The organism is Saccharothrix sabaoui (genome assembly GCF_051756985.1).
Lineage (GTDB): Bacteria > Actinomycetota > Actinomycetes > Mycobacteriales > Pseudonocardiaceae > Actinosynnema.
Genome location: NZ_JBPKJK010000069.1, coordinates 1 through 45,256 on the forward strand (window position 1 = coordinate 1; position 45,256 = coordinate 45,256).

Annotated in this window: 44 protein-coding genes and 1 pseudogene; 28 read left to right on the forward strand and 17 right to left on the reverse strand. The window is 72.6% G+C overall.

The window, feature by feature from the left end:
* The first annotated feature begins 339 nt into the window (after window positions 1–339).
* The 5 genes from ACR807_RS21820 (at window position 340) to ACR807_RS21840 (ending at window position 4,797) form a co-directional block, all read left to right on the forward strand.
* Window positions 340–1,242 carry a 5-dehydro-4-deoxyglucarate dehydratase gene (locus ACR807_RS21820; protein ID WP_438923229.1) on the forward strand — a complete coding sequence of 301 codons (903 nt, stop codon included), beginning with the start codon at window positions 340–342 and terminating at the stop codon, window positions 1,240–1,242.
* A complete protein-coding gene (locus ACR807_RS21825; protein WP_438923230.1) occupies window positions 1,239–2,495 on the forward strand; it encodes a glucarate dehydratase family protein in 1,257 nt (418 codons plus the stop codon). The genes ACR807_RS21820 and ACR807_RS21825 overlap by 4 nt, the downstream gene beginning before the upstream one ends.
* Window positions 2,489–3,637, forward strand: a complete 1,149-nt coding sequence (locus tag ACR807_RS21830) for a hypothetical protein (RefSeq protein ID WP_438923231.1) — start codon at window positions 2,489–2,491, stop codon at window positions 3,635–3,637. The genes ACR807_RS21825 and ACR807_RS21830 overlap by 7 nt, the downstream gene beginning before the upstream one ends.
* Window positions 3,638–3,688: 51 nt before the next feature.
* Entirely contained in the window at window positions 3,689–4,171 is a 483-nt protein-coding gene (locus ACR807_RS21835) for a hypothetical protein (protein WP_438923232.1), read from the forward strand.
* A 92-nt stretch (window positions 4,172–4,263) separates the two neighbouring features.
* On the forward strand, window positions 4,264–4,797 hold the full coding sequence (locus ACR807_RS21840; protein ID WP_438923233.1) for a hypothetical protein: 534 nt from the start codon (window positions 4,264–4,266) through the stop codon (window positions 4,795–4,797).
* 22 nt (window positions 4,798–4,819) lie between these two features.
* On the opposite strand, the gene ACR807_RS21845 is transcribed toward ACR807_RS21840, so the two are convergent.
* Window positions 4,820–5,107 (reverse strand): hypothetical protein, encoded by a 288-nt coding sequence (locus tag ACR807_RS21845; protein ID WP_438923234.1) that lies wholly within the window; start codon window positions 5,105–5,107, stop codon window positions 4,820–4,822.
* A 103-nt stretch (window positions 5,108–5,210) separates the two neighbouring features.
* Here ACR807_RS21845 and ACR807_RS21850 point away from each other — a divergent pair, with 103 nt between their 5' ends.
* Both ACR807_RS21850 and ACR807_RS21855 read left to right on the forward strand, forming a co-directional pair.
* Complete coding sequence (locus ACR807_RS21850) at window positions 5,211–6,056, forward strand: helix-turn-helix domain-containing protein (RefSeq protein WP_438923235.1); 846 nt, start codon at window positions 5,211–5,213, stop codon at window positions 6,054–6,056.
* Window positions 6,056–6,244 (forward strand): DUF397 domain-containing protein, encoded by a 189-nt coding sequence (locus ACR807_RS21855; protein ID WP_438923236.1) that lies wholly within the window; start codon window positions 6,056–6,058, stop codon window positions 6,242–6,244. Before ACR807_RS21850 ends, ACR807_RS21855 begins: the two co-directional genes overlap by 1 nt.
* Window positions 6,245–6,250: 6 nt before the next feature.
* Here the strand turns inward: ACR807_RS21855 and ACR807_RS21860 are convergent, their stop codons facing one another.
* On the reverse strand, window positions 6,251–7,918 hold the full coding sequence (locus tag ACR807_RS21860; RefSeq protein ID WP_438923237.1) for a fumarate hydratase: 1,668 nt from the start codon (window positions 7,916–7,918) through the stop codon (window positions 6,251–6,253).
* 88 nt (window positions 7,919–8,006) lie between these two features.
* Between ACR807_RS21860 and ACR807_RS21865 the strand changes: the two genes are divergently transcribed.
* Window positions 8,007–8,921 carry a phosphotransferase family protein gene (locus tag ACR807_RS21865; RefSeq protein WP_438923238.1) on the forward strand — a complete coding sequence of 305 codons (915 nt, stop codon included), beginning with the start codon at window positions 8,007–8,009 and terminating at the stop codon, window positions 8,919–8,921.
* A 264-nt stretch (window positions 8,922–9,185) separates the two neighbouring features.
* Here ACR807_RS21865 and ACR807_RS21870 read toward each other — a convergent pair whose 3' ends face one another.
* The 4 genes from ACR807_RS21870 to ACR807_RS21885 form a co-directional block, all read right to left on the reverse strand.
* A complete protein-coding gene (locus tag ACR807_RS21870; RefSeq protein WP_438923239.1) occupies window positions 9,186–10,178 on the reverse strand; it encodes a sigma-70 family RNA polymerase sigma factor in 993 nt (330 codons plus the stop codon).
* 202 nt (window positions 10,179–10,380) lie between these two features.
* Window positions 10,381–10,806: a D-aminoacyl-tRNA deacylase gene (dtd, locus tag ACR807_RS21875; protein WP_438923240.1), complete on the reverse strand. Its 426-nt coding sequence runs from the start codon at window positions 10,804–10,806 to the stop codon at window positions 10,381–10,383.
* Window positions 10,803–12,290 (reverse strand): DUF7782 domain-containing protein, encoded by a 1,488-nt coding sequence (locus ACR807_RS21880; protein WP_438923241.1) that lies wholly within the window; start codon window positions 12,288–12,290, stop codon window positions 10,803–10,805. Before ACR807_RS21880 ends, dtd begins: the two co-directional genes overlap by 4 nt.
* A 232-nt stretch (window positions 12,291–12,522) precedes the next feature.
* Window positions 12,523–14,022 carry a PucR family transcriptional regulator gene (locus ACR807_RS21885; protein ID WP_438923242.1) on the reverse strand — a complete coding sequence of 500 codons (1,500 nt, stop codon included), beginning with the start codon at window positions 14,020–14,022 and terminating at the stop codon, window positions 12,523–12,525.
* A 114-nt stretch (window positions 14,023–14,136) separates the two neighbouring features.
* On the opposite strand from ACR807_RS21885, the gene ACR807_RS21890 reads away from it, so the two are divergent.
* Window positions 14,137–14,451 carry a DUF3099 domain-containing protein gene (locus ACR807_RS21890; protein ID WP_438923243.1) on the forward strand — a complete coding sequence of 105 codons (315 nt, stop codon included), beginning with the start codon at window positions 14,137–14,139 and terminating at the stop codon, window positions 14,449–14,451.
* Here the strand turns inward: ACR807_RS21890 and ACR807_RS21895 are convergent.
* Together ACR807_RS21895 and ACR807_RS21900 are read right to left on the reverse strand one after the other, a co-directional pair.
* Window positions 14,433–15,341 carry a carbohydrate kinase family protein gene (locus ACR807_RS21895; RefSeq protein WP_438923244.1) on the reverse strand — a complete coding sequence of 303 codons (909 nt, stop codon included), beginning with the start codon at window positions 15,339–15,341 and terminating at the stop codon, window positions 14,433–14,435. The genes ACR807_RS21890 and ACR807_RS21895 overlap by 19 nt on opposite strands.
* Entirely contained in the window at window positions 15,338–16,261 is a 924-nt protein-coding gene (locus tag ACR807_RS21900) for a pseudouridine-5'-phosphate glycosidase (RefSeq protein ID WP_438923245.1), read from the reverse strand. The genes ACR807_RS21895 and ACR807_RS21900 overlap by 4 nt, the downstream gene beginning before the upstream one ends.
* A 31-nt stretch (window positions 16,262–16,292) precedes the next feature.
* On the opposite strand from ACR807_RS21900, the gene ACR807_RS21905 reads away from it, so the two are divergent.
* Both ACR807_RS21905 and ACR807_RS21910 read left to right on the forward strand, forming a co-directional pair.
* Complete coding sequence (locus ACR807_RS21905; protein WP_141978007.1) at window positions 16,293–16,541, forward strand: DUF3039 domain-containing protein; 249 nt, start codon at window positions 16,293–16,295, stop codon at window positions 16,539–16,541.
* Window positions 16,542–16,668: 127 nt separating this feature from the next.
* Window positions 16,669–17,766 (forward strand): hypothetical protein, encoded by a 1,098-nt coding sequence (locus ACR807_RS21910; RefSeq protein ID WP_438923246.1) that lies wholly within the window; start codon window positions 16,669–16,671, stop codon window positions 17,764–17,766.
* Between the two features lie 18 nt (window positions 17,767–17,784).
* Here ACR807_RS21910 and ACR807_RS21915 read toward each other — a convergent pair whose 3' ends face one another.
* Window positions 17,785–18,915: a YihY/virulence factor BrkB family protein gene (locus tag ACR807_RS21915; RefSeq protein ID WP_438923247.1), complete on the reverse strand. Its 1,131-nt coding sequence runs from the start codon at window positions 18,913–18,915 to the stop codon at window positions 17,785–17,787.
* 156 nt (window positions 18,916–19,071) lie between these two features.
* Here ACR807_RS21915 and ACR807_RS21920 point away from each other — a divergent pair, with 156 nt between their 5' ends.
* The 5 genes from ACR807_RS21920 (at window position 19,072) to ACR807_RS21940 (ending at window position 25,747) form a co-directional block, all read left to right on the forward strand.
* Window positions 19,072–20,790: a DEAD/DEAH box helicase gene (locus tag ACR807_RS21920; RefSeq protein ID WP_438923248.1), complete on the forward strand. Its 1,719-nt coding sequence runs from the start codon at window positions 19,072–19,074 to the stop codon at window positions 20,788–20,790.
* Between the two features lie 315 nt (window positions 20,791–21,105).
* A complete protein-coding gene (locus tag ACR807_RS21925; RefSeq protein ID WP_438923249.1) occupies window positions 21,106–22,245 on the forward strand; it encodes a sugar ABC transporter substrate-binding protein in 1,140 nt (379 codons plus the stop codon).
* Window positions 22,246–22,331: 86 nt separating this feature from the next.
* A complete protein-coding gene (locus ACR807_RS21930) occupies window positions 22,332–23,105 on the forward strand; it encodes an ATP-binding cassette domain-containing protein (protein ID WP_438923250.1) in 774 nt (257 codons plus the stop codon).
* Between the two features lie 43 nt (window positions 23,106–23,148).
* On the forward strand, window positions 23,149–24,573 hold the full coding sequence (locus ACR807_RS21935) for a sugar ABC transporter permease (RefSeq protein ID WP_438923251.1): 1,425 nt from the start codon (window positions 23,149–23,151) through the stop codon (window positions 24,571–24,573).
* A 1-nt stretch (window position 24,574) separates the two neighbouring features.
* Window positions 24,575–25,747 carry an ROK family protein gene (locus ACR807_RS21940; protein ID WP_438923252.1) on the forward strand — a complete coding sequence of 391 codons (1,173 nt, stop codon included), beginning with the start codon at window positions 24,575–24,577 and terminating at the stop codon, window positions 25,745–25,747.
* Window positions 25,748–25,880: 133 nt separating this feature from the next.
* Here the strand turns inward: ACR807_RS21940 and ACR807_RS21945 are convergent, their stop codons facing one another.
* From ACR807_RS21945 to ppgK, 3 genes are all read right to left on the reverse strand, one after another.
* Entirely contained in the window at window positions 25,881–26,060 is a 180-nt protein-coding gene (locus ACR807_RS21945; protein WP_015800348.1) for a DUF7455 domain-containing protein, read from the reverse strand.
* 500 nt (window positions 26,061–26,560) lie between these two features.
* Window positions 26,561–27,865, reverse strand: coding sequence for an RNA polymerase sigma factor (locus tag ACR807_RS21950; protein ID WP_438923253.1), 1,305 nt, complete (start codon window positions 27,863–27,865; stop codon window positions 26,561–26,563).
* Between the two features lie 196 nt (window positions 27,866–28,061).
* Entirely contained in the window at window positions 28,062–28,823 is a 762-nt protein-coding gene (ppgK, locus tag ACR807_RS21955; protein ID WP_438923254.1) for a polyphosphate--glucose phosphotransferase, read from the reverse strand.
* 96 nt (window positions 28,824–28,919) lie between these two features.
* Between ppgK and ACR807_RS21960 the strand changes: the two genes are divergently transcribed.
* Window positions 28,920–29,720, forward strand: coding sequence for an inositol monophosphatase family protein (locus ACR807_RS21960; protein WP_438923255.1), 801 nt, complete (start codon window positions 28,920–28,922; stop codon window positions 29,718–29,720).
* 417 nt (window positions 29,721–30,137) lie between these two features.
* On the opposite strand, the gene cei is transcribed toward ACR807_RS21960, so the two are convergent.
* Window positions 30,138–30,878 carry an envelope integrity protein Cei gene (gene cei / locus ACR807_RS21965; RefSeq protein ID WP_438923256.1) on the reverse strand — a complete coding sequence of 247 codons (741 nt, stop codon included), beginning with the start codon at window positions 30,876–30,878 and terminating at the stop codon, window positions 30,138–30,140.
* 413 nt (window positions 30,879–31,291) lie between these two features.
* Here cei and ACR807_RS21970 point away from each other — a divergent pair, with 413 nt between their 5' ends.
* On the forward strand, window positions 31,292–31,591 hold the full coding sequence (locus ACR807_RS21970; RefSeq protein ID WP_053717171.1) for a DUF4193 domain-containing protein: 300 nt from the start codon (window positions 31,292–31,294) through the stop codon (window positions 31,589–31,591).
* Window positions 31,592–31,733: 142 nt separating this feature from the next.
* On the opposite strand, the gene ACR807_RS21975 is transcribed toward ACR807_RS21970, so the two are convergent.
* A complete protein-coding gene (locus tag ACR807_RS21975; RefSeq protein WP_438923257.1) occupies window positions 31,734–32,198 on the reverse strand; it encodes a DUF3093 domain-containing protein in 465 nt (154 codons plus the stop codon).
* Between the two features lie 24 nt (window positions 32,199–32,222).
* Between ACR807_RS21975 and dut the strand changes: the two genes are divergently transcribed.
* Window positions 32,223–32,690 carry a dUTP diphosphatase gene (gene dut / locus ACR807_RS21980; protein WP_438923258.1) on the forward strand — a complete coding sequence of 156 codons (468 nt, stop codon included), beginning with the start codon at window positions 32,223–32,225 and terminating at the stop codon, window positions 32,688–32,690.
* 5 nt (window positions 32,691–32,695) lie between these two features.
* Window positions 32,696–33,325, forward strand: coding sequence for a DUF3710 domain-containing protein (locus ACR807_RS21985; RefSeq protein ID WP_438923259.1), 630 nt, complete (start codon window positions 32,696–32,698; stop codon window positions 33,323–33,325).
* A gap of 66 nt (window positions 33,326–33,391) precedes the next feature.
* On the opposite strand, the gene ACR807_RS21990 is transcribed toward ACR807_RS21985, so the two are convergent.
* A complete protein-coding gene (locus ACR807_RS21990) occupies window positions 33,392–34,066 on the reverse strand; it encodes an alpha/beta fold hydrolase (RefSeq protein WP_438923260.1) in 675 nt (224 codons plus the stop codon).
* A 106-nt stretch (window positions 34,067–34,172) separates the two neighbouring features.
* On the opposite strand from ACR807_RS21990, the gene ACR807_RS21995 reads away from it, so the two are divergent.
* Together ACR807_RS21995 and ACR807_RS22000 are read left to right on the forward strand one after the other, a co-directional pair.
* Window positions 34,173–34,550 (forward strand): OB-fold nucleic acid binding domain-containing protein, encoded by a 378-nt coding sequence (locus tag ACR807_RS21995; protein ID WP_438923261.1) that lies wholly within the window; start codon window positions 34,173–34,175, stop codon window positions 34,548–34,550.
* Window positions 34,547–35,218, forward strand: a pseudogene (locus ACR807_RS22000) (DUF3159 domain-containing protein); the annotation flags it as partial. The gene ACR807_RS21995 and the pseudogene ACR807_RS22000, both read left to right, overlap by 4 nt.
* Window positions 35,219–35,579: 361 nt before the next feature.
* Here the strand turns inward: ACR807_RS22000 and ACR807_RS22005 are convergent.
* Window positions 35,580–36,236, reverse strand: a complete 657-nt coding sequence (locus ACR807_RS22005) for a potassium channel family protein (protein ID WP_438923262.1) — start codon at window positions 36,234–36,236, stop codon at window positions 35,580–35,582.
* Window positions 36,237–37,073, reverse strand: coding sequence for a potassium channel family protein (locus tag ACR807_RS22010; protein WP_438923263.1), 837 nt, complete (start codon window positions 37,071–37,073; stop codon window positions 36,237–36,239). It lies immediately after the preceding gene.
* Here ACR807_RS22010 and ACR807_RS22015 point away from each other — a divergent pair.
* The 6 genes from ACR807_RS22015 (at window position 36,982) to ACR807_RS22040 (ending at window position 45,148) form a co-directional block, all read left to right on the forward strand.
* Window positions 36,982–38,994 carry an amino acid permease gene (locus ACR807_RS22015; RefSeq protein WP_438923264.1) on the forward strand — a complete coding sequence of 671 codons (2,013 nt, stop codon included), beginning with the start codon at window positions 36,982–36,984 and terminating at the stop codon, window positions 38,992–38,994. The two genes, ACR807_RS22010 and ACR807_RS22015, sit on opposite strands and share 92 nt — an antisense overlap.
* Window positions 38,991–40,220 carry a class I SAM-dependent RNA methyltransferase gene (locus tag ACR807_RS22020; RefSeq protein ID WP_438923265.1) on the forward strand — a complete coding sequence of 410 codons (1,230 nt, stop codon included), beginning with the start codon at window positions 38,991–38,993 and terminating at the stop codon, window positions 40,218–40,220. Before ACR807_RS22015 ends, ACR807_RS22020 begins: the two co-directional genes overlap by 4 nt.
* Before the next feature lie 72 nt (window positions 40,221–40,292).
* Window positions 40,293–42,191, forward strand: coding sequence for a 1-deoxy-D-xylulose-5-phosphate synthase (dxs, locus tag ACR807_RS22025; protein ID WP_438923266.1), 1,899 nt, complete (start codon window positions 40,293–40,295; stop codon window positions 42,189–42,191).
* A 430-nt stretch (window positions 42,192–42,621) separates the two neighbouring features.
* Complete coding sequence (locus tag ACR807_RS22030) at window positions 42,622–43,065, forward strand: helix-turn-helix domain-containing protein (RefSeq protein WP_438923267.1); 444 nt, start codon at window positions 42,622–42,624, stop codon at window positions 43,063–43,065.
* A gap of 245 nt (window positions 43,066–43,310) precedes the next feature.
* The gene (locus ACR807_RS22035; RefSeq protein WP_438923268.1) at window positions 43,311–43,997 is read left to right on the forward strand and encodes a response regulator transcription factor; all 687 of its coding nucleotides are present in this window, start codon (window positions 43,311–43,313) and stop codon (window positions 43,995–43,997) included.
* Window positions 43,994–45,148, forward strand: a complete 1,155-nt coding sequence (locus tag ACR807_RS22040) for a sensor histidine kinase (RefSeq protein WP_438923269.1) — start codon at window positions 43,994–43,996, stop codon at window positions 45,146–45,148. The genes ACR807_RS22035 and ACR807_RS22040 overlap by 4 nt, the downstream gene beginning before the upstream one ends.
* The last annotated feature ends 108 nt before the right edge of the window (window positions 45,149–45,256 follow it).

A 45,256-nucleotide genomic window follows, 5' to 3' on the forward strand; every position in this document is an offset into this window, starting at 1 on the left:
CGCCACAACGGGACCGGCCCCGCTCCGGCCGACCCGACCACCTCCGGCCCGCACGCCCGCGCCCCGTCCACCGCCGCCCCCACCACCGCCCACCGGCGGTACGGTCGGGCGGGGGGAACGGTGCGGCCGTCGTGGGGAGGTCCGCCAGCGCGTTCGCCGCCTGCGCACTGGCTCGCGAGGAGTTCCGCGGTCGTCACCGCCGACCGCAGCACCGCCGGGGCCGGTGCCCGACCCGCCCGCGCGGAACCCTCCGCGCGCGACCGGTCCGGGCAGCCGCCGCCGCAAAGTCCTTCCTGCGTGGGATCACCACCGGAGCGATCAAGGGATGAAGGTCTGGGTATGCAACTGGATGGGGTGCTGTTCTTCCCGGTGACGCCGTTCGACGCGGACGGCGGGCTCGCGGAGGACGTGCTGGCGGAGCACGTCAAGCGCGGGGTTGCGGCGGGCGCCGGCGGCGTGTTCGTCGCGTGCGGCACCGGCGAGTTCCACGCGCTGGAGCCGTCGGAGGTCGAACGGGCGGTCGCCGTCGCGGTCGAGGCGACGGCCGGTCGCGCGCCGGTGTTCGCGGGCACGGGCGGCCCGCTGCCGGTCGCGCGCGAACTCGCCCGGGCCGCGAAGCGGTCGGGCGCGGACGGCTTGCTGCTGCTGCCGCCGTACCTGGTGACCAACCCGGCCAAGGGCCTGGTCCGCTACGTCACGGAGGTGGCAAGCGCGACGGACCTGTCGCTGATCGTCTACCAGCGCAACAACGCGGTGTTCACGCCGGCGACGGCGGTCGAGGTCGCGTGCCTGCCCACCGTCGTGGGCTTCAAGGACGGCCTGGGCGACCTCGACCTGCTCCAGCGGATCGTGCTGGAGGTCAGGGCGAACGTGGGCAAGCCGTTCCAGTTCTTCAACGGCCTGCCCACCGCCGAGATGACCGTGCCCGCCTACCGCGGCATCGGCGTCGACCTGTACTCGTCGGCGGTGTTCTGCTTCGCGCCGGAGGTCTCGCTCGGCTTCTACAAGGCGGTGCAGGCGGGGGACACCGCGCTGGTGAACCGCTACCTCGCCGAGTTCTACAAGCCCCTGGTCGAGCTGCGCGACAAGGTGCCCGGCTACGCGGTGGCGCTGGTCAAGGCCGCGGTGCGGGCCACCGGACTGGACGTCGGCGGCGTGCGACCGCCGCTGCTCGACCCGGCGCCGGAGCACCTGGCGGAGCTGGAGCGGGTCGTCGCGGCGGGGCGGAGCCTGGCCTCGTGAAGATCACCGACATCACGGTCACCCCGGTCGCCTTCCGGGACCCGCCGCTGCTGAACTCGGTGGGCGTGCACGAGCCGTGGGCGCTGCGCACGATCGTCGAGGTCCACACCGACGAGGGGATCTCCGGCCTCGGCGAGACCTACGGCGACATCGGCCACCTCGACCGGGTGCGCTCCAGCGCGCCCACCCTGGTGGGCCTGGACGTGCACGACCTCAACGGCCTGCACGCCCGGGTCGCCACCGCCCTGGGCGGCGAGGCGGGCTCCGACCGGCACGGCCTGACCGGGCCGCTCACCGCCGAGTCCACCGTCGACCGGGTGTTCGCCTCCTTCGAGGTGGCCACCTGGGACATCCGCGGCAAGGCCCTGGGCCGCCCGGTGAGCGACCTGCTCGGCGGGGCGGTGCGCGACACCGTGCCGTACAGCGCCTACCTGTTCTACAAGTGGGCCGGGCACCCCGGCGCCGAGCCCGACGGGTTCGGCGAGGCGCTCGACCCCGCCGGGATCGTCGAGCAGGCCCGGGCGCTGATCGACGCGCACGGGTTCGGCTCGATCAAGCTCAAGGGCGGCGTGTTCGCGCCGCGGCAGGAGGTGGAGGCGGTCCTCGCGCTGCGCGAGGCGTTCCCCGACCACCCGCTGCGGCTCGACCCGAACGCGGCGTGGACGCCGGAGACGTCGCTGGAGGTCGCCGCCGCGCTCGACGGCGTCGTCGAGTACCTGGAGGACCCGGCCCCGGGCATCGAGGGCATGGCGCGGGTCGCCGCCGAGGCGCCCATGCCGCTGGCGACGAACATGTGCGTCATCGCCTTCGAGCACCTCGCCCCCGCCGTCGAGCGGGGCGCGGTGCAGGTCGTCCTGTCCGACCACCACTACTGGGGCGGCCTGTCGCGCTCCAAGGAGCTGGCCGCGATCTGCCGGACCTTCGGCATCGGCCTGTCCATGCACTCCAACTCCCACCTCGGGATCAGCCTCGCGGCCATGACCCACCTGGCCGCGGCCACGCCGAACCTGGGCTACGCCTGCGACACCCACTACCCGTGGAACGCCGCGGACGACGTGGTCACCACGCCGTTCACCTTCGTCGACGGCGCGGTGCGGGTGCCCACCGCTCCCGGCCTGGGCGTCGAGCTCGACCGCGACGCCCTCGCCCGCGCCGCCGAGGCGTACCGCTCCTGCGGCATCGTCCAGCGCGACGACACGGGGTACATGCAGCAGCACGACCCGTCCTACGAGAGGAAGCGCCCCCGGTGGTGAGGACCGTCGCCCACGTCTACCCGTGGGACGTCATCGGCGACCCGGACGCGGTGTCGCGCGTGGCGTCGCTCGGCGTGGACGCCGTGGCCCTGGCCGCGTCGTACCACACCGTGCGCGCCGCGACGCCGTTCCACCCGCTGCGGCGGCTGGTGGACGCGCGGCACGCCGCGTTCTACCTGCCCGTGCGGGAGGAAGCCTGGCGGGGCAAGCGCTTGCGCCCCGCCGAACCGTCCTGGGTGGACGGTGACGACTCCTACGGCGAGGCTTCCGCGCTGCTGCGCGGGGCCGGCCTGCCCGTGTACGCCTGGACGGTGCTGACCCACAGCAGCCGGCTGGGCGAGGCCAACCCCGACCTGGTGGTGCGCAACGCGTTCGGGGACGCCTACCCGTACGCGCTGTGCCCCTCCCACGACGACGTCGCCGAGTACGCCTCGACGCTGGTGTCCGAGGTGCTGGCGCTCGGCCGGCCGGACGGGGTCGTGCTGGAGGCGTGCGGCCCGCTCGGGTTCTTCCACGGCGGCCACCACGAGAAGACCGACGGCGCCGACTGGACGCCGGTGCAGCAGAAACTGCTGTCCCTGTGCTTCTGCGCGGCCTGCGCCACCCGCTACAACGACCCGGAGGGCCTGCGGAAAGCGGTCCGCGCGGGGATCGACGGCGGGGCGGACGGCGTCGAGGAGGCGTTGGGCGAACGGGCGGCGCACGTGCGCGAGGTGCGCACGGACGTCTCCCGCGCCCTGCGCCGCCGCCTGGTCGGGGAGATCCGCGCCGCCGCGCCGGACGTGCGCATCGCCGCGCACGCCACCGCCGACCCGTGGGGCACCGGGCCGTTCGCCACGGTCGCCGGCGGCGTCGACGCCGACGTCGACGTGCTCACCGCGACCTGCTGGCCGGGCGTCGACGCGTCCGTGCCCGCCCTCCGCGCCCTGCGCGCGGAGGCACCGGACGTGCGCACCGCCGCGTACGTGCTGGCCCTGCCGCCCAAACCGGTCGACGGGGACGCGCTGCTCCGGGAGTGGGTCGCCTACGCCGACGCGGGCGTCGAGGAGTTCCACCTCTACCACGCGGGGCTGGCCTCCGAGCAGCGCCTGGACGCGCTGCGGCACGCCGTCGCGGGGATCAAGGATCACCTGAACGGGTAACTGTGAAAAGGGCGGGGCAACCCGGGGGACCGGGGGCTCCGTCCTTTCCACATGAGGAGCACAGGAACGCTGGGAACCGCGCTCGGTGCGGGCGCGCTGCTGATCGCACTCGTCGGCTGCTCGTCGACCGCGCCCGTCGGCGCGCAGAGCGGTCCGACGCTGACCACGGCGCCGTCGTCGAGCGCGCCCGCCTCGCCGGAGGCCGGGTTCGACAGCCCCGTGCCGCCGGAGGGCCGGGAGGTGCCCGAGGAGCGGATCACCGCCTCCGTCCCCGAGGGCAGCCCCTCGACCGTGTGGACCGAGGAGGACGGCACCGTCCTCGGCGCCATCGGCCAGGAGGGCGGGTGCAGCAAGGCCGGCCTGGAGATCGCCGAGCAGACCGCGCAGGTCGTGAAGGTCGTCCTCGTCGAGACCACCCCCGCCGACCAGCAGGTCTGCACCATGGACATCCGGTACCCGCCGCTGACCGCGAAGCTCGACGCGCCGCTGGGGGACCGCCGGGTGGAGCTGACCACGCGGCAGGACACCGAGTAGACCGCTCCACCCCGGTGCCCGGTCGACCAGCCCTCGGTCGGCCGGGCACCGCCCTGTGCAACCCGTTCGGGCGCGACTACCGTCTCCTGACCATGAGGAACGCCAAGGTTGCCGTCCCCGCGCTCGTCCTGCTCGCCCTCGCGGGCTGCACCGGCACGGGGTCCTCCGGTCCGTCGGGCTCGCTGTCCTCCTCCGCCACGAGCGCCCCCACGGCCACGTCACAGCCCTCGACAACGTTGTCACCGTCCGGTCCGGCCCAGTCGCGGCCCACCGAGGTGCCGCCGCCGGCCAGCGCCGAGCCGCTGCCGGGCGGCTCCACCGAGGTCCCGGACCAGCAGGTGGACGGCACGACGCTGCCCGACACCTACAAGCGCGACGCGTGGGCGTCCGCCGACGGCCGCACCGTGCGGGTCGTCGGCCTGGCCGGCGGCTGCAAGACCGCGTCGGCCGAGGTCGCCGCCCAGTCCGCCGACCAGGTGCAGATCACCCTGGTCACCACCTACACCCCGCCCGCCGGCGGCGGGGTGTGCGCGCAGGAGCTGCGCGACGTGCCGCTGAACGTGGTGCTCGACGCGCCCCTGGGCGACCGGCGGATCGTGCTGGAGGCGCGCGAGCAGACCGGCTGAGCCCGGCCCGCCGCCGCTGCGCTCACTCCTCCACGGGGAACGGGAACGCGCCGTCCCACGCCACCCAGACGTTGGTCTCCACGTCCTCCTCGCCGGTGCCCGCCTCGCCCACGTAGAGCCCGAGCGGGCACCGGTGCGCGGACAGCCGGCGCAGCGTCCACGCCTTCAGGTCGCCCTCCCCGCCACCGCCCTCCCCGCCACCGCCCCCGCCGGGCATGTCGTGCCCGTCGTCGTGCCGGTCGATCCTCCTGAACCGCGCCCTCCCGCCGCTCGACTCGATCACGCTCAACTGCCGGAACCGCGACCCCATGCGATCACTCCCCGTCAACATCCAGTACGCTCCGAATGCGGTGAAAGCTATGCTGTTTGCACAACTTGTGTAAATGTCTCGATCGGGTGATTCGGGGAAGACGATGAGCAGTCCGCACCGCAGTGCCGCGCGCATCCAGATCGGCACCACCCTGCGCCGGATGCGGGAGGAACTGGACCTGCCCCGCGAGCACGCCGCCGAGGTGCTGGACTGCACCGTCACCAAGATCGGCAACATCGAGACCGCCGCCAGCGGCATCCGGTACGCGGAGCTGGAGAAGCTGCTCGACCTCTACCGCGCCGACGAGGCGACCCGCGACGACCTGCTCGGCCTCAACGTCGACGCCAACCGCCGCCGTCGCCGGAGCAAGCGCGGCGGGGTCATCGCGCCGTGGCTGCGCCGCATCCTCGACGTCGAGGCGAGCGCCACCGAGGTCCTGTACTCGTCGTTCGAGCTGGTCCCGGCCGTGCTCCAGACCGAGGCGTACGCCCGCGCGCTGATGACCGCGGTCGGCCTCGCCGAGGAGGTGCTGGAGAAGAACCTCGAACTGCGCCTGGGACGGCGGCTGCTGCTGACCGACCGGCGACCGCCGCTGAACCTGTGGGCGGTGATCGCCGAACCCGCGCTGCGGTCCAACACCGGCGGCCCGGACGTCATGCGCGAGCAGCTCCGGCACCTGCTGGACATGACCGAGCGGGAGAACGTGGTGGTGCAGGTGATGCCCCTGGGCTCTGGGGCGCACGCCCTCACCGGCACTACGCTGACCCTGTTCCGGCTGCCCGAGGGCCTGCCGTCGTTGGTCAGCGTCGACATGCCGTACGGGGACAGCTTCGTCGACAACCAGGCCCAGGTGGAGAAGACCGCACGCTGGTTCGACTTCACCAGGGCCAAGGCGCTGGGCCCGGAGGAGAGCCGCGAACTCCTGACCCGAATCGCGGAGGAGACCTGATGAGCCTTCAGCCCGGCGTGTGGACGAAGTTCAGCGGTGGCGGCTCGAACTGCGTCGAAGTGATGCGCACGACCGACGAGGTGCTGGTCCGCAACTCGAACCGCCCGGAAGAAGCCCCACAGCGGTTCACCCTCACCGAGTGGGACTTCTTCACGCGCGGCGCGAAGCTGGGTGTGTTCGACCTCTGACCGGCACTACTTCCGGAAGCTGATCTGGAGGGTCGGGGCGGAGGTCTCGGCGAAGAAGTCGTTGCCCTTGTCGTCGACCACGACGAACGCGGGGAAGTCCTCCACCTCGATCTTCCAGACCGCCTCCATGCCCAGCTCGGGGTACTCCAGCACCTCGACCTTGCGGATGCAGTCCTGCGCCAGCCGGGCCGCCGGGCCGCCGATCGACCCCAGGTAGAAGCCGCCGTGGGTCTGGCAGGCGTTCGTGACCTGCTTGGACCGGTTGCCCTTGGCCAGCATGACCATGGACCCGCCCGCCGCCTGGAACTGCTCGACGTAGGAGTCCATGCGCCCGGCCGTCGTCGGGCCGAACGAGCCGGACGCGTAGCCCTCGGGCGTCTTGGCCGGGCCGGCGTAGTACACCGGGTGGTCCTTCAGGTACTGCGGCATCGGCTCGCCCGCGTCCAGCCGCTCCTTGATCTTGGCGTGCGCGATGTCGCGCGCCACGACCAGCGGACCGGTCAGCGACACCCGCGTCTTCACCGGCAGCTTCGACAGGGTCTCGCGGATCTCGGCCATCGGGCGGGTCAGGTCGATCTTCACGACCTCGTCCGACAGCTCCTCGCCGTGCACCTCGGGCAGGAAGTGCGCCGGGTCGCGCTCCAGCTGCTCCAGGAAGATGCCCTCGGGGGTGATCTTCGCCTTGGCCTGCCGGTCCGCCGAGCACGACACGGCGATGCCGACCGGGCAGGACGCGCCGTGCCGGGGCAGCCGGATGACGCGCACGTCGTGGCAGAAGTACTTGCCGCCGAACTGGGCCCCGATGCCGAAGTTGCGGGTCAGCTCCAGCACCTGCTGCTCCAGGTCCACGTCCCGGAACGCGTGCCCGAGCGCCGAGCCCTCGGTGGGCAGGCCGTCGAGGTAGCGGGCGGACGCGAGCTTGGCGACCTTCAGGTTCTGCTCCGCCGACAGGCCGCCGACGACCACCGCGAGGTGGTACGGCGGGCACGCGGCCGTGCCCAGCGAGCGCAGCTTCTCGTCCAGGAACCTCGCCAGCCGCGTCGGGTTCAGCAGCGCCTTGGTCTCCTGGTACAGGAACGTCTTGTTCGCCGAGCCGCCGCCCTTGGCCATGAACAGGAACTCGTACTTCGGCTCCACGCCCGGCGCGGTGAACAGGTCGATCTGCGCGGGCAGGTTCGTGCCGGTGTTCCGCTCGTCCCAGAACGTCGTCGGCGCCATCTGCGAGTAGCGCAGGTTCAGGGTCTGGTACGCCTCGAAGATGCCCCTCGACAGGGCCTCCTCGTCGGTGCCGCCGGTCAGCACGGACTCGGTGCGCTTGCCCATCACGATCGCGGTGCCGGTGTCCTGGCACATGGGCAGCACGCCGCCCGCGGAGATGCAGGCGTTGCGCAGCAGGTCCATGGCGACGAACCGGTCGTTGCCGCTGGCCTCCGGGTCGTCCACGATCGCGCGCAGCTGCGCGAGGTGCGAGGGGCGCAGCAGGTGCTGGATGTCGCGGATCGCCTCCCGGGCGAGCAGCGTCAACGCCTCCGGCTCGACCTGGAGGAACGTGCGGCCGGCCGCCTCGACGACCGACACGCCGTCCGGGGTCACCAGCCGGTAGTCGGTGTGGTTGTCCTTCGCCAGCGGCAGGACGTCGGTGTACTGGAACGTGGTGGTGGGCACAGCGGGCACGTCGCGGGCTCCCTTGCGCGCTTCGGGTTCCGCCGAACCTATACCGCCCGCGCCGCCGCGTCCGCGTCCCCGTGGTGTGATTCGCGTCGTGGTCCACAGCCTCACCAAGCGGCAGCTGTCCGCGGACGAGCTCGACACCCTGCTCCGCCGCGCCGCGGGCGTCCCGCTGGCCTCGCACGACGAGCTGACCGAGGGCATGTTCAACACCGCCTACCGGCTCACCGCCGCCGACGGCCGCGGCTTCGTGGTGAAGGTCGCGCCGCCGCCGGGCGTGCCGCTGCTCACCTACGAGCGGGACCTGATGCGCACCGAGGCGCTGGTGTTCGGCCTGATGGCCGAGCGCGGCCTGCCCGTGCCGGACGTGCTGCTGCACGAGGACGGCGTGCTGCTCATGACCGCGCTGACCGGCGTGCCGTGGAACGCGGCGGAGCTGCCCGACGCCGACCGGGCCGCGCTGCGCCACGAGCTGGGGACGATCGTCCGGCGGCTGCACGGCATCACGGGGGAGCGGTTCGGCTACCTCCAGGGGCCGGGCGGGGAGACGTGGCGCGAGGCGTTCGGGGCGATGGTCGAGGCGGTGCTCGACGACGCCGACCGGTTCGGCGTGGAGCTGCCCGACGTGCGGCCCGCGTTCGCGGCGCGGGCGCACCTGCTGGACGAGGTGACCTCGCCGGTGCTGGTGCACGGCGACCTGTGGGAGGGCAACGTCTTCGTCACCGGCGGGCGCGTGGAGGGCCTGATCGACCCGGAACGGGCGTTCTTCGGCGACCCGCTGGCCGAGCTGGCGTCGGTGTCGCTGTTCCGCGAGCCCGACGCCGACTACCTCGCCGGGTACGGCGTCACCGGGTTCACCGCGGCCGAGGGGACGCGCGTCGCGCTCTACCGGGCCTACCTGTGCCTGGTGATGATCGTGGAGGGCGTGCCGCGCGGCTACGCCGGCGAGGAGCGCGAGCGGCACGTGGCGTTCTTCCGCGCGAAGCTCACCGAGTACCTGGACATGTAGGGCCGGGCACCCCGACGTGCGGGCACACCCGCGGCAGCTCCTCGCGGGAACCCCTGTGGCAACTCGTGCGGAAATTCCTGCGGAAACGCGGAAGGCCGGGCCGGCCCCCGACCGCCCCGACCTTCCTCAGCGTGCGACAGCCCCCGCGTGATGGGGCGGGGGTGTCGCATGGCTCGTGTAACGCACGACCGTGCCGTGACCCGCGTCACAAGTCAATCTGCCGAACGGGTGTCGATCCCGTCCGCCCGCCGCGACCCGGTTGGGTCAGCTGGCGTAAGCGCGCAGCTTGGCGGCCCGATCGCCCTGCCGCAGCTTCGACATGACCTCCCGCTCGATCTGCCGCACCCGCTCGCGCGACAGGCCGAACTGCTTGCCGATCTGGTCCAGCGTGCGCGGCTGGCCGTCCTCCAGGCCGTACCGCAGCCTGATCACGGCCTGCTCGCGCGGCTCCAGCGTGGCCAGCACCCGGCGCAGGTCGTCCTGGAGCAGGCCGGAGATGACCGCGCTCTCCGCGTCCGTGGCGTCGGAGTCCTCGATGAAGTCGCCCAGCGGGGCGTCCTCCTCGGTGCCGACGGGCATGTCCAGGCTCACCGGGTCCCGCGCGTGGTCGAGCAGGTCCGAGACCTTCTCCGGGGTCAGGCCCGACTCCTTGGCCAGCTCCTCGCGAGTCGCCTCGCGCCCCAGTTGCTGGTGCAGGTCGCGCTTGATCCGGGCGAGCTTGTTGACCTGCTCGACGAGGTGGACGGGCAGCCGGATCGTGCGACCCTGGTCCGCCATTCCCCGCGTGATCGCCTGCCTGATCCACCAGGTGGCGTAGGTCGAGAACTTGAATCCCTTGGTGTAGTCGAACTTCTCCACCGCGCGGATCAAACCCAGGTTGCCTTCCTGGATGAGATCGAGCAGCGGCATTCCGCGACCGGTGTAACGCTTCGCGAGCGACACGACGAGTCGCAGATTCGCTTCGAGCAGGTGGTTCTTCGCCACGTGACCGTCCCGGATCAACGCGCGCAGTTCCCGCTGACGCAGATCGGGCAGATCGGGCGCGGTCTCCAGCTTGTGCTGGGCGAAGACGCCGGCCTCGATCCGCTTGGCGAGTTCCACTTCGTCGGCCGCGGTCAGCAGCGCTGTCTTGCCGATGCCGTTCAGGTACACCCGAACCAGGTCGGCGGCCGGTCCCTGGGCGTCGAGGTCCAACTCGGCGCTCGTGGTGGTCGTGTCGTTCCCGACCTGTCGGTCGAGGACCTTCGGGACGGTCATGGAGCTCCCTCCCCCTTGTCGCGGGCTGGCAGTGCGGTCGTGTCGCGCACTCCGCGCTGCGCTGCGCGGCTCACCTTTCGGTGCCTGACACTGAGGAGAACGCAAACCGGCCCGAAATGGTTCCCGCTCCCCATGCCCTTCAAGACGTCACTGCCGTCACAGCGGTTGCGCCGCGAATCCTGAGGATTGCCTGAGAGCGGACCTAGAGTTCGACCAACACGGTGAACGGACCGTCGTTCACACTCCGCACCGACATCATCGCCCCGAACCGTCCTGTTTGTACGCGAGCACCCTTCCGGCGCAGTTCCGACACCACCGCCTCGACCAACGGCGCGGCGTGCTCCGGCCGGGCGGCGGCCGTCCAGGACGGCCGCCGACCCTTGCGCGTATCCCCGTAAAGGGTGAACTGGCTGACGACGAGGAGCGGCGCGCCGGTGGTGGCGCACGACTCCTCGTCCCGCAGCACCCGCAGCTCGTGCAGCTTGCGGGCCATCACCGCGGCCTTGTCCGCCGTGTCGTCCACGTGGATGCCCAGCAGCACCAACAGGCCCGGCTCGTCGATCGCGCCGACGACCTCGTCGCCGACCACGACGGACGCCTCTGTGACACGTGCCACAACCGCTCTCACGCGGGCACGACCATCCCGTGCCGCACCAGCTCCCGGACCACCGGCACCGCGGCCTCGGCCAGCGCGCCCTCGTCCAGGTCCTGCGCGTAGGCGAGCAGCGTGACCAGGTCCGCCAGCGGCAGCGCGCCCCGGAACCCGGCGACCAGCCGCGCGGCGACCTCGTCCAGCTCGTGCTGCCAGCCCGGGCCGTCCGTGCGGTGCAGCCGGCGCACCACCGACGACCAGCCGTCCTCGACCGGCGCGGAGACCTCCTCCAGCAGCACCGTCCCGGGCACGGTGAACCGGGTGGCCAGCAGGTCGGCGTCCGACCGGCCGCGCAGCCACGCGACGCGGTCCAGCCAGGCCGCCGACTCGGGGCCCAGCGGGTCGTCGTAGGCGTGGCGCAGGTCCTCGCACACGACCTCGGCGTGCGCCTCCTCGGTGCGGCGCAGCGTGACGAAGCCGAAGCCGATGCCCTCCACGTCGTTCTCGGCGAACCAGTCCAGCCACCGCGCGGCCTTGGCGCGCCCCTCGTCACTGCGCGGGTCGACGCCCGCGTCGCGCAGCCACGTGCCGACGTACAGCGCCGGGTCGGCCACGTCGCGCTGCACGAACCACGCGTCCACGCCGCCGCGCGGCAGCCAGCCGCTCACCCGGTCGGCCCAGTCCTCGCCCCGGCGGTGCACCCAGGAGGCCAGCAGCTGACCGACCCCGCCCTCGGCGAGGAACGCGGGCAGCTGGCGCACGACGAGCGCGCTCGCGTCGTCGCCGGCCAGGCCGGAGTCGCGGTAGACGTAGTCGACGCGCGGCGGCCCCACCACGAACGGCGGGTTGCACACGACCTGGTCGAACCGGCGACCGCGCAGCGGGCCGAACCACTCGCCCTGCCGCAGCTCCACGTCCACCTCGTTGAGCCGGAACGTGCCCCGCGCGAGCGCCAGCGCCCGTTCCGACAGGTCGGTGGCCGTGATCCGTTGTGCGTGCCGGCTCGCGTGCAGCGCCTGCACGCCGCACCCCGTGCCCAGGTCCAGCAGGGTCTCCACCGGCCGCCGCGACGTGGCGCGGGCCAGGCTGATCGAGGCGTGCCCGACACCCAGCACGTGGTCGACGGGCACCGGCCCGCCGCGCTGGTCGGAGTCCAGGTCGGCGACCACCCACCAGGAGCCCTCGTCGTCGCCGTAGGGCCGGATGTCCAGCCCGGCGCGCAGCCGGTCGCCGTCCCCGCGCAGCACCTCGGCCTTGATCGCGTCGTCGAGGTCCACCCCGCCCAGCGCGCTCCTGACCCGCCCCTCCTCCTCGGCGTCGCCGAGCAGGAACAGCCGGATCAGCGTGCCGAGCGCCCCGGCGTCCTCGGTGGCCCGCCGGGCGGCCTCGGGCTCGCCCCGGCCGAGCGCGGCGTGCGCCTGCGGCCCGAGGGCGTCGACCACCCCGTCCGCGTCGTAGTCGGCGGCCCGGAACGCCTCGCGCAGCCTGCTGGTCAGTTCGACAGAGAGATCGGGAAGCACCCCCCAATCCTCCCGCCCACCCCACCACCCCGCCCGCCCACCCCGCGAGTCCAACGCCCAGGCCCCGAGAGTCCAACGCTCAAGCCCCGAGAGTCCAACGCTCAGGACCCCTGAGTTCTGCGTTCGAGCCGACCGGTCGGTATGCGAAATGGAGAACTCAGAGGGCCCGGACGTTGGACTCTCGGGTCCTGGAGGTTGGACTCTCGGGGCCTGGGCGTTGGACTCTCGCGGGTCAGGGGAGGGGGAGGACGGCCAGGGCCACGGCGAGGGCCAGGCGCTGGTCCGGGTCGTCCAGCGGCAGCGCGGTCACCTCGCACATCCGCTGCACGCGGTAGCGCAGGGTGTTCGGGTGCACGGACAGCGCCCGCGCCGCCTCCCGCGCGTCCCCCTGCGCCGCCAACCACGCCCGCAACGTCACCGCGTACCGCGTGCCGTGCTCGGCGTCGTGCCTGATCAGATCCGCCACCGGCCCCCGCGTCGGCACGCGCCCCGCCTCGGCGACACCCGCCAACCTGCGCAGCAGCACCCGCGACCACGCCTCGTCGTAGGCCACCGGCTCCCCGGTGGACAGGGCCAGGCACTCGTCGGCCTCCGACCGCGACGACGCCAGCGACCCGGCGTCCGCCCGACCCCCGATCCCGGCCCGCACGGTCACCCCCTCCGGCAGCTCGCGCCCCAGCTCCCGCACCCACCCCACCGCCGCCGCCGGGTCGTCGCCGCACGGCAGCACGGTGTAGAGCACGTTGCCGAACAGCGCCGACCGGCCGGGCCGCGACCAGCCGAACCCCGCCGTCGCCCGGGAGAACGCGAGCAGCGCCGCCCCGTGCTCGCCGTCGCCCGCGCGCGCCAGCACGGCGATCACCCGCAGGTCCGCGGCCGGCAGCCCCAGCCGCGCCAGGGAACCGGGCGGGCCCGCGTCCAGCGCCTCGATCACCAGCTCCGCCTCGGCCTGCCGCTCCAGGTCCGCCGACGCCCGCGCCCGCAGCAGGTGCAGCGCCGCCGTGCGCGCCCCGTCCACCAGCGCCGCCCGCCGCACGGGGTCCGCGTCGACGTCCACCTCCACCCACACCGAGCCCAGCAGCTCGCGCCCGGCCCGCACCGCCACCACCAGCCGCCCGCCGAGCTGCTCGGTCAGCTTCGGCACGAACAGCGGCTCGTCCGACCTGGCCAGGTGCGCGAACACGCCGTACGAGTCCAGCGCCCGCCACGCCTCCTCCGGCACCCGCCGGCCCAGGATCGTCTGCACCCGCACCGGGTCCACGTCCTGCTGCCGGTAGGAGTAGGCCAGCACCCGCGACCGCGGGTCCTCGATCGTCACCGGCCCGCCGACGACCGCCGCGATGGCGTCGGCCACCGCGAACAGGTCACCCGCGCCCTGACCGCCCAGCACGAGGGTCTGCGCGACGTTCGCCAGCTGCCCCCACGGCACCGACGGGTCCACCAGCAGCACCGCCGCCCCCGACCGGCGCGCGGCGGCGTGCACCCGGTCGTCCAGCGGCGGCGACCCGTGCAGCACGACGGCCGCCGCGGCCGTGCCCGCCACCAGCCGCGCCGCCGCGGCCGGCGACGGCACGCCCAGCCCGAGCAGCACGTCGTCCGGCGCGGCCGGGGTGTGCTCGGCCGGGTCGTGCAGCGCCACGCCCCGCAGTTCCACGTCCCGGCCGCGCGGCGCGCAGCTCAGGTGCGTGCCCAGGCTCCCGAGCACGTCCACCAACCGATCGAGCGCCACCACGTGCGGATCGTCCGGCACGGGGCCGAACCGCCGCAACCGCGTCGCGAATCACGCCGCACCCGTTGTGTCGACCCCGGTGCGTGGTGGGACCATGGGTGCATTGGAGGTGATGTCGTGACCAACCCCGAGCGCGACAGCACACCTGTGCTCATCACCGAGGCGGCCCCCTCCTACGAGGACCAGATCGCCGCCCGCAAGCGCAAGTACGCGATCATGATGGGCGCCCGGATCCCCTGCCTGCTGCTGGCCATGGTCTTCTACCAGACCTGGTGGCTGGCACTGGCGCTGATCGCGCTCTCCGTGCCCCTGCCCTGGATGGCCGTGCTCATCGCGAACGACCGACCGCCCCGCAAGGCGGAGAAGGCCAACAAGTTCGTCAAGGAGCACCGCGCCATCGAGGCCCGACCGCATCAGGTCATCGAGGGCTGAACCCCCGCCGGCCAGGTCCGCGGCCTGGCCGGTTGGGCGCCCACCGACGACACGGCCCGCGCCGCCGCGGTCACGCCGCCCACCAGGGCGTCGTGCCGCGACGCGCCGGTCAACCACGCCGCCAGCAGGCCCGCGTCGAACGCGTCGCCCGCGCCCGTCGAGTCCACGCACTCCACGTCCAGGGCGGGCACCGACCGCACGCCGTCGGCGTCCACCCAGCTCGCGCCGCCCGCGCCGGACGTCAGCGCCACCGCGCCCACCACGCCCAGCAGGTCCGTCGCCGACGCCGGGTCGGCCGACCCGGTCAGCGCCACCAGCTCCTCGGTGTTGGGCAGCAGCAGGTCCACGCCCCGCAGGTCGTCCAGGAACCCGTCGTAGACGAGGGCCGCCGACTGCGGGTCGACCGACGTGGTCAGGCCCGCCTCCCGCGCCGCCCGCAGCGCCGCCACCCCGGCGGCCCGCGACGACGCGTCCAGCAGCACGTACCCGGACAGGTGCAGGTGGGACGCGCCCTCCAGCAGGCCCGGGTCCACGTCGCCCGGCGCGAACCGGGCGTTGGCACCCCGGTCGGGCAGCATCGTGCGCTGGCCCGTCTCGTCCACCAAGACCACGACGCAGCACGTCGCCGCCTCCGGGTCCACCGCGAACGCGCACCGCACGCCCGCCCCGGTCAGCTCGGCGTGCACCTGCCGGCCCGCCGGGTCCGCGCCGACCCGGGTGACCAGCACGGGCGACGCGCCGCACGCGGCCAGCCACACCGCCGTGTTCGCGCCCGCGCCGCCCGGTTCGATCGTCACCCTGGCCCGGCTGTCGCCGCCGTGCACGATGGGCCCGGAGTGCCGGGCCACCACGTCCAGCCCGGCGTCCCCGACGACCACGACCCGCGTCACGCCCGGTCCGCCCGCGCGGCCAGCTCCACGGCGACCCGCGCGGCCAGCCCCGCGTTGCCCACCACCAGCTCCTCGTTGGCGTCCAGGCTCACGCCGCCGCTGGCGGTGTGGAAGTGCTCCAGCAGCGCCGGCGTGACCTCCTTGCCCGTCACACCGCGTTCCACGAGCAGCCGCAGACCCTCCTCCAACAGCCGTTCGTGCAGCTCGGAGGGCATCTCGAACTCCTGCGGGACCGGGTTGGCGAGCAGCACGCCCGCGTCACCCGGCACGGTCCGGTGCGCGGCGACCACGGCCGCCGCCTCCGCCGGGTCCTCCACCCGCCACGGCACGCCGTACACCGACTCGCGCCGGTAGAACGCGGGGAACCGGTCCGTGCGGTAGCCCAGCACCGGCACCGAGCGGGTCTCCAGCAGCTCCAGCGTCGCGCCCACGTCCAGGATCGACTTCACGCCCGAGCACACGACCAGCACCGGCGTGGTGGCCAGCACGTCCAGGTCGGCGGACACGTCCCAGGTGTCCCGCGCGCCCCGGTGCACCCCGCCCAGGCCGCCGGTCGCGAACACCCCGACACCCGCGGCGTGCGCCAGCGCGGCCGTGCTCGCCACCGTCGTCGCCCCGTCGCGGCCCAGCGCCATGGCCGCGCCCAGGTCGCGGCGCGACAGCTTGACCAGGTCACGGGCCGGGTCGCAGACGACGTCCAGCTCGTCGGCGCTCAACCCGACCTTCGGCACCCCGCCCAGCACGGCGATCGTGGCGGGCACCGCGCCCGCGTCGCGGACCACGCGTTCGAGGCGTTCGGCGACCTCGCGGTTGCGGCCGGGCGGCAGCCCGTGGGACAGGATCGTGCTCTCCAGCGCGACCACCGGCCGGTTCTCGGCCAGGGCGGTTCGGACCTCTTCGGTGATGCTCGGCGTACTCACGAGGGGCCATCATCCCAGGTAAGCTGGTGGCGTGAGCACGCAGACTCTGCCCGAGGTGGAGACCCGGCCGGAAGGCACGGACCACACCGGGGACGACACGCCGAAGATGTTCCACTACGTGCGCAAGGCCAAGATCGCGGAGAGCGCGGTCATGGGCACGCACGTCGTGGCGCTGTGCGGCGAGGTCTTCCCGGTGACGAAGTCGCCGAAGCCCGGCTCCCCGGTGTGCCCGGAGTGCAAGAAGATCTACGACGGCCTCCCCAAGGGCGGCGGCGAGTAACCACCGGCCGACCGGGCGCCCCCGTGCCCGCACGGCCGGGGGCGCCTTCGCGTGCACCCGTCGTCGCCCTCGTGGCCGTCCTCGCGGACGTTCAGCGGCGCACGGCGGCACGGGCACCGTGGGGTGCGTGGACCACGTGCACGCCGAGCGACCGCGCGACCCCGTTCCGCCGCCCCGGCGGGCGCCCGCCCCACCGCGGCACACCCTGCTGCGCCTCCAGGCGACCTGCGGCAACGCCGCGGTCCAGCGCTTCCTCGGTGAACAGGGGTTCACGGAGCCGCCGATGGCGTCGTTCGGCAGGACCCGCGGAGTCCTGGCGCGGGACTACGAGACGACCCGGGGCGGTGACCTCGCCAACAGCCGCGTCGCCAACCTGGCCGCCGGGGCCGTCGTGCACGCCGGGCAGGCCACCCCCGACGGCCCGGTCACCGTCGCTCCCACCGTCGTGGTCGACGCCGTGGTCAGCGGGAACCCCCGCCCCAAGGACGACTCCCGCGAGCGCCTGTACCCGTCGCCGCAGGGCAGGAAGCTCACCAAGCGCCCGGACGACCGGAGAGACTGCGCCGAACCGAAGGTCATCGCCAGGCTCAGGCGCGTCCTCGACGGGCTGCACGACGTCCCCGGCGCCTCCCCGCGCCCGGTCGTCTACCTCGACACCGAGAACGGGCCGTGCGTGGATTGCCGGGAGGCGATCACGACCTTCGCCGGCCTGTACCCCTGGGCGGACGTGGTCGTGCGCTGGACCACCTGGTTCGCGAAGGACCGGCGCGCGGCCCCGCCCGACTGGACGGCCGGCACCTCCTTCACCATCCCGCACACCAGGGACCGCGGTGCCCTGCCGTGGCCGAGGGCCAGGCCCGTGGCAGAGCCCGCGGCGGCGGTGGGCCGGCCGACCAACCCCTTCGCGGCGCTGATGGACCTGGCGGCGGAGGAGCGGCCCGCGGCGGCGGTCCGCGTGGCCCCGGCGAAGGCGAAGCGGGCGGCCGACGCGGTGCGGGAGCGCACCAGGAAGATCAAGAACGCCGGGGAGGGCGACAAGGGCAAGGAAGGCGGGAAGGGCAAGCGGACCGGACGGGGCGGGAAGTCCGACCGGGTCGACGCGCTCGTCCTCGCGACCCTCACGCCCGACGCCGCGGTGCGGACCGGGGCGTTCGTCGCGGTCGCCGTCGTGGTGGGCGTCGCCGCGGCGGTCGTGGCACTCCTGCGCGTCCTCGGCCACCTCTGATCCGTCACCCCCGACCGGTCACTCCCGCGGCTCCCGCCCGCGCCGCACGGGCGGGGGTTCACCCTTCCGCTCCACCGGCAGGCGCTCGGTCCCGTTGGTGTCCATCGGCGACGGCGCGGAACCCGGAGCGGGATCGGGGACCGGCGGGTGGTCGGGTGGCACGGGGCCGCCCTGCCAGGCGCGCCTGCCCTCGTCGTTGCGGATGCGCTCGGCGGCCCGCTCGATCTCCAGCCGCTGCCAGCGCCGCCGCTGCCGCCGCGTCATCCTCGCCGGCCACAGCTCCTGCAACGCGCTGTTGAAGTACGCGCCCAGGTTGATCGCCAGCCCGATGAAGTACGCGAACAGCAGGAACGCGATCGGCGTGGCCAGCGCGCCGTAGGTGTAGCCCGTCGTGGTGATCCACTTGATGTAGAGCCGCAGCCCGATCGACGACAGCAGGAACACCGCCATCGCCAGCACCGCGCCCGGCAGCAGCCGGTGCCACGGCAGCTTGTTGGGCAGCGCCAGCTTGTAGAGCGTGGCCAGCGCCAGCACGAGCAGCACGCCGATGCCCGGGTAGTAGGTCGCGCCCAGCCACCCGCCGAGCGTCGGCTCCCACGCGTCGGGGAAGAGCTGGATCAGGATCTCCGGGCCCAGCGCGAGCACCGGCAGGCCGACGATCAGCAGCACGAGGCTCGCCATGTAGAGCAGCAGCGCGAAGATCCGCTGCCACACCTCGTTGCGCACCCCGTACTGGTCGTGGGCCGCGGTGATCGCGTCGACGAACGACGACATCGCCGACGAGCCCGCCCACAGCGAGATCAGGAAGCCGATCGAGACGATCTCGCCCTTGCCGGTGGTGAGGATCTGGTCGACGGTGGGCGCGATCACGTCGTTGACGACGTCCTGGCTGAAGATCGTCCGGCAGAACGAGATGATCCGGTCCTTGACCGCGCTGACCACGTCGGGGCCGAGCCAGACGCCGATCCAGCCCATGCTGCCCAGCAGGCCCAGCAGCAGCGGCGGGAACGACAGGGTCTGCCAGAACGCGGCCTCGGCCGACTCGGAGAAGATGCTCTTCTCCCACGCCTTGGCCCACGTGCGCGCCAACAGGCGCAGGGGGCCCTTGCGACCCGCGCTGCGTGCCCTGTCGTCCCTCGGCGATCCCATCGCGAGGTCAAGCATGGTGCATCGGGAGCGTTTTCGCGGCATCGGAGAACGTGGCGCCCCCGGGCAGCGGGTAGGCTGTCGGTGCCCTCGACGGTCACCCGCACCGAGGGCATTCGCATGCTTGCCGTCGCTGATCAGCGCAGGAGGGGTCCGAGGTTGTCGCAGCCGCAGGTCGTCGCGACCCGTCCCCTCCGGGCCTGGCAGCGCCGCGCGCTCACGAAGTACCTGGCCGCGAAGCCCAAGGACTTCCTGGCCGTCGCGACCCCCGGCGCGGGCAAGACCACGTTCGGGCTGCGCGTCGCCGCCGAGCTGCTCGCCGACCGCACGATCGAGGCCGTCACGATCGTCACGCCCACCGAGCACCTCAAGCACCAGTGGGCCAAGGCGGCGGCCGAGGCGGGCATCGCGATCGATTCGAACTTCCGCAACACGATGGCCGTCACCTCCCGCGACTACCACGGCGTGGCGCTCACCTACGCGCAGGTCGCGGCGCACCCGATGCTGCACCGGGTGCGCACGGAGAACCGCAAGACGCTCGTGCTGCTCGACGAGATCCACCACGGCGGCGACGCCAAGTCGTGGGGTGACGCGATCCGCGAGGCGTTCACGCCGGCCGTGCGGCGGATGTGCCTGACCGGCACCCCGTTCCGGTCGGACGACTCGCCGATCCCGTTCGTCAACTACGAGCCCGGCCCGGACGGCGCGATGCGCAGCCGGGCCGACCACTCCTACGGCTACTCCGACGCGCTGCGCGACGGCGTGGTCCGGCCGGTGATCTTCCTGGCCTACTCGGGCGAGGCGGCGTGGCGCACCAGCGCGGGCGAGGAGTTCTCCGCGCGCCTGGGCGAGCCGCTGACGCAGGAGCAGACCGCGCGGGCGTGGCGGGTGGCGCTGGACCCCAGCGGCGAGTGGATGCCGTCGGTGCTCAAGGCGGCCGACGTGCGGCTCACCCAGCTGCGCAACGGCGGGATGCCCGACGCGGGCGGTCTGGTGATCGCCACCGACCAGACCGTCGCCAAGGCGTACGCCGAGGTGCTCAAGCGCACCACCGGCCACGACGCGACCCTCGTGCTCTCCGACGACCCGAAGGCGTCGGGCCGCATCGCCGAGTTCGCCGCCTCGCAGGAGCGCTGGCTGATCGCGGTGCGCATGGTGTCGGAGGGCGTCGACGTGCCGCGCCTGGCGGTGGGCGTCTACGCCACCAGCGCCTCGACCCCGCTGTTCTTCGCGCAGGCCGTCGGCCGGTTCGTGCGCGCCCGCGCCAGGGGCGAGACGGCCAGCGTGTTCCTGCCCAGCGTCCCGGTGCTGCTCGGCCTGGCCAGCGAGCTGGAGGCGCAGCGCGACCACGTCCTGGGCAAGCCGCACCGGGAGAAGGACGGCTGGGACGACGAGCTGATGTCGGCCGCCAACCAGGTGCGGGACGAGCCGGGCGAGGAGGAGCGGGCGTTCACGTCGCTGGGCGCCTCCGCCGAGCTGGACCAGGTGATCTACGACGGTTCGTCGTTCGGCACGGCGGCGTTCGCGGGCAGCGACGAGGAGCAGGAGTACCTGGGGCTGCCGGGCCTGCTGGAGCCCGACCAGGTGCGCGCCCTGCTGCGGCAGCGCCAGGAGAAGCAGCTGGTCGAGGCGAGCAAGCGCACCGCGACGGCGGCCCCGGCCGCGCCGGCGCCCGCAGCGCGCCCGGCGAGCGTGCAGGAGCGCCTCGCGCAGCTGCGCAAGGAGCTGAACACGCTGGTCGCGATGCACCACCACCGCACCCGCAAGCCGCACGGCAAGATCCACAACCAGCTGCGCGAGTACTGCGGCGGCCCGCCCACGGCGATGGCCAGCATCGAGCAGCTCGAAGAGCGCATCGCCACCCTGCGCTCCTGGTAGGCGCGCGCCCGCCCGTTCGCGCGGCCCCGCCTTCACCCCCACTTCACGCCCGGCTACAGTGACCCGGGTCACTCCGTCGCGCAGGGTGAAGATCGTCGGGCGGTCACCCGGTTGTCCGTCGCAACAAACTCGTGTTGCGGTGAATGTGACCCCAGGTAACGGACTACGACATTCGACGTAGTCAGATGTCCGTTCGGTTACCTGCCCGTTAGCGCATCGTGCCCTCTTTATCGGTCAAGTGTGCTTCCGGTCACCGCACCCGGGGGCATACGTTGTGCGCCACAACATTTACGCACCTGCGTGAAAGGATGGCGGATGCGCAGCAAGAGCCTCGCTCTCATCGCCGCAAGCACGGGCCTTGCCTTGGCCATGACGGCATGTGGCGCCAACACGTCCACCGGTGGCACTGACACCTCGGGCACCAACACGGACAGCGCTTCGGGCGGTGGCGAGAAGGTCGGCGTCATCCTCCCGGAGACCAAGTCCTCCGCCCGCTGGGAGGGCTTCGACAAGCCCCTCCTGGAGGCGGCGCTCAAGGCCGAGGGCCTCGACGCCGACATCCAGAACGCCCAGGGCGACGTGCAGAAGTTCTCGACCCTCGCCGACGGCATGATCAACGCCGGCGTCAAGGTCCTGATCATCGCCACGCCCAACAGCGAGGTCGGCGCCTCGGTCGCGCAGAAGGCGCAGTCGCAGGGCATCGCGGTCATCGACTACGACCGCCTCAACCTGGGCGGCTCCTCCGACTACTACGTCTCGTTCGACAACGAGAAGGTCGGCGAGCTCCAGGGCCAGGGCCTCGTCGAGGGCCTCGCGGCGCTGGCGCCGGGCAAGAAGCCCGCCGAGGTCATCGAGATCGAGGGCGCCCCGACCGACAACAACGCCACCCTGTTCTACAACGGCCAGCAGAAGGTGCTGAAGCCCAAGTACGACTCGGGTGACCTCAAGCTCGTGCAGTCGCAGCCCATCCCCGAGTGGGACAACCAGCAGGGCGGCGTGACCTTCGAGCAGATCCTCACCGGCAACGGCCAGAAGGTCGACGGCGTCGTGGCCGCCAACGACGGCCTCGCCGGCGCGATCATCACCGTGCTGAAGAAGTACGGCCTGAACGGCAAGGTGCCGGTCACCGGCCAGGACGCCACCCCCGAGGGCCTCCAGGCCGTCATGCGCGGCGACCAGTTCATGACCGTCTTCAAGCCGATCGCCGAGGAGGCCAAGGCCGCCGCGAAGCTCGCCGGCGCCCTCGCCAAGGGCGACACCGCCGCCGCCGACAAGCTGGCCACCGGTTCGGTCAAGGACGACAAGGCCAACCGCACCGTCAAGTCGGTCCTGCTCGAGGCGCAGCTCATCACCAAGGACAAGGTGAAGACCGTCGTGGACGCGGGCTTCGTCAAGGCCGGCGAGATCTGCGGCGGCGACCTGGCCGCCGCCTGCACCGAGCTCGGCATCAAGTAGTCAAGGCTCGCGCCGGGGCGGGGTGCCAGCGCAAGCGCACCCCGTTCCGGCGCACCCACGCGTGTGGGCACAAACGGAGGAAACCAGTGAGCGAGCCGATCCTCGAGCTGCGCGGCGTCAACAAGAGCTTCGGACCCGTGCACGTCCTGCACGACATCGACTTCGCCGTGCACCCGGGACAGGTCACCGCGCTCGTCGGCGACAACGGCGCCGGCAAGTCGACGTTGGTCAAGAGCATCGCGGGCATCCACCCGATCGACTCGGGCCAGGTGCTGTTCAACGGCCAAGAGGTGCACATCCACGGCCCGCGCGAGGCCGCCGACCTGGGCATCGAGGTCGTCTACCAGGACCTCGCGCTGTGCGACAACCTCGACATCGTGCAGAACATGTTCCTCGGCCGCGAGCGCGGCCGGGCGGGCATGCTCGACGAGGCCGACATGGAGCAGGCCGCCCGCAAGACGCTGACGTCGCTGTCCGTGCGCACCGTCAAGTCGGTCCGCACCCAGGTGTCGTCGCTGTCCGGCGGCCAGCGGCAGACCGTCGCCATCGCCAAGGCCGTGCTGTGGAACAGCAAGGTCGTGCTGCTCGACGAGCCCACCGCCGCCCTCGGCGTCGCGCAGACCCGCCAGGTCCTCGACCTGGTGCGCCGCCTCGCCGAACAGGGCCTCGGCGTCGTGCTGATCAGCCACAACATGAACGACGTCTTCGAGGTCGCCGACCGCATCGCGTGCCTCTACCTGGGCCGCATGGCCGCCGAGGTCAACACCAAGGACGTCACGCACGGCCAGGTGGTCGAGCTGATCACCGCCGGCCGCTCCGGGGACCTGGGCATCGCCCGCCCCGAATCCGCCACCATCTGATGCCGGCGCACCGGGCTCACCAGCCGCAGAACGAGGAACGAGCATGACCAACACCACGAGCGAGACGTCACCCAAGGACCAGGGCGCGATCTCCGACTTCGGCATCGACACGACCTCCCAGTCGACCGGCGAGGCCGTCCGCGACTACTTCGCCCGCGTCAAGGGCGGCGAGCTGGGCTCCCTGCCCGCACTGCTGGGCCTGGTCGTCCTGCTGATCGCCTTCAGCTCCATGGCCGACACCTTCCTGACCCTGGGCAACATCGCGAACCTCCTCGCCCAGGGCGCGAGCATCGTCATCATCGCCATGGGCCTGGTCTTCGTGCTGCTCCTGGGCGAGATCGACCTGTCCGCGGGCACCGCGTCCGGCGTGACCGCCTCGGTCATGGCGCTGCACCTGGTCAACGGCGGCAACCTCCTCGGCGGCATGGGCGACACGGTCTTCTACGTGTTCTGCGCCTTCCTCGCGCTCGCCGTCGTGCTGGCCTCGATCATGAAGATCTGGCCCGGCGCCGCGCTGGCCGCCGTCGCGCTCGTCATCTCGCTGGTCGGCGTCCCCGCCAACCCGTGGGTCGAGATCCTGCTCGCCATCTGCGTCGGCACCGCCATCGGCTCCATCACCGGCTTCCTCGTCGCGAAGGTCGGCATCCCGTCGTTCGTGGTGACCCTGGCGCTGTTCCTCGCCTGGGGCGGCGTGGTCCTCCAGTTCATCGGCGAGGGCGGCACGCTCGGCCTGCGCAACGACGTGCTGTTCAACGTCGCCAACGGCAACCTCGACACCCTCGGCTCCTGGGTGCTGTTCGTCGTCGCCGTCGGCGGCTACGCCGCGATCGTCCTCGGCCGCCACTTCAGCCGGCTGCGCAAGGGCCTGGTCGCCCAGCCCACCCCGATGGTGCTGGTCAAGGTCGGCGCGGTCGTGGTCCTCGCCGCCGCCGCCACCTACGCGCTCACCCTCAACCGGTCCGTGAGCCCCCGCGTCGTCATCGCCGGCGTCCCGTACGTGGTGCCGATCGTGCTGCTCCTGCTGGTCATCGGCACGTTCGTGCTGGAGCGCACCCGCTACGGCCGCCACGTCTACGCCGTCGGCGGCAACAAGGAAGCCGCCCGCCGCGCGGGCATCAACGTCGCCCAGATCCGGATGAGCGTGTTCGTCATCGCCTCCTCCCTGGCCGCGGTCGGCGCGATCGTCTACTCCTCCAAGGTCGGCTCGGTCGACCCGAACGCCGGTGGCGGCAACACGCTGCTCCTGGCGGTCGGCGCGGCCGTCATCGGCGGCACGTCGCTGTTCGGCGGCAAGGGCCGGCTGCGCGACGCCGTCATCGGCGGCGCGGTCCTGGCGATCATCCAGAACGGCATGGGCCTGCTCCGGCAGCCCGCCGCCGTGGTGTTCATCGTGACCGGCCTCGTGCTGCTGCTGGCGGCGAGCGTCGACGCGCTGTCCCGTCGCCGGGCGGCCACCGCCGCCCGCTGACGTGAGCACACCGACCGCGGGAGCACGACCGGACGAGGTCCGCAGGCACAACCGCACGGCGCTGCTGCGCCGGCTGCACGTGGACGGACCGTCCACCAGGGCGTCGCTCGCGGCTGAGCTCGGGCTCAACCGCAGCACCATCAAGGCCCTGGTGGACGGCCTGGCCGAGTCGGGCGTCGTCGCCGAACGGGTGCCCGCGCAGCGCTCCGGCGCGGGCCGCCCGTCCCTGCTGGTCCTCCCGCAGCCGCAGGCCGCCGTCGTCATGGCCATCGACATCCGCGTCGAGCAGGTGGCGATGGCCATGGTGGGCCTCGGCGGCGACATCCTCGGCCGGGACTCGTGGAACCTGCACCACCGCTCCCGCGACCCCGGCGAGGTCATCACGCACGTCGCCGACTCGGCGAAGCTGCTCGCCGACGAGCTGGACGTCCGGGCGGTCGGCGTCGGCGTCTCCGTGCCCGGCGTCGTGCGCCGCCACGACGGCCTCGTCCACGAGGCGCCCAACCTGCACTGGACCGACGTGGCCCTCGGCCAGCGCCTCTCCTCGGTGCTCAAGGTGCCCGTCCAGGTCGGCAACGACGCCGAGCTGGGCGCGCTGGCCGAACACGTCCGCGGGGCCGCCCGCGACTCCTCCGACGTGGTCTACATCTCCGCCGACGTCGGCATCGGCGGCGGCGTCATCTCCAGCGGCCAACCGCTGCGCGGCACCGGCGGCTACGTCGGCGAGCTCGGCCACATGGTCGTGCGGCCCGGCGGCAGGCGCTGCTACTGCGGCTGCCAGGGCTGCTGGGAGACCGAGGTGGGGGAGGCCGCGCTGTGCCGGGCGCTGGCCCTGCCCGAGGACGCCCCGCGCGGCGCCGTGGTGGCCGAGCTGAGGTCCCTGGCGGGCTCGCCGGACACCGTCGCCCACCGGCTGGGCGAGTTCACCGAGTGGCTCGCCATGGGCCTGGTGACCGTCGTCAACATGCTCGGCCCCGAACTGGTGGTGCTGGGCGACCTGTTCACCGCCCTGCCCGAGTCGCTCGTCGACCAGCTGCGCCGCACCGTGCAGCAGCGGTCCCTGGTGTCCCGCGCGGTCGGGGGCACCCGCATCGTGTCCTCGCCGCTCGGCCGGGACGCCAAGCTCGTGGGTGCCGCCGAACTGGCCTTCGAGCCCGTGCTGGGCGAGGTCTGAGCCCGTCCTCCCCGAGCGGGTACCCGGACGGCCCGTGGAAAAGCCCCTGGACGTGCAGGGGGGCGGGAACCCCGTGGAGGGTCCCCGCCCCGGACGGCCAGGGTGCTACGGGCCCCGAGGGGGCCCGTGCTGTTCAGCCCTGCTGCAACTCGGCAGCGAGCTCACGCAGCTTCGTGCTGTGCTCGCGGGCGTGGTGCCCGCAGAACAGCAGCTCGCCCCCGGAGGGGAGCACGGCGCGAACCTGGGCAGCAGCCCCGCAGCGGTCGCAGCGGTCGGCAGCGGTCAACGCGGGGCGGGTGAGCGTGGTAGTCATGGAAATCTCCCTCCGTCCCGGCACCGGGGATCGGTGCCCTCACACCTAGCTGCGACCACTTCGCATCTGGCTGATGTGCCGTGTTCGCTGCTTCCACTCTTGCAGACGCACGGGAGTAAGTCAGTGTTCCCGGGGCCGTGGCGACCCGCGTCACTTCCGATTTACCCGCCGCACGGGTAGTTCGAACCTCGCAGGACCACCGGTTCGATTGGTTTTCGCTCACGTTCCGTTGTGCCGGCAACGGTTTCATGACCTGCGGATACGTCGTTGGACGCACGTTCGCTGCTCCGAACGGTGGGCGGTCACCGACGGTCCGTGTGATCGGTAACACTTTGGTCAGCCCAGAGCGAACACGCCCCCGCGTTCCACGATCCGGACGCTCCACGTCCGGTTCACGGACCCGCAACCGGGGGTCGACGGGCGCCGGCGGAAGCCCGACCGGGTCCGAACGCGACGGTGCCCCGACCTGGAACAGGCCGGGGCACCGTCGGTGGGACCGCCTAGTCGAGGTAGTCCCGCAGGACCTGCGACCGCGACGGGTGGCGCAGCTTCGACATCGTCTTCGACTCGATCTGCCGGATGCGCTCGCGCGTCACGCCGTAGACCTGACCGATCTCGTCCAGCGTCCGCGGCTGGCCGTCGGTGAGGCCGAACCGCAGCCGCACCACACCCGCCTCGCGCTCGGACAGCGTCGCCAGCACCGACTGGAGCTGGTCCTGGAGCAGCGTGAACGACACCGCGTCCACCGCCACCACGGCCTCGGAGTCCTCGATGAAGTCACCGAGCTGGCTGTCGCCCTCGTCACCGATCGTCTGGTCCAGCGAGATGGGCTCCCGGGCGTACTGCTGGATCTCCAGCACCTTCTCCGGGGTGATGTCCATCTCCTTGGCCAGCTCCTCCGGCGTGGGCTCGCGGCCCAGGTCCTGGAGCAGCTCGCGCTGGATGCGACCGAGCTTGTTGATGACCTCGACCATGTGCACCGGGATGCGGATGGTGCGGGCCTGGTCGGCCATGGCGCGCGTGATCGCCTGGCGGATCCACCACGTGGCGTACGTGGAGAACTTGTAGCCCTTGGTGTAGTCGAACTTCTCCACCGCGCGGATCAGGCCCAGGTTGCCCTCCTGGATCAGGTCCAGGAACGCCATGCCGCGACCGGTGTAGCGCTTGGCCAGCGACACCACCAGGCGGAGGTTGGCCTCCAGCAGGTGGTTCTTGGCGCGCTCGCCGTCCCGCACGATCCACCGCAGGTCGCGGCGCAGCTGCGGGGTCAGCTTCTCCTGCTCGTCCTCGGCGCGGCGCACCCGCTCCGCGGCGTAGAGGCCGGCCTCGATGCGCTTGGCGAGCTCGACCTCCTCCTCCGCGTTGAGCAGGGCGACCTTGCCGATCTGCTTCAGGTAGGCGCGGACCGAGTCGGCCGAGGCGGTCAGCTCCGCGTCCTTGCGGGCCTGCCGCAGCGCCTCCGACTCCTCCTCGTCCCAGACGAAGTCACCCTCGCCGGGCTTGGCCTCCTCCTCGGCGGGCTCCTCCTCGACCGGCTCGTCGATCAGCTCGACGTCGTCGACGAGGTCCTCGCCGTCGGGACCGCCTTCGAGGTCCTCGGGCTCGTCGCCCTCGGTGGCCTTCTTCACCTTGCCCGGGGCGGCGGCGGCCTTGGCGGCCGTCTTGCGCGGTGCCCGCGTGGCCGTCTTGCCCGCCGCGGCGGTCTTCGCCACCGGCTTCTTCGCCGGGGCCTTCCTCGCCGAGGTGGCCTTGGGCGTGTCCTCGGCGTCAGCCTTAGCTGCCTGGGTCGTCTTCGCGGCTGCCACGTACGCCCTTTCGCGACTGTCGATCAAGGCAAACCGAAGGGCGCGAACCTCGGTCGCCGGAGTACGGGGGACCCCCGCCGGATCGTTCGTCAGCGGGGCACCGTTCCATTGTAACGACGAGAATCGCGTGCCGGTGCGCCCCGGCGTCCCCCGAAGTGGTCCGGCACGCGTTCTCGCAGCTAGAACGACCGCGAAATCAGTGGACCAGGCCGTGCGCGGCGGCCAGGGCCGCCCCGACGATGCCCGCGTCGTTCTTCAGCGCCGCCGCCACCACCTCGGTGCGGACCTCCAGCAGCGGCAGCCACTTCTCCGCCTTCTTGCTGACCCCGCCGCCCGCGATCACCAGGTCCGGCCAGATCAGGTTCTCCAGGACGTTGACGTAGCGCGAGACCCGCGGCGCCCACTCGGCCCAGCTCAGGTCCTTGTCCTCCTTGACCGACGCCGCCGCGCGCTTCTCCGCGTCGTGGCCGTCGACCTCCAGGTGACCGAACTCGGTGTTCGGGACGAGCTTGCCGTCCAGGAACAGCGCGCTGCCGATACCGGTGCCGAACGTCAGCAGCACCACGAGGCCGTCCCGGTCGAGACCGGAACCGAAGCGCATCTCGGCGATGCCCGCGGCGTCCGCGTCGTTCATGACGACGACCTGCTCCTTCGGGCGGCCGAGGCGCTCGGCGAACAGCTGCGCCGCGTCCGTGCCGATCCACTTCTTGTCGACGTTCGCGGCGGTGTGCGCGACGCCGTGCTTGACCACGCAGGGCAGCGTGACGCCCACCGGCCCGTCCCAGCCGAACTTCTCGACGATCTCGGCGACCACGTCGGCGACCGCGTCCGGCGTCGACGGCTGCGGCGTGGTCACGCGCAGGCGTTCCCCGTCCAGCGCACCCGCCTCCAGGTCCACGAGGCCGCCCTTGATGCCCGAACCGCCGATGTCCACGCCGAACCCGCGGGTCATGCCCATCCCCGTGGTCCCTTCCTACTCGATTCAGTAACCGTGGCCGCAGACACTAGCCTGCAGTTCTCCGATAGTCCCGTGAGAGTGACGCAGGAGGAACAGTTGCGTTTCGATCCGCGCTCATTGGTCGATGTCGCCGCGCTCGTGGCACGTGAGGCGGGCTCGCTCGCCCTGACGACGCGCGAGGCCGCCGTCGCCGACGTCGACACCAAGTCCACGATCACCGACGTGGTCACCGCGGCGGACCGCGCGGCCGAGCGGCTCGTGCGCGGACGCCTCGCGGAACTCCGCCCCGGCGAGCCCGTGATCGGCGAGGAAGAAGGTGGTCAGGCCGCCGTCGACGGTCTGACGTGGGTAGTGGACCCCATCGACGGCACTGTCAACTACCTCTACGGGATCCCCCACTACGCGGTCTCGGTCGCCGCGCAGGTCGACGGCGAGTCCGTCGCCGGCGCGGTGTTCGAACCGGCGAGCGGACGCCTCTGGACCGCGGCCAGGGGAGAAGGCGCCCAGCTCGACGGCCGGCAACTCCGGGTCAACGACGTCACCCGGTTGGACGTCTCACTCCTGGGCTACGGCTTCGCCTACCGGGCGGACCGGCGGCAGCGGCAGGCGGAGACCTGGGCCAGGCTCGCCACGAAGGTGCGGGACATCCGCCGGGCCGGAGCCGCCTCCCTGGACCTGTGCGCCGTCGCCGCGGGCCGCCTGGACGCCTACGCCGAACACGCCCTGGGCCGCTGGGACTGGGCGGCGGGCGCCCTGCTGGCCCGCGAGGCCGGCGCGGTCGTGAAGGTGCCGGGCGAGGCGCCGGAGCTGGGGGCGGACGCGACGTTCGCGGCGGCGCCGGGCATCGCGGACGCGCTGTACGAGGCCCTGGTGGACGCCGACTTCGCCAAGGTCTGAGCCGCGCTGGTCCGAGCCGCTCTCCCGCCCTGCCCGCTTCGGTCCGCCTCGGTCCGTCCTGGCCCGGCGGCCCGGGGCAGTGCCACCCGTCCGGAAGGTCCCCGGGGGCGAGGCCGCCGTGTTCCGGGTCTCCCGCGTTCGAGACCGCCACGCCCAGGTTCTCCGCACCCGAGGCCGCCGCGCCACAAGTCCCCGTATTCGAGGTCGGTAGCACCCGAGGCCGGCACGCCCGGGTTCTGCGCTTCAGCTCAGCGCGTCCGAGATCCCTGCGCCCGAGATCCCTGCGCCCGAGATCCCTGCGCCCAAGATCAGTGCGTCAGAGGTCCCCCGGCCAGGGGGTCCCCCTGATATCCATTCAACCCGAAAACGCCACAGCCCGGCCGCTCGCGCGACCGGGCTGTGGACAACTCCGGAAGATCAGCAGTGCACGTCGCGCGCGCCCCGCAGGTTGTCGGCGTTCAGCTCCGGCGCCGCCGAGTCCTGCGCCGCCTGGCCGCCCTGCTGCTGCGGCTGCTGCTCGGCCCACGCCGCCAGCTGGTCCAGGACCTTGCGGGCGGCGCTGTTCGGCTTCACCTCGCTGAACTTCTTGCCGACCGCCACGTCGACCGTCGCGTCCTGGCGCTCGTCGCGCACCAGCTCCATGCACGGCTCGATGAGGCTCAGCGTCCGCGCCGCCCCCGCGCCCGGCGCGCCGAACCGGATCTGACCGCGGCACGTCATGTCCTGCGCCGGGTACAGCGGGTCGTTGCCCGGCTCCGCCGCCTGCTTCAAGCCCAGGTCCACCAGCGACGTCGCCACGAACCGGGCCTGGTTGCGCTGCGTGCTCGCGTTGAACGCGCGGAACTGCACCTCGCCCACCGGCACCGGGTCGGTGCGGTCCAGGGCGTCGTGCCCGAGCACGGTGCCCCGAGCCGCCGGCCCGCCGGGTGCCGCGCCCGGGTCCTGCGCCGCGGCGCTCGACGCCGGCACCGGGCCGGGCGCGTTGCACTGGATGGCCGCGTCCACGTCGCCCGCGTCGGCGAGCACCCGGTTCCAGACGACCACCGCTGTCACGGCGAGCACCACGAACAGGACGAGGGCCGGCCACGGCCGCCTCTTCCGGTACCGCGACGACCCGCTTCCTCCCCTACCGGGTCCCACGTCCGCCGACCTCCCCATGGCGCAGTGTTGATGGTGATCAGGCTATGCCGCGGCCCGCGGTGGCGCGTTCCGGGCAGGCTTGTCGCGGCCCGTTATCACCCGGTCGCGGACGGTCAACGCCCCGGAGGGGTGTTCCGAGCCGGGCTCGACGGGCGGGCGGGCCCGCCCAGAGCCTATCGGGCCAGCGTGCGAAGGTCGTGTCACCCGTCTGCTCAATTAGGGGGAACCCGCTGCGCGACCCCCTGATCCATGAGCTACCCTCTCGGCGCTCCGCGCACCGCCGGACACCGGGAAGCGTCGACTTGCAGGGGGTTGGCGCCCGGCAGCGCGAGCGAGACCTCCGTCACTGACGACGGGGGCACAAAAAGGGGCGCTGGTGCGTTAACCAGCGACACGAACAGTCTCCGTTGACCGCAGGGGTGTGAAAGAAGATGGCGACCGACTACGACGCGCCGCGTCGCAGCGAGGCGGACGAACTCGCTGAGGACTCCCTCGAGGAGCTCAAGGCGCGGCGCAACGAAACGCAGTCCGGGGTCGTCGACATCGACGAGGACGCGACCGCCGAGAACTTCGAGCTGCCGGGTGCCGACCTGTCCGGCGAGGAGCTCACGTTCAAGGTCCTGCCCAAGCAGGCGGACGAGTTCACGTGCTCGAAGTGCTTCCTGGTGCACCACCGCAGCAGGCTGGCCGAAGAGGTGAACGGCCAGTACATCTGCCGCGACTGCGCCTGAGCAGCCGCCCGAGGACCATTCGTCGGGGAACGACACCGGACCCACAGGCTCCACACAGAGGCACCACCCACAGGTAGCTACGAACAGTTCTGGGCGCTCACCCCTCCGCCGGGGTGGCGCCCAGTCGCTGTTGCGGTGCAGGTCACCGCCCGCGCAGCACCGCCGCCAGCTCCTCCGCCGACCGCACGCTGAACAGCCAGTACGGCGTCGGGTCCTGCGGGTCGCGCAGCTCCACCTTCACCACCGGACCCACCCACCCGCGGTGCGCGACGTACGCCATCGGGTCGAGGTCGGGGCCCATCGCCTTGCGCTTGGCCTTCGAGTCGAACACCTCGACGTCGCCCAGCAGCTCCAGCGGCACGTGCGCCTGGCCCACGCGCAGCTCGCCGCGGGACACCTCGACCTTCGTCGACCCCATGCGGGCCAGCAGCAGCACCGTCAGCGGCACGAGGACCGCGTAGGGCAGCCACGACCGCACGCCGGGGAAGCCCATGTGGATCTCGGCGGCCAGCAGCACGGCCGCGGCCAGCGGCAACGGCCAACCCCACCAGGGCACGGACAACCGCTCGCGGAACGCGGTCGGGGCGGTCACAGCACTCTCGCTCACACCACCAGGGTAGTCTCGCGCGCCGTGCCCAGCGTCGAGGTCCTGCTGTCCCGTCTCGATCCCGCCGTGCCGCCGCCGGCCTACGCCCGACCGGGTGATGCCGGCGCTGACCTGGTGACGACCACCGACGTGGTGATCGAACCGGGGGAGCGCGCGGTGGTCGGCACGGGCGTGGCGATCGCGCTGCCCGAGGGCTACGCGGGGTTCGTGCACCCGCGCAGCGGCCTCGCCGCCCGCGTCGGCTTGAGCGTGATCAACACGCCGGGCACGATCGACGCGGGCTACCGGGGGGAGATCAAGGTCTGCCTGGTCAACCACGACCCGCGGGAGCCGGTGAAGCTCACGCGCGGCGACCGGATCGCCCAGCTGGTGGTGCAGAAGGTGGAGCACGCCGTGTTCCGCGAGGTCGACGAGCTGCCCGGGTCCGAACGCGGTGCCGGCGGCTACGGCTCTACTGGCGGGCACGACGTGCTCGCCCGGACGGAGGGGTGAAGGCGATGTTCGGACGGCGCCGCAAGCGCGGTAGGCACTCCGCGAACCGGGGGACGGCGCACACCGAGGCCGAGCTCGACGGCCTGGAGGAGGGTGGCGACGGCCCGTTCGACGAGTCGCAGGCCCCCAACGACGGGCTCAACCGCCTCGACCTCGGCTCGATCCGGCTCCCGGTGCCCGAGGGCGCCCAGCTCCAGGTGGAGATGGACCCGGCGGGCGCGGTGCGCGCCGTGCACCTCCTGACCACCGTCGGCCAGCTCACCGTCAGCGCGTTCGCCGCGCCGAAGACCGACCGGCTGTGGCCGGAGGTCAGCGGCGAGATGATCGGCCAGTTCAAGTCGGACGGCTTCCGCATCCTGCGCGAGAACGGCGAGTGGGGCGAGGAGATCTCCGCCCGCAACAACGAGGTGCACCTGCGCGTCGTGGGCGTGGACGGGCCGCGCTGGATGCTGCGGGGCATCGCGGCCGCGCCGACCGAGGAGCAGGCCGTGCGGGCCGCCGAGGCCCTCTACGAGCTGGTCCGCGACACGGTCGTGGTGCGGGGCGCGCAGCCGATGCCGGTGCGCACGCCGCTGCCGATCGAGCTGCCCGAGGCCATCGCCCGCCACATCCAGCAACAGCAGCAGCCCGGCTGACCCGGTCGGCCGCACCTGGTCGGCCACCACCCGGTCGGTCGCTAGCTGACCGGCCCCGTGAGCAGGTCAGCGTTCCGCCGCCGCGCGGAGCGCGTCGAGCGCGGCGCGGCCCAGGACCTCCCGGTCCGCGCCGAGCTCGGCCAACGTCGTCGTGCGCAGAACGCCCCGAGGCAGCGCACCCACCCACGTACGAGCGATCTCGACCGGGTGAACGGGGTCGTCGGTGCACGCGGCGATCCCCACCGGTACGTCCAGCCGCCCCAGCTCGGCCACCGTCGGCGCGGCCGACCCGGCGGCCTCCCGCAGCACGCCGGGCAACCGCCGCCCGTACCGCGGCCACGCCCGCCGCAGCTCGTCGCCCAACCACCCGTCCACGCCGGTCAGCGCCCCGTCCAGGCCCACCGCCTCGACGGCCGCCGCGCTCGCCGAGGCCGCCAGCGCCGCCGGGGCGTCCCCGGCGGGCCCGTTCCACGCGGGCAGCGCCACCAGCACCCCCGCGCACCGCTCGGGGTGCCGCACCGCCCACGCCGCCGCCACGTGCGCGCCCAGCGAGACCCCGCCGACCACCAACGGCGTACCGGACCACGCCGCGTCCAGCGCCCCGACGTGCTCCGCGACCCCCCTCGACGGGGGTGCCACCAGCGAGAACCCGGCCTCGGCCAGGGGGCGGGCGAACACCGAGGCGACGAACACCTCGTCGGAGGCGGTGCCGGGCAGGAGAACGGCGAGTGACGAACCCATGGCGTCACATCCTCCCCCAGTCGGATACCCGGTCGGGTGTACCCGGTTACGCTGGTTTGTGGACGGGCTTCGTCGACGAGGCCCCACGCACTCCCAGGAGTCGGGGATGACTGGTACTGGGGGCGGCTACTGGCGCCGCCTCGTGCGTCGGCTGACCACCGACGTCAGCGAGTTGGACGCCGACGACCTGTCGCGAAAAGCCGTGGCCATCGGGGCCGTACGGGCGTGCGACTGCAAATCCGGTGAGGAGGTGACGGTGCTGGGGCGGCTGCGCAGCGTCGAGTTGTGCCCCCGCGACGCCGCCGCCACGCTGGAGGCGGAGCTGTACGACGGCACCGAGGGCGTGACGCTCGTGTGGCTGGGCCGTCGCCGCATCGCCGGCATCGAGCCGGGTCGCACCATCAAGGCCAGGGGCCGCATCGCGGTCCGGGACGGACGCAAGGTGCTCTACAACCCCTACTACGAGCTGCAGAACGCTTCATGACCCCGGCGAACGAGACCGAGAAGCAGCCCACGATGCTGGAGCAGATGGGCGGCGTCACCGGCCTCGCCCTGTCCTCCCTGCCCGTCGTGGTGTTCGTGCTGGTCAACGCCCTGGCAGGGCTCATGCCGGCGATCTGGTCCGCGCTGGGCGCGGCCGTGCTGATCGGCATCGCGCTCGCCCTGCGCAAGGGCTCGGTGCAACCGGCCGTGTCGGCGGTCTTCGGCGTCGGCATCGCCGCGTTCATCGCCTACCGCACGGGCGACGCCAAGGGCTTCTTCCTGTTCGGCATCTGGCAGAGCCTCGTCTACGGCGGCGCGTTCATCCTGTCGATCCTGGTCCGCTGGCCCCTCGCGGGCGTGGTGTGGTCGTTCCTCAACGGCCAGGGCACCGCGTGGCGGCAGGACAAGGCCAGCGTGCGCGACTACGACATCGCGACGCTCGTGTGGGCCCTCGTGTTCTGCGCCAGGTTCGTGGTGCAGCGGTGGCTGTACGACGAGGCGTCGGTCGGCTGGCTGGCCGTCGCCAGGCTCGCCATGGGCTACCCGCTGATGGCGGTGGCCCTGGTCGCGACCGTCTGGGCGGTGCGCCGCTCCGACAAGCGCCTCAAGGCGGCCCTCGCCACCGAGGAGGAGGAGAACCGGGAGGCGGAGGAACGCCTGCGCGCCCAGGCCGCCGGCAACAACACCGCCGGCAACAACACCGCCGGCAACAACACCGCCGGCAACCAGGCCACCGGCAACCAGGTCACCGGCAACCAGGTCACCGGACCCCGTGCCGCCGGCGCCCAGGCCGAGCCGAACCGCGCCCAGGCCGGGCCGAACATCTACGACCAGGTGCTCGACGCCTCGACCGACCAGCGCCCCGAACCCGCCAGGGCCGACGAGCGGTAGCCGCGCCACCGCGCCGGCAACGCTTCGCAGGGGTCCCCGCCAAGGGGACCCCTGCTTTTATCCTTCCAGCCGGCACCGACGATTCCGAGCGCGTTGAGCCGCCCTGTGGACAACCCCGCCGCCGTTCCCCGACCGGGGGTCAGTACCCCAACGACGACCGGATCTCGCGCTCCACGTCCGCCGCCGCCACGAACAGCAGCTCGTCGCCGCCCTCCAGGGTGTCGTCCGGTGTCGGCACGATCACCCGCCCGCCGCGCAGGATCGTGACCAGCGCCGCGTCCCGGGGCAGGGCCAGCGAGTTCACCGGCGAACCGGCCAGCGGCGTGTCCCCGGGCAGGGTGATCTCCACCAGGTTCGCCTGACCCTGGCGCAGCGTCATCAGCCGCACCACGTCGCCGACCGTCACGGCCTCCTCGACCAGCGCGGACAGGATGCGCGGCGTCGACACGGCCACGTCCACGCCCCACGACTCGGTGAACAGCCACTCGTTGGCCGGGTCGTTCACCCGGGCCACGACGCGCCGCACCGCGAACTCCGTCTTCGCCAGCAGCGACACCACCAGGTTGACCTTGTCGTCACCGGTGGCGGCGATCACCACGTCGCACAGCTGCATGCCCGCGTCCTCCAGCGAGGACAGCTCGCACGCGTCCGCCTGCACCCACTCGGCCTGCTCCACGGTGTGCGGCTCGAACTGGGTGCGGTCGCGCTCGATCAGCATCACCTGGTGCCCGTCGGCCACCAACTCGGCCGCGATGGACCGGCCCACCGCGCCGGCCCCAGCGATAGCGATGCGCACTCAGCTCTCCTCGGGTGCGTGAGCCGCGGCGGCGGCCACATCGGTCACGGTGCCGGACAGGGCAGCCACGTACACCTGGTCGTCGGCCTGGAGCACGGTCTTCGAGTCGGGCAGCACACCCGTCCCGAACCGCATGATGAACGCGACCCGGCAGCCGGTGACCTCCTGGAGGTCGCGGACGGTGCGGCCCACCCAGTCCTCGTGCAGCTCCAGCGGCAGCACGGCCACCGACCCCGACGGGTCGCGCCACGCCGTCGCGCTGCCCTCGGGCAGCAGCATCCGCAGGAACCGGTCGGTCGACCACGGCACGGTCGCCACGGTCGGGATGCCCAGCCGCTCGTACACGGCGGCGCGCTTCTCGTCGTAGATGCGGGCGACCACCGCCTCCACGCCGAACGTCTCGCGCGCCACCCGCGCCGAGATGATGTTCGAGTTGTCGCCGCTGGACACCGCCGCGAACGCACCCGCCCGCTCGATGCCCGCCTCGATGAGAACGCGCTGGTCGAAGCCGTTGCCGACGACCTGCTGCCCGTGGAAGTCGGACCCGAGCCTGCGGAAGGACTGGGCGTCCTTGTCGATCACCGCGACCTGGTGGTCCAGGCGCTCCAGGGCCTTGGCCAGGGACGATCCCACCCGGCCGCACCCCATGATCACCACGTGCACGAATGCCTCCTGAACGACGCCTACGGAGAACCTACCCACGATTACTCCGACCAGGGGACCTGACCCCTTACGCTTTCGACCCGTGTCCAAGCTCGCAACCGCGGCCAAGCGCCTCGTGGTCGGCAGGCCGTTCCGCAGCGACCGGTTGGCCCACACCCTGCTGCCCAAGCGCATCGCCTTGCCGGTCTTCGCCTCGGACGCGATGTCCAGTGTCGCGTACGCACCCGAAGAGATCTTCCTGGTGCTGTCCGTGGCCGGACTCTCGGCCTACGCCCTGGCCCCCTGGGTCGGCGTGGTCGTCGTGGTCGTGATGCTCACGGTCGTCGCGAGCTACCGGCAGAACGTGCACGCCTACCCCTCCGGCGGAGGCGACTACGAGGTCGCCACCGTCAACCTGGGCCGCCGGGCCGGTCTCACCGTCGCCAGTGCCCTGCTGGTCGACTACATCCTCACCGTCGCGGTCTCCATCTCCTCGGCCGCGGCCAACATCGGGTCGGCTATCCCGTTCGTCGCCACCCACAAGGCCGAGTTCGCGGTCGCCGCGATCATCCTGCTCACCGCCGTCAACCTGCGCGGCATCCGCGAGTCGGGCAGCGCCTTCGCCATCCCGACCTACGCGTTCATGGTCGGCGTCGTCCTCATGATCGGCTACGGCCTGTACCGCGGCCTCGTCCTGGGCGACGAGATGCGCGCCGAGAGCGCCGGCCTGGAACTGCGCGCCGAGGACGACCACCTCGTCGGCCTCGCGTTCCTGTTCCTCGTGCTCCGGGCGTTCTCCTCCGGCTGCGCCGCCCTGACCGGCGTGGAGGCCATCAGCAACGGCGTGCCCGCGTTCCGCAAGCCGAAGTCGCGCAACGCGGCGACCACGCTGCTGATGATGGGCCTCATCGCCGTCGTGATGCTGATCGGCCTGATCGTGCTGGCCCAGCTCACCAGGGTGAAGATGGCCGAGGACCCGGCCCACCAGCTGGTCAACGCGCCCCCCGGCTACGAGCAGAAGACGATGGTCGCCCAGATCGCGGGCGCCGTGTTCGACGGCTTCCCGCCCGGCTTCTTCTTCATCACCGTCGTCACCGCCCTCATCCTCGTGCTCGCCGCCAACACCGCGTTCAACGGCTTCCCCGTCCTCGGTTCGATCCTCGCCCAGGACCGCTACCTGCCCCGTCAGCTGCACACCCGCGGCGACCGGCTCGCGTTCAGCAACGGCATCGTGTTCCTCGCGGGCGGCGCGATCATCCTGGTCATCGCGTTCGACGCCGAGGTCACCAAGCTCCTCCAGCTCTACATCGTGGGCGTGTTCGTGTCGTTCACCCTCAGCCAGGCGGGCATGATCCGGCACTGGAACCGGATGCTCGCCTCCGAGACCGACACCGAGGCGCGCCGCCGCATGCGCCGCTCCCAGCTGATCAACACCTTCGGCCTGGCCATGACCGCCTCGGTGCTGGTCGTCGTGCTGATCACCAAGTTCACCAAGGGCGCGTGGATCGCCATCGCCGCCATGGGCGCCATCTACGCCCTGATGACCGCGATCCGCCGGCACTACGACCGGGTCGCCGAAGAGCTGCGCCAGCAGGAGCGGCAGAAGCTCCTGCCCGCCCGCAACCACGCCATGGTGCTGGTCTCCAAGCTCCACATGCCCACCCTGAGGGCCCTGGCGTACGCCAAGGCGACCCGGCCGGACATCCTTGAGGCCGTGACGGTGAACGTGGACGACGCGGACACCCGACGTCTCGTGCGGGAATGGGAGAAGGAGAACTTCAAGGTGCCGCTCAAGGTGATCGAATCGCCCTACCGGGAGATCACCAGACCAGTCCTCGACTACGTGAAGCGCGTGCGCACCACCAACCCGCGCGACGTGGTCACCGTGTTCATCCCCGAGTACGTGGTCGGCCACTGGTGGGAGCAGTTCCTGCACAACCAGAGCGCCCTGCGGCTCAAGAGCAGGTTGCTGTTCCAACCGGGCGTGATGGTGACGAGCGTGCCGTGGCAGCTCGCCTCCTCCTCGAAGGTGACCGACAACGACGACGTGGTCGCGCCGGGAGCCATCCGGCGCGGTCTGGACAAGCGCGCACGAGAAGATCGGAAGGGCAAGTGACGGCGACCTGGAAGCAGCGCCTCATCGAGGTCGAGGTCGGCGCGGTCGCCCACGGCGGCCACTGCGTCGCCCGGCACGAGGGGCGCGTCGTGTTCGTCCGGCACGCCCTGCCCGGCGAACGGGTGGTGGTGCGCGTCACCGAGGACACCGGCGGCTCGTTCTGCCGCGGCGACGCCGTCGAGGTGCTGGAACCCTCGGCCGACCGCGTCGAACCCCCGTGCCCGTTCAGCGGGCCCGGCCTGTGCGGCGGGTGCGACTGGCAGCACGCGTCGTGGCAGTACCAGCGCGAGCTGAAGGCCGCCGTGGTCAGCGAGCAGCTGCACCGGCTGGCCCGGCTCGACTGGGAGGTCATCGTCGAGGACCTGCCCGGCGGCCCCGAGGACTGGCGCACCCGGATGCGGATGGCCGTGGGCCCCGACGGCCGAGCCGGGTTCCGCAAGCACCGCAGCCACGACGTCGTGGCCGTCGACCACTGCGTCATCGCCGCTCCCGGAGCCCTCGACGGCGTCGTCGACCGCACGTGGCCGCCGAAGTCCGAGCTGGTCGTCACCCGCGACGCGGGCGGCAAGGTGCACCTGACCGAGATCGGCCCGCCGGTCGTGCGCCGAGGCCGCCCCGTGCCCGGCCCGTCCCGGCTCCGCGAGGGCAGCGGCACCGCCACCGAACTCGCCGCGGGCCGCGCCTGGAACCTGCGCGCCGACGGCTTCTGGCAGGTCCACCCCGCCGCCGCCGACACGTTCGCGCAGGTCGTCGCAGACTGGGCGGACTGCCAGCCCGGCGAACGCGCCTGGGACCTCTACGGCGGCGTCGGCCTGTTCGCCGCCGTGCTCGCCGAGCAGGTCGGCGAGACCGGCTCGGTGTGCGTCGTGGAGTCCTCGGTCCGCGCGGTCGAGGACGGCAGGCTCAACCTGTCCGACAAACCACAGGTCAGCTGGTACCCGGGCCGCACCGAGGCCGTCCTGGAGTCGCCGGAGTTCACCGACGCGCCCCCGGACGTCGTCGTCCTCGACCCGCCCCGCAAGGGCGCGGGCAAGGTCGTCGTCACCGCCATCGCCCGCAGCCGGCCGGCCCGTGTGGTCTACGTCGCGTGCGACCCGGCCGCCCTGGCCCGCGACATCGCCGCCTTCGCCCAGCACGGCTACGAGTTGGCGCAGCTCAGGGCGTTCGACGCGTTCCCGATGACGCACCACGTCGAATGCGTCGCCCTCCTGCGGCCCGCTCGCTGACGGGCGTCTCAGCCAGTGGTCCGTAGACTGACCAGACGAAAAGGGTCGAACCACTAGGGCGAGGTGGCACGAGTGACGCTGCTGGAATCCGTGCACGGACCGGCGGACCTGAAGCGCCTGGATCACGACGAGCTGGTGCGGCTCGCCGACGAGATCCGGCGCTTCCTGGTCGAGAAGGTCTCCCGGACCGGCGGGCACCTCGGCCCCAACCTGGGGGTCGTCGAGCTGACCATGGCCGTGCACCGGGTCTTCGACTCGCCGCACGACCCGGTCGTGTTCGACACCGGTCACCAGAGCTACGTGCACAAGATCCTCACCGGCCGCGCCGACCGGTTCGACGCGCTGCGCCAGAAGGGCGGCCTGTCCGGCTACCCGTCGCGGTCGGAGAGCGAGCACGACGTCGAGGAGAACAGCCACGCCTCGACCGCCCTGTCCTACGCAGACGGCCTGGCCAAGGCGTTCCAGATCACCGGGCAGCGGCGGCACGTCGTCGCGGTCGTCGGCGACGGCGCCCTGACCGGCGGCATGTGCTGGGAGGCGCTGAACAACATCGCCGCCGGCGCGGACCGGCCCGTCGTGATCGTCGTCAACGACAACGGCCGCTCCTATTCGCCCACCATCGGCGGCCTCGCCGACCACCTGTCGTCGCTGCGCCTCCAGCCCGGCTACGAGCGCGCCCTGGAACGCGGCAAGACCGCCATCCAGTCCGCCCCCATCTTCGGCCAGGCCCTCTACGCCGCCCTGCACGCCGCCAAGCGCGGTATCAAGGACGCGATCAGCCCGCAGGCCCTGTTCGAGGACCTCGGCCTCAAGTACATCGGCCCCGTCGACGGGCACGACCACGCCGCGCTGGAGTCCGCGCTGCGCCGCGCCAAGTCCTTCGGCGGACCGGTCATCGTGCACACCGTCACCCGCAAGGGCAACGGCTTCGCGCCCGCCGAGAACCACGAGGCCGACCAGATGCACGCCACCGGCGTCATCGACCCCATCACCGGCGAGAACGTCGGCCCGTCCAAGCGCACGTGGACCCACGTGTTCGCCGACGAACTCGCCACCCTCGGCGGGGAGCGGCCCGACCTGGTCGCCATCACCGCGGCCATGCGCGGCCCGACGGGCCTGGACAAGTTCGCGGGCCTCCACCCCGACCGGTGCTTCGACGTCGGCATCGCCGAGCAGCACGCCATGACCTCCGCCGCCGGCCTCGCCATGGGCGGCCTGCACCCGGTCGTCGCGATCTACGCGACGTTCCTCAACCGGGCGTTCGACCAGCTCCTCATGGACGTCGCCATGCACAAGCAGGGCGTCACCGTCGTGCTCGACCGCGCCGGCGTCACCGGCCCCGACGGCGCCTCCCACCACGGCATGTGGGACCTGTCGATCTGCGGCCTGATCCCCGGCATCCACGTCGCCGCGCCCCGCGACGCCGCCTCGCTGCGCGAGGAGCTGCGGGAGGCCGTGCGGATCGCCGACGCGCCGTCCGTCATCCGCTACCCGAAGGCGTCCGTCGGCCCCGACCTGCCCGCCGTCGAGCGCGTCGGCACCGTCGACGTCCTGCACCGCTCCGGCGAGGACGTGCTGCTGGTCACCGTCGGCGCGTTCGGCGAACTCGGCCTGGCCGCCGCGCAGCGGCTCGCCGACCAGGGCATCGGCGTCACCGTCGTCGACCCGCGCTGGGTGTTCCCCGTGCCGACCGACCTCGTCGGGATGGCCGCGCGGCACCGCCTCGTGGTGACCGTCGAGGACGGCGGCCGGCACGGCGGCTTCGGCTGGGCGCTGGCCGCCGCGCTGCGCGACGCCGACGTGGACGTGCCGCTGCGCGACCTGGCCATCCCCCAGGAGTTCCAGGAGCACGGCGAGCGCGGCGAGGTGCTCGCCGACCTCGGCCTCACCGCGCAGGACGTCGCCCGCCGGATCACCGAGTGGGTCGTCGCCGCCGAGCCCGCCGAGGTGGGCGCGACCGTCGAGAAGTAGCCCGACCACCTTCCCGCCGCCGCTACCGGCGGCACCGGTGAGCGCCGCCCGCACGGGAGACGCGCACCCCGCCTCCGCCGCGACCCCGGTCGACCACCGGGGCGCCGGGTCCCGGGAGCCCCGCGCTCCCGCCCGCCGCCCCGCGACCGGGGTCGCTGCGCGCGACGGGAAGGGAACGCGAGGCGCACGGTCGTGCCGCGGCGGCGCGCCGCCGTGCTCGGACCCGGTCGGCCGGTCACGCCCCCGTCCGACGTGGCGCCACCCCGCCACACCCGTCAACACCGAAACCACCGACACGAGCACACGCGCAATCCCGTTCATCGAAATCCCCTCCTCGGAATCCAGTTGTACCCCGATCAGGTTGTTCACGGTGTATTCCTCGACCGCGAACGACAACGCCTGAACACTGGACGACAAAGGAGGTGTGGAGATGCCACGCGAAGAACGCCCGCTCGACGCGGGTGACGACGAATTGCTGCGGTTCGCCGCCGACCTCAGGCGCCTGCGCGCCGAGGCCGGCGGCCCGCCCTACCGGGAACTCGGCAGGCGGGTCCACTTCTCGGCCGCCGCCCTGTGCGACGCCGCCGGTGGCCGCAGGCTGCCCAGCCTGGCCGTGACCACGGCCTACGTGCGGGCCTGCGGCGGCCCGGTCGCCGAGTGGGAACGCCGCTGGCACGACCTGGTCGCCACCCGGCGCGACCCACCGCCCGCCACCGCGCCGCCGGTGGCGCAGCCCGAGGTGCCCACCCAACGCCGCCCACCAGGTGTGCGCACCTGGTGCACCACGTTCGTCGGCACCCTCCTGGTGCGCGCCGGAACGGCAATGGTGAATTCCGCCCACAGCGAATCGGAGGACCCGCCCGCGCATTCCTGAGCGCCCATTCGCCACAGTTGTCCACAGGCGCACCCCGTGCGGCCGCGAATTGTCGGTCCCCTGTGGTTGGCTGTGCGCGAGGGGATCCCCGAGCGGGGGCACCCCTGCGTCAGCGCGTCGTCCACGGACCGGCCGGTGATCGACAACCTGCCGAGGACCGACAGCCGATCGGCTGTCCACCGCCTGGCGGTCCGCCGCCGGCTCGCGCTAAGCAGCTTCTCAGGCAGTTGTGGCACCGTTGAGGGGTGCGAATCCTGGTTGTCGAGGACGAGGTGCCGCTGGCCGACGCGATCGCCCGGGGCCTGCGGCGAGAGGGCATGGCGGTCGACGTCGCCTACGACGGCGAGACCGGCCACGAGAAGTCGACCGTCACCCGGTACGACGTGGTCGTGCTCGACCGCGACCTGCCCGGCATGTCCGGCGACGAGCTGTGCAAGGAGATCCTCAGCTCCGGCGCCCTCACCAGGGTCATGATGCTCACCGCCAGCGCCGGCGTGGACGACCGCGTCGCCGGCCTGTCCCTCGGCGCCGACGACTACCTCGCCAAGCCCTTCGCGTTCCCCGAGCTCGTCGCCCGCGTCCGCGCGCTGGCCCGCCGCGCCACCCCCGCCACGCCGCCGCTGCTCACCGCGCAGGACGTCGAACTCGACCCCGCCCGCCGCACCGTGCGCCGCGCCGGCCACCCCGTCGAGCTGACCCGCAAGGAGTTCGGCGTCCTGGAGGTCCTGCTCGCCGCCAAGGGCTCCGTCGTCTCCAGCGAGGAACTCCTCGAACGCGTGTGGGACGAGAACGCCGACCCGTTCACCACGACCGTCCGGGTCACCGTCATGACGCTGCGCAAGAAGCTCGGCGAACCCGGCATCATCGACACCGTGGTCGGCTCCGGCTACCGCGTGCCCACGGCGGGCACCCCCGAAGAAGGCCCGCGCTGAACTCCGAACTGGCCCGCCGGCGCGGACCAGGACTGCGGACGCGGATCACGTTGCTCGCGACCGGCCTGGTCGCGTTCGTCAGCGGCCTGCTCCTGCTGCTCGGCTGGCTCCTCGTCGGACGCGTCATCGCCTCCTCACCGCGCTTCGCCGACGGCAGCACCGTGTTCGTCGACGGGCGCGAGGTCGACGCCGGCGTGCTCATGGACGTCCTCGGCCGGCAGGCCCGCGACGACGTGCTGAGTTCCGGCTCCATCGCGTTCCTCTGCGTCGTCGCCGCGGCGGCCCTGCTCGCCTGGACCATCACCGGCCGAGTCCTGCAACCCGTGCACGACGTCACCGACGCCGCCCGGCGGCTGTCCGCCGAGTCGCTGGGGGAGAGGCTCCGGCTCGCCGGGCCGCGTGACGAGGTCGCCGAACTGGCCGACACGTTCGACGAGATGCTCGACCGCCTCCAGGCCGCGTTCGAGTCGCAGCGCCGGTTCGTCGCCAACGCCTCCCACGAACTGCGCACCCCCCTCTCGGTCATCCGCACCGAGCTGGACGTGACGCTCGCCGACCCGGACGCCGACACCGACGAGCTGCGCCGCATGGCGGGCGTCGTGCGCGCCGCCACCGAACGCGCCGAGCAGTTGGTCAGCGCGCTGCTCCTGCTCGCCCGCACCGACGGCCTCGGCCTCGCGGTGCGGGAACCCGTCGACCTGAACGCCGTCGTCGAGTCCGCGTGGAAGGCCGTGCGTACGGAGGCGGAGGACCGGCAGGTGCGCGCCTCGTTCCTGTCCGCGCCCGCCCCGGCAGTCGGCGACCCGGCGCTGCTGGAACGGATCGCCGGGAACCTGCTGGAGAACGCCGTCCGCCACAACGTGCCCGGCGGGTGGATCGAGGTGCGCACCGAGGGCGGACCCGACTGGACCCTGCTGCGCGTGTCCTCCTCGGGGCAGCTCATCGCCCCGAACCGGGTGGAGGAGCTGTTCGAGCCGTTCCGCCGGGGAGGCACCGACCGGACCGCCCGCACCGGGACCGGCCTGGGGCTGTCCATCGTCCGGGCCGCCGTCGCAGCTCACGAGGGTCGCGTGCACGCCTCGGCTGTGCCCGGGGGAGGGCTGTCGGTGGCCGTCCAGCTGCCTTCCGCGCCGCACGGGAAACTGGTGTGAGTGGCTCCGGTCACAGGTGGCCGGGTTTGAGGACCTGGGCACGGGGTACTACCTGCGAAGACAGGGCTCCGCACCCCCGATTTGTCTCCGCGTTGGGCGGGGTGTAAC

What these genes read in the sequence shown, in the direction of transcription:
- ACR807_RS21820 (WP_438923229.1), top strand. Translation starts at nt 340, where the DNA reads ATGCAACTGGATGGGGTGCTGTTCTTCCCGGTGACGCCGTTCGACGCG.
- ACR807_RS21835 (WP_438923232.1), top strand. Translation starts at nt 3,689, where the DNA reads ATGAGGAGCACAGGAACGCTGGGAACCGCGCTCGGTGCGGGCGCGCTG.
- ACR807_RS21840 (WP_438923233.1), top strand. Translation starts at nt 4,264, where the DNA reads ATGAGGAACGCCAAGGTTGCCGTCCCCGCGCTCGTCCTGCTCGCCCTC.
- ACR807_RS21845 (WP_438923234.1), bottom strand. Translation starts at nt 5,107, where the DNA reads ATGGGGTCGCGGTTCCGGCAGTTGAGCGTGATCGAGTCGAGCGGCGGG.
- ACR807_RS21850 (WP_438923235.1), top strand. Translation starts at nt 5,211, where the DNA reads ATGAGCAGTCCGCACCGCAGTGCCGCGCGCATCCAGATCGGCACCACC.
- ACR807_RS21855 (WP_438923236.1), top strand. Translation starts at nt 6,056, where the DNA reads ATGAGCCTTCAGCCCGGCGTGTGGACGAAGTTCAGCGGTGGCGGCTCG.
- ACR807_RS21870 (WP_438923239.1), bottom strand. Translation starts at nt 10,178, where the DNA reads ATGACCGTCCCGAAGGTCCTCGACCGACAGGTCGGGAACGACACGACC.
- ACR807_RS21915 (WP_438923247.1), bottom strand. Translation starts at nt 18,915, where the DNA reads ATGGGATCGCCGAGGGACGACAGGGCACGCAGCGCGGGTCGCAAGGGC.
- ACR807_RS21925 (WP_438923249.1), top strand. Translation starts at nt 21,106, where the DNA reads ATGCGCAGCAAGAGCCTCGCTCTCATCGCCGCAAGCACGGGCCTTGCC.
- ACR807_RS21935 (WP_438923251.1), top strand. Translation starts at nt 23,149, where the DNA reads ATGACCAACACCACGAGCGAGACGTCACCCAAGGACCAGGGCGCGATC.
- ACR807_RS21945 (WP_015800348.1), bottom strand. Translation starts at nt 26,060, where the DNA reads ATGACTACCACGCTCACCCGCCCCGCGTTGACCGCTGCCGACCGCTGC.
- ppgK (WP_438923254.1), bottom strand. Translation starts at nt 28,823, where the DNA reads ATGGGCATGACCCGCGGGTTCGGCGTGGACATCGGCGGTTCGGGCATC.
- cei (WP_438923256.1), bottom strand. Translation starts at nt 30,878, where the DNA reads ATGGGGAGGTCGGCGGACGTGGGACCCGGTAGGGGAGGAAGCGGGTCG.
- ACR807_RS21970 (WP_053717171.1), top strand. Translation starts at nt 31,292, where the DNA reads ATGGCGACCGACTACGACGCGCCGCGTCGCAGCGAGGCGGACGAACTC.
- ACR807_RS21985 (WP_438923259.1), top strand. Translation starts at nt 32,696, where the DNA reads ATGTTCGGACGGCGCCGCAAGCGCGGTAGGCACTCCGCGAACCGGGGG.
- ACR807_RS21990 (WP_438923260.1), bottom strand. Translation starts at nt 34,066, where the DNA reads ATGGGTTCGTCACTCGCCGTTCTCCTGCCCGGCACCGCCTCCGACGAG.
- ACR807_RS21995 (WP_438923261.1), top strand. Translation starts at nt 34,173, where the DNA reads ATGACTGGTACTGGGGGCGGCTACTGGCGCCGCCTCGTGCGTCGGCTG.
- ACR807_RS22010 (WP_438923263.1), bottom strand. Translation starts at nt 37,073, where the DNA reads ATGCGCTTGGGCAGCAGGGTGTGGGCCAACCGGTCGCTGCGGAACGGC.
- ACR807_RS22030 (WP_438923267.1), top strand. Translation starts at nt 42,622, where the DNA reads ATGCCACGCGAAGAACGCCCGCTCGACGCGGGTGACGACGAATTGCTG.